The sequence below is a fragment of the Capnocytophaga sp. oral taxon 902 genome, assembly GCF_013394735.1.
GTDB classification, from domain to species: Bacteria; Bacteroidota; Bacteroidia; order Flavobacteriales; family Flavobacteriaceae; genus Capnocytophaga; species Capnocytophaga ochracea.
Genome location: NZ_CP058261.1, coordinates 1060515 through 1118185, shown reverse-complemented (window position 1 = coordinate 1118185; position 57671 = coordinate 1060515). Strand labels below are relative to the sequence as shown.

57 protein-coding genes (2 of these 57 cut by a window edge) are annotated in these 57671 nt (G+C 41.0%); 33 read left to right on the top strand and 24 right to left on the bottom strand.

Features of this window, described 5'->3' with window-relative positions:
- Together HW278_RS04700 and HW278_RS04695 are read left to right on the top strand one after the other, a co-directional pair.
- Window positions 1-81: the 3' end of an HmuY family protein gene (locus HW278_RS04700; RefSeq protein WP_178977094.1), read on the top strand. 609 nt of this gene lie to the left of the window's left edge; the window shows 81 of its 690 coding nt (coding positions 610-690); the start codon falls outside the window, past its left edge; it ends in the stop codon at window positions 79-81.
- 72 nt (window positions 82-153) lie between these two features.
- Window positions 154-1413 (top strand): putative DNA modification/repair radical SAM protein, encoded by a 1260-nt coding sequence (locus HW278_RS04695; protein ID WP_178977093.1) that lies wholly within the window; start codon window positions 154-156, stop codon window positions 1411-1413.
- On the opposite strand, the gene HW278_RS04690 is transcribed toward HW278_RS04695, so the two are convergent.
- The 3 genes from HW278_RS04690 to HW278_RS04680 all read right to left on the bottom strand — a co-directional run bounded on the left by HW278_RS04690 (window position 1414) and on the right by HW278_RS04680 (window position 7826).
- Window positions 1414-2802, bottom strand: a complete 1389-nt coding sequence (locus HW278_RS04690) for a RagB/SusD family nutrient uptake outer membrane protein (protein ID WP_178977092.1) — start codon at window positions 2800-2802, stop codon at window positions 1414-1416. It lies immediately after the preceding gene.
- 59 nt (window positions 2803-2861) lie between these two features.
- Entirely contained in the window at window positions 2862-6167 is a 3306-nt protein-coding gene (locus HW278_RS04685; protein ID WP_178977091.1) for a SusC/RagA family TonB-linked outer membrane protein, read from the bottom strand.
- A gap of 915 nt (window positions 6168-7082) precedes the next feature.
- Entirely contained in the window at window positions 7083-7826 is a 744-nt protein-coding gene (locus HW278_RS04680; RefSeq protein ID WP_178977090.1) for a TIGR03915 family putative DNA repair protein, read from the bottom strand.
- Between the two features lie 343 nt (window positions 7827-8169).
- Between HW278_RS04680 and dprA the strand changes: the two genes are divergently transcribed.
- The 4 genes from dprA to HW278_RS04660 all read left to right on the top strand — a co-directional run bounded on the left by dprA (window position 8170) and on the right by HW278_RS04660 (window position 12260).
- On the top strand, window positions 8170-9264 hold the full coding sequence (gene dprA / locus HW278_RS04675) for a DNA-processing protein DprA (protein WP_178977089.1): 1095 nt from the start codon (window positions 8170-8172) through the stop codon (window positions 9262-9264).
- 18 nt (window positions 9265-9282) lie between these two features.
- On the top strand, window positions 9283-10371 hold the full coding sequence (dinB, locus tag HW278_RS04670; RefSeq protein ID WP_178977088.1) for a DNA polymerase IV: 1089 nt from the start codon (window positions 9283-9285) through the stop codon (window positions 10369-10371).
- 216 nt (window positions 10372-10587) lie between these two features.
- Window positions 10588-11556 (top strand): DUF438 domain-containing protein, encoded by a 969-nt coding sequence (locus HW278_RS04665; protein ID WP_178977087.1) that lies wholly within the window; start codon window positions 10588-10590, stop codon window positions 11554-11556.
- Window positions 11556-12260, top strand: coding sequence for a class I SAM-dependent methyltransferase (locus tag HW278_RS04660; protein ID WP_178977086.1), 705 nt, complete (start codon window positions 11556-11558; stop codon window positions 12258-12260). The genes HW278_RS04665 and HW278_RS04660 overlap by 1 nt, the downstream gene beginning before the upstream one ends.
- Window positions 12261-12322: 62 nt before the next feature.
- Here HW278_RS04660 and HW278_RS04655 read toward each other — a convergent pair whose 3' ends face one another.
- The 5 genes from HW278_RS04655 to HW278_RS04635 form a co-directional block, all read right to left on the bottom strand.
- The gene (locus tag HW278_RS04655) at window positions 12323-12955 is read right to left on the bottom strand and encodes a 7-carboxy-7-deazaguanine synthase QueE (protein WP_178977085.1); all 633 of its coding nucleotides are present in this window, start codon (window positions 12953-12955) and stop codon (window positions 12323-12325) included.
- A 3-nt stretch (window positions 12956-12958) separates the two neighbouring features.
- On the bottom strand, window positions 12959-14371 hold the full coding sequence (locus tag HW278_RS04650) for an SPOR domain-containing protein (RefSeq protein WP_178977084.1): 1413 nt from the start codon (window positions 14369-14371) through the stop codon (window positions 12959-12961).
- On the bottom strand, window positions 14368-15330 hold the full coding sequence (locus HW278_RS04645; protein ID WP_178977083.1) for a Gfo/Idh/MocA family protein: 963 nt from the start codon (window positions 15328-15330) through the stop codon (window positions 14368-14370). Before HW278_RS04645 ends, HW278_RS04650 begins: the two co-directional genes overlap by 4 nt.
- A gap of 1 nt (window position 15331) precedes the next feature.
- Window positions 15332-16300, bottom strand: a complete 969-nt coding sequence (gene trpS, locus HW278_RS04640; protein WP_178977082.1) for a tryptophan--tRNA ligase — start codon at window positions 16298-16300, stop codon at window positions 15332-15334.
- A 1008-nt stretch (window positions 16301-17308) separates the two neighbouring features.
- Window positions 17309-18139: a S24 family peptidase gene (locus HW278_RS04635; RefSeq protein ID WP_178977081.1), complete on the bottom strand. Its 831-nt coding sequence runs from the start codon at window positions 18137-18139 to the stop codon at window positions 17309-17311.
- A 434-nt stretch (window positions 18140-18573) separates the two neighbouring features.
- Here HW278_RS04635 and HW278_RS04630 point away from each other — a divergent pair, with 434 nt between their 5' ends.
- The 4 genes from HW278_RS04630 to HW278_RS04615 all read left to right on the top strand — a co-directional run bounded on the left by HW278_RS04630 (window position 18574) and on the right by HW278_RS04615 (window position 20105).
- Window positions 18574-18771, top strand: coding sequence for a hypothetical protein (locus tag HW278_RS04630; protein WP_082315837.1), 198 nt, complete (start codon window positions 18574-18576; stop codon window positions 18769-18771).
- A gap of 95 nt (window positions 18772-18866) precedes the next feature.
- Window positions 18867-19166, top strand: coding sequence for a hypothetical protein (locus tag HW278_RS04625; RefSeq protein ID WP_178977080.1), 300 nt, complete (start codon window positions 18867-18869; stop codon window positions 19164-19166).
- 109 nt (window positions 19167-19275) lie between these two features.
- Window positions 19276-19779: a host-nuclease inhibitor Gam family protein gene (locus HW278_RS04620; protein ID WP_178977079.1), complete on the top strand. Its 504-nt coding sequence runs from the start codon at window positions 19276-19278 to the stop codon at window positions 19777-19779.
- Window positions 19780-19901: 122 nt separating this feature from the next.
- Complete coding sequence (locus HW278_RS04615) at window positions 19902-20105, top strand: hypothetical protein (RefSeq protein WP_016478228.1); 204 nt, start codon at window positions 19902-19904, stop codon at window positions 20103-20105.
- Window positions 20106-20124: 19 nt separating this feature from the next.
- On the opposite strand, the gene HW278_RS04610 is transcribed toward HW278_RS04615, so the two are convergent.
- Window positions 20125-20397, bottom strand: a complete 273-nt coding sequence (locus HW278_RS04610) for a hypothetical protein (RefSeq protein WP_009418684.1) — start codon at window positions 20395-20397, stop codon at window positions 20125-20127.
- A 228-nt stretch (window positions 20398-20625) separates the two neighbouring features.
- Here HW278_RS04610 and HW278_RS04605 point away from each other — a divergent pair, with 228 nt between their 5' ends.
- The 20 genes from HW278_RS04605 (at window position 20626) to HW278_RS04510 (ending at window position 33923) form a co-directional block, all read left to right on the top strand.
- A complete protein-coding gene (locus HW278_RS04605) occupies window positions 20626-21189 on the top strand; it encodes a hypothetical protein (RefSeq protein WP_009418683.1) in 564 nt (187 codons plus the stop codon).
- Window positions 21190-21323: 134 nt separating this feature from the next.
- On the top strand, window positions 21324-22496 hold the full coding sequence (locus HW278_RS04600) for a DUF2586 family protein (RefSeq protein WP_178977078.1): 1173 nt from the start codon (window positions 21324-21326) through the stop codon (window positions 22494-22496).
- 140 nt (window positions 22497-22636) lie between these two features.
- The gene (locus tag HW278_RS04595; RefSeq protein ID WP_009421222.1) at window positions 22637-23053 is read left to right on the top strand and encodes a hypothetical protein; all 417 of its coding nucleotides are present in this window, start codon (window positions 22637-22639) and stop codon (window positions 23051-23053) included.
- Between the two features lie 80 nt (window positions 23054-23133).
- Window positions 23134-23424: a hypothetical protein gene (locus HW278_RS04590; RefSeq protein ID WP_009411050.1), complete on the top strand. Its 291-nt coding sequence runs from the start codon at window positions 23134-23136 to the stop codon at window positions 23422-23424.
- Between the two features lie 32 nt (window positions 23425-23456).
- The gene (locus tag HW278_RS04585) at window positions 23457-23594 is read left to right on the top strand and encodes a hypothetical protein (protein ID WP_002674103.1); all 138 of its coding nucleotides are present in this window, start codon (window positions 23457-23459) and stop codon (window positions 23592-23594) included.
- A 24-nt stretch (window positions 23595-23618) separates the two neighbouring features.
- Window positions 23619-25232, top strand: coding sequence for a tape measure protein (locus HW278_RS04580; RefSeq protein WP_178977077.1), 1614 nt, complete (start codon window positions 23619-23621; stop codon window positions 25230-25232).
- 3 nt (window positions 25233-25235) lie between these two features.
- On the top strand, window positions 25236-25832 hold the full coding sequence (locus tag HW278_RS04575) for a DUF6046 domain-containing protein (RefSeq protein ID WP_002674106.1): 597 nt from the start codon (window positions 25236-25238) through the stop codon (window positions 25830-25832).
- Window positions 25832-26797 (top strand): late control protein, encoded by a 966-nt coding sequence (locus HW278_RS04570; RefSeq protein WP_178977076.1) that lies wholly within the window; start codon window positions 25832-25834, stop codon window positions 26795-26797. Before HW278_RS04575 ends, HW278_RS04570 begins: the two co-directional genes overlap by 1 nt.
- Entirely contained in the window at window positions 26794-27285 is a 492-nt protein-coding gene (locus HW278_RS04565; RefSeq protein WP_178977075.1) for a hypothetical protein, read from the top strand. The genes HW278_RS04570 and HW278_RS04565 overlap by 4 nt, the downstream gene beginning before the upstream one ends.
- Before the next feature lie 63 nt (window positions 27286-27348).
- Window positions 27349-27570, top strand: coding sequence for a hypothetical protein (locus HW278_RS04560; RefSeq protein WP_178977074.1), 222 nt, complete (start codon window positions 27349-27351; stop codon window positions 27568-27570).
- Window positions 27571-27598: 28 nt separating this feature from the next.
- Window positions 27599-27910 carry a hypothetical protein gene (locus HW278_RS04555; RefSeq protein WP_002674113.1) on the top strand — a complete coding sequence of 104 codons (312 nt, stop codon included), beginning with the start codon at window positions 27599-27601 and terminating at the stop codon, window positions 27908-27910.
- Window positions 27910-28221 carry a hypothetical protein gene (locus HW278_RS04550; RefSeq protein ID WP_178977073.1) on the top strand — a complete coding sequence of 104 codons (312 nt, stop codon included), beginning with the start codon at window positions 27910-27912 and terminating at the stop codon, window positions 28219-28221. Before HW278_RS04555 ends, HW278_RS04550 begins: the two co-directional genes overlap by 1 nt.
- Window positions 28222-28249: 28 nt before the next feature.
- Entirely contained in the window at window positions 28250-29092 is an 843-nt protein-coding gene (locus tag HW278_RS04545; protein ID WP_178977072.1) for a nucleotidyltransferase, read from the top strand.
- A complete protein-coding gene (locus HW278_RS04540; protein ID WP_053581193.1) occupies window positions 29089-29583 on the top strand; it encodes a hypothetical protein in 495 nt (164 codons plus the stop codon). Before HW278_RS04545 ends, HW278_RS04540 begins: the two co-directional genes overlap by 4 nt.
- A gap of 5 nt (window positions 29584-29588) precedes the next feature.
- Window positions 29589-30401 (top strand): hypothetical protein, encoded by an 813-nt coding sequence (locus tag HW278_RS04535; RefSeq protein ID WP_178977071.1) that lies wholly within the window; start codon window positions 29589-29591, stop codon window positions 30399-30401.
- Between the two features lie 21 nt (window positions 30402-30422).
- Entirely contained in the window at window positions 30423-31499 is a 1077-nt protein-coding gene (locus HW278_RS04530; protein WP_178977070.1) for a hypothetical protein, read from the top strand.
- A 388-nt stretch (window positions 31500-31887) separates the two neighbouring features.
- A complete protein-coding gene (locus HW278_RS04525) occupies window positions 31888-32394 on the top strand; it encodes a hypothetical protein (RefSeq protein ID WP_178977069.1) in 507 nt (168 codons plus the stop codon).
- A 133-nt stretch (window positions 32395-32527) separates the two neighbouring features.
- Window positions 32528-32746 (top strand): phage holin family protein, encoded by a 219-nt coding sequence (locus HW278_RS04520; protein WP_317166237.1) that lies wholly within the window; start codon window positions 32528-32530, stop codon window positions 32744-32746.
- Between the two features lie 133 nt (window positions 32747-32879).
- Window positions 32880-33386 (top strand): glycoside hydrolase family 73 protein, encoded by a 507-nt coding sequence (locus HW278_RS04515; protein ID WP_178977984.1) that lies wholly within the window; start codon window positions 32880-32882, stop codon window positions 33384-33386.
- 6 nt (window positions 33387-33392) lie between these two features.
- On the top strand, window positions 33393-33923 hold the full coding sequence (locus tag HW278_RS04510; protein ID WP_178977068.1) for a hypothetical protein: 531 nt from the start codon (window positions 33393-33395) through the stop codon (window positions 33921-33923).
- 66 nt (window positions 33924-33989) lie between these two features.
- Here the strand turns inward: HW278_RS04510 and HW278_RS04505 are convergent, their stop codons facing one another.
- The 9 genes from HW278_RS04505 to HW278_RS04465 all read right to left on the bottom strand — a co-directional run bounded on the left by HW278_RS04505 (window position 33990) and on the right by HW278_RS04465 (window position 49192).
- A complete protein-coding gene (locus HW278_RS04505) occupies window positions 33990-35399 on the bottom strand; it encodes an alpha-amylase (RefSeq protein WP_178977067.1) in 1410 nt (469 codons plus the stop codon).
- Window positions 35400-35461: 62 nt separating this feature from the next.
- Window positions 35462-36505: a SusE domain-containing protein gene (locus HW278_RS04500; protein ID WP_178977066.1), complete on the bottom strand. Its 1044-nt coding sequence runs from the start codon at window positions 36503-36505 to the stop codon at window positions 35462-35464.
- 12 nt (window positions 36506-36517) lie between these two features.
- Window positions 36518-38140 (bottom strand): RagB/SusD family nutrient uptake outer membrane protein, encoded by a 1623-nt coding sequence (locus tag HW278_RS04495; RefSeq protein WP_178977065.1) that lies wholly within the window; start codon window positions 38138-38140, stop codon window positions 36518-36520.
- 12 nt (window positions 38141-38152) lie between these two features.
- On the bottom strand, window positions 38153-41080 hold the full coding sequence (locus tag HW278_RS04490; protein WP_178977064.1) for a SusC/RagA family TonB-linked outer membrane protein: 2928 nt from the start codon (window positions 41078-41080) through the stop codon (window positions 38153-38155).
- Window positions 41081-41117: 37 nt separating this feature from the next.
- The gene (locus HW278_RS04485; RefSeq protein ID WP_178977063.1) at window positions 41118-42266 is read right to left on the bottom strand and encodes a M12 family metallopeptidase; all 1149 of its coding nucleotides are present in this window, start codon (window positions 42264-42266) and stop codon (window positions 41118-41120) included.
- A gap of 11 nt (window positions 42267-42277) precedes the next feature.
- Window positions 42278-44419 (bottom strand): glycoside hydrolase family 97 protein, encoded by a 2142-nt coding sequence (locus HW278_RS04480; protein WP_178977062.1) that lies wholly within the window; start codon window positions 44417-44419, stop codon window positions 42278-42280.
- Window positions 44420-44573: 154 nt separating this feature from the next.
- Window positions 44574-45692, bottom strand: coding sequence for a glycosyltransferase family 4 protein (locus tag HW278_RS04475; protein ID WP_178977061.1), 1119 nt, complete (start codon window positions 45690-45692; stop codon window positions 44574-44576).
- A 571-nt stretch (window positions 45693-46263) separates the two neighbouring features.
- Window positions 46264-48150: an amidophosphoribosyltransferase gene (locus HW278_RS04470; protein WP_178977060.1), complete on the bottom strand. Its 1887-nt coding sequence runs from the start codon at window positions 48148-48150 to the stop codon at window positions 46264-46266.
- 46 nt (window positions 48151-48196) lie between these two features.
- Window positions 48197-49192, bottom strand: coding sequence for a mevalonate kinase (locus HW278_RS04465; RefSeq protein WP_178977059.1), 996 nt, complete (start codon window positions 49190-49192; stop codon window positions 48197-48199).
- A 1529-nt stretch (window positions 49193-50721) separates the two neighbouring features.
- On the opposite strand from HW278_RS04465, the gene nrdD reads away from it, so the two are divergent.
- The 3 genes from nrdD to HW278_RS04450 all read left to right on the top strand — a co-directional run bounded on the left by nrdD (window position 50722) and on the right by HW278_RS04450 (window position 53291).
- Window positions 50722-52512 (top strand): anaerobic ribonucleoside-triphosphate reductase, encoded by a 1791-nt coding sequence (gene nrdD / locus HW278_RS04460; protein WP_009750577.1) that lies wholly within the window; start codon window positions 50722-50724, stop codon window positions 52510-52512.
- Complete coding sequence (nrdG, locus tag HW278_RS04455; RefSeq protein ID WP_178977058.1) at window positions 52493-52978, top strand: anaerobic ribonucleoside-triphosphate reductase activating protein; 486 nt, start codon at window positions 52493-52495, stop codon at window positions 52976-52978. Before nrdD ends, nrdG begins: the two co-directional genes overlap by 20 nt.
- Window positions 52979-53063: 85 nt before the next feature.
- The gene (locus HW278_RS04450; protein ID WP_009419591.1) at window positions 53064-53291 is read left to right on the top strand and encodes a hypothetical protein; all 228 of its coding nucleotides are present in this window, start codon (window positions 53064-53066) and stop codon (window positions 53289-53291) included.
- Window positions 53292-53501: 210 nt separating this feature from the next.
- Here HW278_RS04450 and HW278_RS04445 read toward each other — a convergent pair whose 3' ends face one another.
- The 6 genes from HW278_RS04445 to HW278_RS04420 form a co-directional block, all read right to left on the bottom strand.
- Window positions 53502-54689: an ABC transporter permease gene (locus HW278_RS04445; protein ID WP_178977057.1), complete on the bottom strand. Its 1188-nt coding sequence runs from the start codon at window positions 54687-54689 to the stop codon at window positions 53502-53504.
- Window positions 54676-55827 carry an ABC transporter permease gene (locus HW278_RS04440; RefSeq protein WP_178977056.1) on the bottom strand — a complete coding sequence of 384 codons (1152 nt, stop codon included), beginning with the start codon at window positions 55825-55827 and terminating at the stop codon, window positions 54676-54678. Before HW278_RS04440 ends, HW278_RS04445 begins: the two co-directional genes overlap by 14 nt.
- A gap of 26 nt (window positions 55828-55853) precedes the next feature.
- A complete protein-coding gene (locus tag HW278_RS04435) occupies window positions 55854-56336 on the bottom strand; it encodes a hypothetical protein (protein WP_053581177.1) in 483 nt (160 codons plus the stop codon).
- Window positions 56333-56758, bottom strand: coding sequence for a hypothetical protein (locus HW278_RS04430; protein WP_178977055.1), 426 nt, complete (start codon window positions 56756-56758; stop codon window positions 56333-56335). The genes HW278_RS04435 and HW278_RS04430 overlap by 4 nt, the downstream gene beginning before the upstream one ends.
- Before the next feature lie 61 nt (window positions 56759-56819).
- Window positions 56820-57329 carry a hypothetical protein gene (locus tag HW278_RS04425; RefSeq protein WP_178977054.1) on the bottom strand — a complete coding sequence of 170 codons (510 nt, stop codon included), beginning with the start codon at window positions 57327-57329 and terminating at the stop codon, window positions 56820-56822.
- A 69-nt stretch (window positions 57330-57398) separates the two neighbouring features.
- Window positions 57399-57671 carry the 3' portion of an MmcQ/YjbR family DNA-binding protein gene (locus HW278_RS04420; protein ID WP_178977053.1) on the bottom strand. 81 nt of this gene lie beyond the right edge of the window, so 273 of the gene's 354 nt are visible here — the last part of the coding sequence; its start codon lies off the right edge, out of view; the stop codon is at window positions 57399-57401.

The following is a 57671-nucleotide window of genomic DNA, read 5'->3' as shown; positions in this document are numbered from 1 at the left end:
ATTGTGAGTTGGTATGACGAGAGTATTGAAATAGGCGACACAGGGGGACGTATTAGTTTTTATTGTGATGAGTTGAAGTAAGTTTGTTTGTGTAGTATTTCAAGAGAAAGTAGTATATTTGCACTCGTGATTCGTTATACTAAAATAAATTAAATGGATTTTGAACGTATCAAAGAAAAGCTAGCTATCCTTGCTGATGCTGCCAAATACGATGTGTCTTGCTCGAGTAGTGGGAGTGCTCGTAAGGCGGTGAAAGGTGAATTGGGTAACGCTGCGAATTTCGGTATCTGCCACTCGTTTACTGAGGACGGCAGGTGTATTTCTTTGCTCAAAATCTTACTTACGAACCACTGTATCTACGATTGTATTTATTGTGTGTCGCGACGCAGTAACGATATACAGCGCGCTGCTTTTAGTGTGCAGGAAGTGGTAGACCTTACTATTAATTTCTACCGACGGAATTACATCGAGGGGCTGTTCTTGAGTTCGGGAGTGTTCAAAGACCCTAATACTACGATGGAACGATTGGTGCGTGTGGCTAAGAAGTTGCGGACAGAAGAGCGCTTTAACGGTTATATTCACCTGAAAACAATACCTGGGGCAAGCGAAGAACTGATTCACGAAGCAGGACTTTATGCCGACCGTCTGTCCGTTAATCTTGAAATACCTACCAAAGAGGGGTTAAAACTGCTTGCGCCAGAGAAAGACCACCGGCAGATGCTTACCCCGATGCAACAGGTGAAGAACGAGTTGGCAATGCATTCGCTTGAAAAGAAGAAGTTTAAGCATACGCCTAAGTTTGCGCCTGCCGGACAGACCACCCAAATGATTATAGGCGCGACTGACGAAACCGACCATAAGATTATAAAGGTTGCCAGCTATATGTATGACAAGCTTGAAATGAAGCGGGTGTATTATTCGGGTTATGTGCCTGTATTGCAGGACAGTAGGTTGCCGTCTATCCACAGCCAAGTGCCCATAGTGAGAGAAAACCGCCTATACCAAGCCGATTGGTTGATGCGTTACTACGGCTTTGCTCCTGATGAGATTTTAGATGCTCGGCAACCGTTCCTCGATTTGGAGATAGACCCTAAATTAGCGTGGGCATTGCGTCACCCTCATCTTTTCCCCGTAGATGTGAACACGGCTCCCCGTGAAATGCTCTTGCGCGTTCCAGGGGTGGGAGTACGGTCGGTACAGAAGATACTTGTGGCGCGTACTTTTCAGAAGCTCACGTATTACTCGCTCAAACAGATAGGGGTGACCTTAAACAGAGCAAAATACTTCATCACTTGTAGCGGGGCTACGCCGTTGGCAGGCACTATGGAGCCCGCCAAACTTCGTCATTTGCTTATCGCTAATAGCCACAACAAGCATAAGGAGCTTTTCGGTGGGCAGTTGTCGTTATTTTGATTAATAATTCTGTGTAAGCGATGGGTTCTTCTCCATTACGTCCTTAGGAAAGGGAACGATGTACATAGGCGAATTGGGAGGCAGGGTATAGGTGCGTTGCGGTACGGTGGTATTCACCAGAGGGAAGGTGCGTTGCAAGGTTTTGGCATAAGCACTCTCGGTGTTCAATCGTTTTAAATCGAAAAAGCGATTAAAGCCCATAGCGAGCTCTCTACGGCGCTCGTCGATGATGAGTTTTACGGTCTCCTCAGTAGTAGCAGGGGTAGCGAGGGTCGCACTACTGCCTTTTATGCGTTTGCTACGGAGGATATTTACGGTTTGCATCGCCCCACTGAGGTTGCCCAAGCGCGCTTTGCACTCGGCTAAAGTAAGGTACATCTCACCTGTTTTCATTCCTACGGTAGGGTAGAAGAACTTAGTGGCGGGCATATCCCAGTTGGCAGTACCCGAACCTTTATCGTTATAACGGTGGTTCTTATTGAAAAAGAGCTTGAAGCGCATATCGTTTTCGGCATCAAAAAGGTTGCAAAACTCAGGACTCACGGGGTAGATGTACCAAATATTCATCTCGGTATGTCCGTTCATATAGGCTAAGTTGAGCACTTCGGGGTTTTTATCTACTGTGATAGGGGTAGGACTTGCCTCATAAGCCACCATATCTATCAGTTGGTTGTTGTACGACAGACTCTTTTGAGCTGCCACTAATGCCTGCTGATATTCTCTTCTGAATAGGTGCACTCTGGCTTTCAAGGCATAGCCAAAAGCTAATGAGGGGTGATATACATTCACAGGGTGTTCTTGCAAAAGGGGCAACGCCGCCTCGATATCTTCTTGAATAAAGTCATACACTTCTTTTACGGTAGCTTTGGTAGGGTGAGCTTCTAAGTCGAATTCACGCATTAGGCACACACCACCATCGGTAGCTGCTGTGGTAGGGTCGTAGCCTTTGGCATAGACGTTTACCAGCATAAAATAATCAAAAGCTCTTAGCAAACGGGCTTCGGCTTTGGCACGTGCTTTTAGTGAGGCATCGCCTTTGGCATTATCAACGGTAGTAATAATCATATTCCACCTACCTATATAACTGTATACATTGTTATAAAAGGGAGACGACTCGATGTAATCGGCACGTGGGGCACTTTCTTCGTAATAAAAATTAATACTGTTCAGGTCGGGTGTCTTACCGATGATGCTACTCTCCTTCACCCAGTTGTCGTCTACCAGAGTGCGGAAGTTAAAAGGAGGGTAGTTTTTAGTGGGGAGTACTACCAAATCGTAGTATTCCTCGGCGGTGTTGATAATCTTTTCACCTTTGGGCGTGAGGTCGGTGTATTTGTCACAAGCACTGAGAAACAGGGCTATGAATATGATGGTTGCAATTCTTTTCATTGTAAAATAATTAAGATATACAAACTGCCTGCCTGCCGTGCTACGGCTGCTACGGCTGGCTAAAAACTAAATGATATACCGAAAAACGCTGCTGTTGCTACGGGCAAAGCGCGACTTCCAGAGTTGAGGTGATAGGTTTCGGGGTCTATATCGTCGCCAGCAGCACACCAAGTGAATAGGTTGTTGAGCTGAGCGGTGATTTTAGCCTCTTGTAAGCGCAATTTCTCGCAAATGTTTTTAGGAATATAACACGAAAATAACACATTGCGCCATTTGATATAATCGGCGTTTACCACCTGATTGTCTCCGAGTTGCCAAAGAGTATTCACTGTATTAGCAGTGCGTCTCAAAGTGGCTGGATAGTCGAACGACATACGGGGCATATCGGTGGGGTTTGCAGCTGTCCAACGTTGGGTAATATCGCGATGGGTTTCGCTTTCTTGATTGATGGAATAAGTGTCTTTGCGAAGTTTATGTCCACCCGCATATACAAACATCGTACCGAGCTCAAAAGCCTTATAGCGCAGTTGCAAGCTAAGGGCTCCGTTAAAGGTGGGGTTCATCGTTCCTAATCTTACGAGGGCATCTTCGCTTATGATATCTTTAATAGTGGGCACACCATTGGCGTCGAAAGTCGTATTAGGGTTGCCGTTTTCGTCTAAATAAATAGGGTAACCATTGGTGGTTTCCTTGTACCGATAGGCATAAAGCGAGTTAAAGTCGTCTCCTTGTTTGTAATAACGCAAGGGGTTACGAGCGTATTCTACAGCATTAGAAGGCTTGCTACTCACTTTCTCAATGGTATTTTTGTTGTAGGCAAAAGTAGTTCTTACAGTAAGTTGCAAATCTTTGGCTAACTCACGTGTAGCATTCAAACTCACTTCTATTCCTTTGTTCAGTAAAGCTCCGTTATTGATGAGTCGTCTTTGAGCACCTACGGTAGGGTCGAGTTCGGTCAGTACCAACAGGTCGGAACTGTAACGACGATAAAGGTCGATACTTCCTGAGAGCCAATACCACATACCGAAGTCAATACCTAAATTGGTGGTTTCTGTCTTTTCCCAACGTAATTTAGGGTTAGGTAAATCGGTATCGTTGAACTGTAAATACTGTTGGCTAGGGTAAGCGCCTCGCACATCGGTAAGCAAACGTCCGCGTAAGAAAGGCGTAGTAGTTTGGTCTACATTACCACTTACACCATAGGTAAGGCGCAGTTTTAGCAAGTTTACCACATTACCATAGAAGAAATCTTCGCGATGCAAATTCCAGCTACCGCCTACTGACCATAGCGGACGATATTTGTACTTGGGGTCTGCCCCAAACATATCAGCTTGGTCTACGCGCACACTCCCTGTGAGGTTGTATTTCTGATGGTATGAATAGCCCAACGTGCTATAAAAAGAGATAAAGCGGTGTTTGGTTTCGCTTTGCTGATTACGGCTCAGCGATAGCGACTGCCTGCCGTAAAGATAGCTAGTAACACCAGGATTGTAGAGGTCTTTCCAGTTCAGGGTAGGGAAGGAGAGCGTTTGCTCGTCGTAACCATATTGCATTTCCTTAGTATTGCGCGGGGTGTAGTGCTGACGCATCTCGAAGCCCAATAGCGCTGTCACATTGTGTGCCTCCGCAAAAGTGCGATTGAAATCCAATTGCTGACGGAAGGTATAATGCTGTGTCTGCCCTTTCTCCTGTTCGTAATAACCGCCTTCGGGCAGTTCAGAAGAGAATTTTTGAGTAGTAGCATCTTGTTTTACCAATTGGTTGTGGCGCAAACGCATATAATAAGTGTCTTTGCCAAAGAAAGTTTCACTGTTGTGAGTGTTTAACTCATATTGAAAATAGCTTTGGTATTGCAAGCCTTTAATGATAGATACTTGCAGATTTGCAAACGGACGCAAACTGAGGTTGTACTGTTTTTGATGTTCTTGCGCTATCGATTCCAATAAATTGAAGCTATACGAGCGGAAAGCATCGTTGCCCGCAATTTGTTCTAAAATATGTCCGTTTATGGGGGCTACTAAATTAAAACCCGCATACGGATTCGTTCCCAATAGCCGAGTGTAACGCGGTTGCTTTAAGTAATCGGTATACAAATTCCGCACTTGTTCAGCTACGGCATCAACAGCGGTATATCTGCCATTCACCCCTATGGTACTTTTTAGCCAAGGTGTGAGCTGGTAAGTGTTTTTTAAATAAAGGTTGAGAGCGCGCGTCTTTTCGGTAACGATGCGCTCATTGGTGTCTTCATATTGCAACGAAGCGTAATTCTGACTGCGGTTATTACCACTTTCTACGCTTATATTGTAGCGTTTGCTGATGATAGGTTGCCACACATAACGCTTGAAGTCGCGAAGGTAATCGCGGTTGCGCCACTCGTTAAGCGTGCTATTCACTTCTTGCTGGCTGAGTTTTCCTTTGGCTTGGTCGCGGTATAGCTGGAAGAGAGGCGAGTAATACCTCACTGTTTGCCTGCCCCCAATTTCTCCGTAGGAAGCAAAAAGGTCATCTACATTGCCATTGCTATCAGCCAATTTGCTTTGGTAGAAAGCCGTTTCGAGGTCGATAAGGTCGGACGTCGAAGCGTAGCGCATACGGCTCATATTGGGCTTGAAAGTATAGAACAGGTCGGTGTGCACGTTGATACGTAAACCATTCTGCAAGCCCTTTTTGGTAACAATCACAATCACCCCATTGGCAGCACGCACCCCGTAGATAGCCGTCGCAGCAGCGTCTTTCAGTACCGTTACCGACTCGATATCTTTGGGATTGATATCTTCTAATGGCGTATCGGTAGGGATATCGTCAATCACCACCAAAGGCGAATAGCCCACATTGCCCGAAAAAGTACCTACCCCGCGCAGTATAGGCACCTCTTTCCCTGTAAAAGGGTCTTTTGTAAAGCGCACACCTGCTATTTGCCCCTCAATAGCTTCTTGTACGGTTCTATTAAGCTGACGGTTGAGCTGGTCTGTCCTTATTTTGGTATAAGCCGAAGTAGTTTGCTCTTTGTGAAGATTTTGGTAGCCCGTAGCTACTACATCGGTAGAACTTAAAGTGATAATCTCCGGTTCCAAATGCACTTTTAAGAAGGGTTGTTCAGCCGAAACGGTAAATTCACGAGATTTCATACCTAAGTACGAAATCCTTATCACTTCTCCTGCTTTTGCAGAAATCCGAAATTCCCCTTTGATATCGGTAAGGGTTCCCATAGATAACAGTATGTTGTCGTTTTTAACTACTACTGCGGCACCTTCCAAAGGGTGGTTTGTCACATCGGTTACTTTGCCCGATACACTAATTATTTGGGCGAAAGCGCCCACAAAACAGCAGAGGAAGAACCCCCACGCTATTACATATTTTTTCATAAACAGTCTTATTGGTAAACAATACCTCTTATATACATTTTATATACATTAATAAAGTCATCACTCTCGTCCCACTCCTCCCATAAGTCCGGCTTATATACATCAATAAAGTCATCACTCTCGTCCCACTCCTCCCATAAGTCCGACAGGTCAAAAAACTATCTTTCAATCCCTTTTCCACCACCACACACCCACTAAACTCCTCCCACAAATTTGCTAATTTCCCAATTTTCTAATTTACTAATTCGCTTCCCCGTCACCACATTCCCCCTTTGAAGGTAGCCAGCGACAGCTGGGTATGTGAGAAGGGAGATATTTTCATCACATTTCCTTCGTCATTCGTCTCTCGTCATTCGTCATTAATTCCATTTCCCGTCACCACATTCCCCCTCTCCTTGGGAGAGGGACGGGGTGAGGATTCTTTTTCTTTCGCCTCGAAACCCTGTTTTTAACATTTTTAGTGCTGTTGTATTATAGTATAAATCAATTATTTATATACCCTTTCTATACCAATCGTCCAAGATTCGTATAAGCTTCCTATAAGCTCTCTATAAGCTACCCACACCCTTCTTACACCCTTTTTTCATCAAAAAACCTCTTAGTCTCTTTTTGAAAATATTCGTTTCCTTTCGCTCCCTCAGATGTGTCACTTTTAGGGGAATACACTTTGCCAAAATTTTTGCCCGTGTGGCTCACACTGCCTGTGCGACTCGCACCTTTGCCAAAGTTGATTAGTGGTATTATTGGCATTTACCCCATTTCCTAATTTTCTAATTCTCTCATTTTCTAATTTCCTCATTCTCCTCCTAAAGCCTAGTGTCTATGGCCTAGTGCCTAAGTCCTCAACAGTTTTTTAACGGCGACAAAAGTAATAAATAGAGTCGAACTATACAAATTATTTTGAAAGAAACTAAATTACACTTCTGGTAAATACTGCCAATAGCGCTTCGGCATATTCCTCAGTTGGTATTTTGCATTCTTGCGATCGGCTATGTTAATATGCTGAAAATAAGTCTTCCAAAGTGTTTTATAAGCATCAGCAGTAGCCGGAGTAAGCACTCCAAAATGCTTATCCGCAGGAGTAAAAGGCAACACCTCGTGCAGATTGTAAATAAAACCATACCCCCGTTCAGGGTCGTAAAGCACCCACTGTTGGTCAGAAAAACGCGTTTTGAAATGAGGAACAACCAGTGGCAACACGTCATACTCAGGTACTATTTTGGCAAAATAAAGTTTGCCTACCTTTTCAAAGCGCACAAACTCTTTCATTCGGTGCACTTCACGACCCACACTCTTAGCCGCTTTGCGTATAGAAGCAATAGCCCTATGGGCAAAGTTCTCCAACACTTTCCCCTCAGGGTATTTCACCATCAGTCTAATAGCCTCCAATAAGTAGTCTTCCATATGCGTTTCTTCCGATAAGAAAGCCCTTAGCACAATCGCCACCCCTTCTTTACCCCAACACAGTTCTATTTTGGTAAGCACCCGTTGCGCTTTGTTAGCATCGGTATACACCGTTTCCTCCTCGCCAAAAAGCAAAGGCGCAAACCGATGTCTCGCTATAATAGTCACCTCGTTGTAACGATACTCAAAAACAGCAAATACCGCTGTCAGGAACCCCTCAAAAGTACTGTCGTATACCAAATATTTCAAAGCCAAATACAGTTAAATACGCAAAAGCCCGCAAATATACTTCTTTTTTTATTTTAAAGAGAGAATATTACAAAAACATTCGTGTACAATCACCGTCCCCACATTTCCCCTAAAGCCTAACGCCTTTCCGTCGCTACCCTAGTGCCTAAGGCCTATTGCCTATGCCCTAATGCCTCACACCTCCTCATTTTCTCATTTCCTCATTTCCAAATTTCCTCATTTCCAAATTTCCTCATTTTCTAATCCCTATCACCTCCTAGTGCCTAAGGCCTATGGCCTATACCCTCTCTCCCATTATATCCATTTCAAAAAATATTTATACCTTTGCACTACGCATTAATACTTTATTATGAAAGACGATTTGTTGTATCTTATTGCCTTAAAGAAAATCCCTCTCATAGGCGATATAACTGCCAAGAAACTCATCTCACACTTTGGAAGTGCTCAAAACGTATTCGCTCAACCCAAAAGTGCCTTAGAGAAGGTAGCAGGTATTGGCTCTAAGATTACTCAAAACATACTCAGTGCTCGGTGTTTGCACGAAGCAGAAACCGAATTGCAATTCACTCAAAAGCAAAACATCAGTATTATAACCTATACCGATGAACAGTATCCCTCCTCACTCAAACAGTGTGTAGACAGCCCTATACTGTTTTACCAAAAAGGAAATATCCACTTGCAAAATAAACGACTGCTCAGCATTGTAGGCACTCGCAATATTACCAGCTATGGCACAGCTTTTTGCGAAAAACTCATCGAAGAACTCGCCTCGTTAGATGTGGTAATCGTCAGTGGTTATGCCTATGGAGTAGATATTACCGCCCATAAGGCAGCGATGAAACACCGCCTACAAACGGTGGCTTGTCTTGCTCACGGACTCAATACTATCTACCCCGCAGCTCATAGTAAGTATTGTGAGGCAATGGAAGAAAACGGCGGTTTCATCACCGATTTCAGTAGCCAGAGTCCCTTCGATAGAAAGAATTTCCTCAGTCGTAATCGCATTATCGCAGGGCTTTCACAGGCGACCGTAGTTGTTGAGTCGGGACTAAAAGGCGGTAGCTTAGTCACTGCCGATATAGCTTTCTCCTACAACCGCGAAGTATTTGCCGTGCCAGGGCGCACCACCGACCCGTATAGTATGGGGTGCAATGAACTGATACGCAACGGTAAAGCAAGCCTACTCACCTCAGCCAAAGACCTCATCTACCAATTAGGTTGGGATACCCCAGCCCCAAAAGCCGTACAGCAAGAACTTTTTGTAACTCTTTCTCCTGAGGAAGAAACTATTAGCGCATTTCTCAAAGCCAATGGCAAACAAAGTTTAGACGAGCTCGCCTTGGAGTGCCAAATGCCCATCTACCAACTCTCCAATCTCCTCTTTCAAATGGAAATCAAAGGAGTGATAAAACCCCTTCCAGGCAAGAGGTTTGAAGCAATCTAATTACTAAATCCTAATCCCTTGAACAGAAAAATCATACATATCGATATGGACGCCTTCTATGCTTCGGTAGAACAACTCGACTACCCCGAACTGCGTGGGAAAGCAATTGCAGTAGGCGGAGGGGAACCACGCGGTGTGGTAGCTACTGCCAGCTACGAGGCGCGCAAGTTTGGGGTGCGCAGTGCTATCAGTGGGGCACAAGCGCGCAAACTGTGTCCACATCTCATTTTTGTAAAACCTCGATTCGAGCGCTACAAGCAAATATCGATGCAAATACGCGCTATTTTCCACGAATATACTGATTTGGTCGAACCTCTTTCCCTTGATGAAGCTTACTTAGACGTAACCGTAAACAAAAAGGGCAACCCTTCGGCTACCCTTATCGCCCAAGAGATTCGCCAACGCATTTTCCAACAAACCGGACTCACGGCTTCGGCAGGCATTTCGGTAAACAAGTTTATCGCTAAAATCGCCAGCGACTACCGTAAGCCCAACGGACAAACCACCATCACCGAAGCCGAAGTGCAAGATTTTTTAGACAGACTCGATGTACGCAAGTTCTACGGCATTGGCAAAGTAACAGCCGAGAAGATGTACCAGTTAGGGATATTTAAAGGGAAGGACTTGCGCGAGAAATCATTGGAGTTCTTAGAGCGGAATTTTGGCAATAGTGGTCATTATTACTACGAACTCTCACGAGGCATTCACCGCAGTGAGGTACAACCTTTCAGAATACGCAAATCAGTAGGTGCAGAAGAAACCTTTGCCGAGAACCTCACTAGCGAGGTGTATATGCTACGCGAACTCGACCATATAGCCGAAGACGTAGCCCGTCGTCTCGACAAACAGCAAGTAGCCGGCAAAACTGTTACCCTGAAAATCAAATACAGTAACTTTACGGTGCAAACGCGCAGTAAAACCCTTAAAGATTTCATAAGTAGTAAAGACGACATACTCTTGCACATCAAAGAACTGCTTTATCAAGAACGCCCCGCCGAATCAGTACGACTCTTAGGTATCTCGCTTTCTCACCTCAACAACGAACCCGAAAAAGAAGAAGTAAAGAAGCCAATGTACATACAATTAAAACTAGAATTCCCAGATTGATAAGAAAGAGTTATCGCTATACCTCTAACCTGTCCGATTTGTTCGATAAGTCTGACCTGTCAAAAAACTATTTTTATCACTACTCATTTGCTAATTCTCTCACTTGTTAATTTCCCGCCCATCGTGCTACGACTGCCTGTACGGCTCGTACCTAATTCTCTAATTTTCTAATTTCCTAATTATTTCATACCTTTGCGTCCTAAAATAAAATCATTTATGGAACAAACTTTACCCGCAGGACACCCCGTGCATACCTATATGCTTGAAGCTGAACTTATTTACTCACTTATGGACGAGTTGCTCAGCATAGACCCTCATACCGACTATCAGAAATTCTACAACGTGTTTAATCATTTGGCAACGGTAGAAAAACACTTTGCTCGCAAAGAAAACCAGCTCTTCCCTTTCTTGGAAAAACGCGGTTGGACGAATCCTTCACAGAATATGTGGTCTTTCCACGACACCATTCGCGATATCTTCCGTTTGGTACGCAAAAACTTAGAAGAAAAAGACCTTGATGCGGCGCAAACCAATGTGCGCTATATCGAAGATAACTTAGGTCGTTTGCTAAATGTAGAAGCGAATATTCTGTTCCCTAACGCCTTGCAATTACTCACCGAAGAAGATTGGATTGAAATGCGCAAAGGCGAAGAGGAAATAGGTTGGATGCTGAAAGAAGCACCTGCACCTTACCCTAACAACAACCCCAATGAGCCTGTGTACGTACACCCTTCAATGGATACGGAACGCCGCACCGATGTTAAATTTGATGCTGCTGCTGCCCATTACGATGAGGGGTATATGACTGTTGAACAGGTAAACCTCTTGCTCAAAACTCTCCCTATTGATATCACTTTTGTAGATGAACACGACCGCGTGATTTTCTACAACCGCGGTGAAGAACGCGTATTCCCTCGCAGTGCAGGTATTATAGGGCGCGAAGTGAAGTTCTGTCACCCGCCTAAGAGCGTGGGCACGGTGCTTAAAATCGTAGAGAACTTTAAAGCAGGTACTCAAAACGAAGCTAATTTCTGGTTCAATTATCGCGGTCGCCTTATCTATGTGCGTTATTTTGCTGTGCGCGATAAAGAAAAAAACTACAAAGGCGTGATTGAAATGTCGCAAGATATTACCGATATTCAGAAAATAGAAGGCGAACGCCGTTTATTGGAGTGGGATAACTAATGAAAGACTTATTCGGACAAGCTATTTTAGATTATCAGCAAGGGCAATACACCGAAGATATTAAAACGGAAACTACTATTTCCGAAGAAGATGTATTGCCCTTGCCTTATTTGTTTCGCTCTTTTGAACAGATGCCTGCGTTAGAGCAAAAAGCTCTACAAATGGCGAAAGGTAAAGTATTGGAAGTAGGCTGTGGGGCAGGCTCTCACGGACTCTATTTGCAGAACGAGCGCAAGCTTGAAGTACATTCTATCGACCTATCGCCTAAGGCTATTGAGGCGTGTCTGTTGAGAGGTTTACGCAACGCCAAAGTGCAGAATGTATTGGAAACAGCAGGACAGTACGACACCATTCTCTTACTGATGAATGGCGCAGGTATGTGCGGGCGATTGAAACAAATGGGCGCTTTCTATGCTCATCTGAAAACTCTCTTAGCTCCACACGGACAAATCCTCACCGATTCTTCTGATATTATCTATATGTTCGATGAGAACCCCGATGGCAGTTATGATGTACCGCTCTATTTCGATTATTACGGAGAAGTGGATTACGTGGTGAAGTATAAAGGAGAAAAAGAAAAGCCCTTCCCCTGGATGTATGTAGATTACAACACTTTACAAAACGTAGCAATTTCAGTAGGCTTACAATGTGAACTCATCGCCGAAGGAGAACACTTTGATTATCTTGCAAAATTAGCAAATTAGCAGATTAGCAAATTAGCAAATGATTGGGTAGCTTCACATTTTCTAATTATCACATTATCTAATTACCTAATGTCAAGGTATTTATGCATTTGTAAAGAGGCTTTCCACTGAGGGTGAGCCATTACGTAATTTACAATTTTAGGCATTACCTCAGCGCGTTTGCTCCACTCGGGTTGGAGGTAAAGTAAGCACTCAGGCGATACTTGTGCTGCCATTTCTTCGGCAAAAATAAAATCGTGATTGTTATAGATTACCATTTTAAGCTCATTAGCTTTTTGAAGAACGTCTCCTACGGGACGTTTTATTTTTTTAGGCGATAGGCATATCCAATCCCAAGAGCCTGATAACGGGTGTGCTCCTGAGGTCTCTATATGAGTGCGAGCACCTCCTGCTCTCAGCTTTTCGGTAAGTAAAGTTAAGTTCCACATCAGTGGTTCACCCCCTGTAATAATGATAGTTTTGGAGTGTGCTAAGGCTTCGGCTACAATGGTATCTACGGACACTAAGGGGTGAGCTTCGGCTTGCCAACTTTCCTTTACATCACACCAATGACAGCCTACATCACAACCGCCTAAGCGAATGAAATAAGCTGCTGTTCCTTTGTAGAAACCTTCGCCTTGTAAGGTATAAAAAGCCTCCATCAGGGGGAGGAGTTCCCCTTTCTGCAAGGCTATCTGTGTATCTTTGTTTAGCATTTATTATTCGTAATTAGCCACATCTAATATCCACGGGTCGGGGATTTCGGTGTTTTCGCGGACTTCTTCTACCTTTTTCATAGCTTCGTCATAGGTATTATAACGGGCTATATAAATGTAGTTCAGTACTTGGTCTTTATTGTAATACACTTGGGCATCATACCCCCATTTCTTCATTTCTTCTACCCGTTTGTTTACATTATTGAAGTTTAAGAAGACTCCCACTACCACATAATAACCCTGCTGAGCATCGGTGACTTTCAGTTTGCTTATTCTCGTTGAACGGTGTAATTGGGTAATCTCCTTCGGATTATTTTCTATCTCCAAAGCAGTAAGGAACAAATAATAGCGGTCGCGACTACGAGTATAACTCAAATCTAATGAATGGGTGTTGTTAGGAATGAGGTATTGACTGTCGTTTTTGATATCCATACGGAAGATATCAAACCCTAAGGTGTTTTCGCTGTTAGGGGTGCGTGTTTTTACTACCTCATCGTTATTTGTAATAGCACTGCTAAAAAAGTTTTGATTAGGGCGCCATTTGCTTTCCAAAGAGGAGGTTTTACCACTGGCAGGTACACCAACGGCTACGTTATCACCTGCCATATTAAAGTCGCCTTCGAGGGTTACTCCCATAATACGCGTTTTAAAGTCGCCTGCCTCAGGGGTTTTAAATCCACTAAAAGTAAAGGTTTTGGAAGCCTCATTGGTAATAGCCGAAAAGCCATCGTAAGTAATGATTTTCTTCACATTGCTATCGGGGTTTTCGTATACTATTACTAACGCCCAGCCTGCTGCCGAACCGCCTTCTATTTGCCCCAAAGCAGCTTTTACATTGGCTACGGTATAATCGCCTTCTATTTTAGTTGCCGGAGCTAAAAGATTGGTGATATTGGCGTAATACACATAAGGCGCTGAGTTTTTTAGCTCATCGTCGGTGCGTCCGTCGTAAATAAGTTCACCAGCGATAGGAGTATAGGTATTGGTTTCGGGTATTTTCAGTAGTACACTACTGGCGTCTCCTCTATTAGTATCAACAAGGATATTTTTATTACCTCTTAGGGTGCCCTTAGCATATGGATAGGTAGCCGACCAATACAAACCTGCATAAGCAACCTTTCCGCCTGTTCCTTCGTAAGAGAAATTGGCACTACTAGATGAAAACGTATTAGGGTCAGCATCGATATCGATGTATTGCATATCGAACTCGTCGTTGAGTTTAGCTTTCGGGCTACGGTCGTTATAAGGGTCGTTAGGGCTATTGCGTTTCTCTTTACGGTTAAGAATGTTATTCCCTATAATTTTGATATCCCCTTTGATAAAGGTTTCGTACCTAATGTTAAAATCGGTAGTAGATTGTGCTTTTAGGGAGAAAGCGAGTCCCACAGAAGCGAGCAATGTGATGATATGTTTCATAAACTTACTATTTTCTTGGCAATTCGGAGGGCTTCGGTGCCTTGTTCGAGAGTGACCATAGGGGTCGTATCGTTTACTATGGCATTGGCAAAGCTTTCGAGCTCGTCTAAGATAGCGTTGTTATTATGTATTTCAGGGTATTCGAAATAGATTTGACGGCGCTCTCCTTCTGCATTTTGGAGTATCATATCGAAGTCTCCTGGTACTTCTGGGGCGTCTTTCATCTTCACTACTTCTACTTTTTTCTCCAAAAAGTCTACGGATATATAAGCGTCTTTCTGGAAGAAACGGCTTTTGCGCATATTCTTCATAGAGATACGACTGGCAGTGATATTGGCTACACAACCGTTCTCAAACTCCAAGCGGGCATTAGTAATATCGGGGGAATGACTAATAACCATTGCACTACTTGCCGAAATGTGTTTCACCTTAGATTTTACGACGCTTAGGATTACATCGATATCGTGAATCATTAGGTCGAGTACTACGGGCACATCGGTACCACGAGGGTTGAACTCAGCTAAGCGATGTGCCTCGATGAACATAGGGTTGTGAATTTGGTCGCGTACGGCGATAAAAGCCGGATTGAAGCGCTCTACGTGTCCTACTTGTCCTTTCACGTGGTGTTCTTTGGCAAGAGCAATTATAGTTTCTGCCTCTTCTACCGTAGTAGCGATAGGTTTTTCGATAAAGAGGTGTTTGCCTGCTTTGATAATCTTTTCGGCACACATAAAATGGTTGAGGGTAGGGGTTACTACATCTACCATATCACATTCGGCGATGAGCGCTTCTATACTATCGAAACGCTTGTAGCCAAACTCTTCGCTTACTTTTTTAGCGTTTGCTTCATCGGGGTCGTAGAAGCCTACGAGTTCGTATTTTTCGGATTGGTTGAGCAATCGCAAATGTATCTTTCCTAAATGTCCTGCACCGAGGACGCCAGCTTTTAATTTTGTCATTTTAATATCCTATTTTGGCGCGTACCCTGCGCAAAGTTTCATCGGCTACGCGGTGTGCTTTGGTAGCACCTTCTTTTAATATAGCATCGAGTTCGCTTAAATGCTCCATATAGTAAACATAGCGCTCGCGTGGGGTAGCAAATTTTTCTAATATCAGTTCGTAAAGGGTTTGTTTGGCTTGACCGAAGCCATAACCTCCTGCACGGTAAGCCTCTTCCATTGTTTGTATTTGCTCAGGAGAAGCTAACAGGCGGTAGAGTCTCATCACGTTGCAAGTATCGGGGTCTTTGGGTGCTTCCAAAGGTGTACTATCGGTTTGGATTGCCATTATTTGCTTGCGGAGTTGTTTTTCGGGCAAGAAAATATTGATGAAATTGTTGCGTGACTTGCTCATCTTTTCGCCGTCGGTACCTGGTATAATCATTATTTTCTCCTCTATTTTAGCTTGTGGCAATACAAAAGTTTCGCCCATTTGGTGATTGAAACGAGAAGCTACATCGCGGGTAATTTCGAGGTGTTGCAACTGGTCTTTGCCCACAGGTACGACCTCAGCATCATATAAGAGTATGTCGGCTGCCATTAGCATAGGGTAAGTGAAGAGCCCTGCATTTACGTCTTGCAGGTAGTCCATTTTGTCTTTAAACGAATGGGCGAGGGTGAGGCGTTGGTAAGGGAAAAAACAAGCCAAGTACCACGAGAGTTCAGCGGTTTGGGGTACATCGCTCTGGCGGTAGAAGGTTACTTTATCAGTATCTAAACCGAAAGCCAGCCAAGTGGCAGCAACGCTATAAGTGTTGGCGCGGAGTTGCGCACCGTCTTTTATTTGAGTAAGGGAGTGCATATCGGCGATGAACAGAAACGATTCGTTAGAAGGGTCTGATGCCATTTGCACTGCGGGGAGGATTGCTCCGAGGATATTTCCTAAGTGGGGAGTACCTGTACTTTGAATGCCTGTTAATACACGAGCCATTGTTTTATTAAAAGTTAATAAGTTAAGAAAGTGCAAAGGTATGAAATAATTAGGAAATGAGAAAATTAGAGAATTAGGAAATTAGAGAATTAGGAAATTAGAGAATTAGGAAATTAGGGAATTAGGGAATGAGAGAATTAGGGAATGAGAGAATTAGGGAATGAGAGAATTAGGGAATGAGAGAATTGGTAAATGGGGTGCGAGGTTGTGTTAGAGGAATGAGGCTGTGCCTCAGAAATTAAACAAAATTTAAACAAAATCAAGGCTGCGCCTTGTAAAACAGCGGAAGTATTGTCAGTTTATTCAACTTTGGCAAAGGTGCGAGCCGCACAGGCAGTCGTAGCACGACGGGCAGAGGAAATGAGAAAATTAGAGAATTAGGAAATGAGGTGAAGGCTACAAGAGAAGCGCCAGAGGAGAGAATGAACTTTGGCAAAGTTTTAAACTTTGCCAAAGTGTATACCGCAAAAATGACGTATAGGAGTTTTCGGAAGATATCGGAGAAGTTCGGAAGATAGGAGGGAGGGTTTTTGATAAAAAAAGGGTGTAAGGAGAGTGGGGGTAGCTTATAGAGAGCTTATAGGAAGCTTATACGAATCTTGGACGATTGGTATAGAAAGGGTATGTAAAAAATTGATTCATAATATAATACAACAAGGCTAAAAATGTTAAAATCGGGGTTTCGAGACGAAAGAAAGAGGAATAGGTGCTAGGCCATAGGCCATAGGCACTAGGGGGGAGTATGATGGGAAAAGGAATTAATGAAGAATGACGAGAGACGAATGACGAAGGAAATGTGATGAAAATATCCTCTTAGTATTGTATAAATCTCCCCCTTTACACATACCCAGCTGTCGCTGACTACCTTCAAAGGGGGAATGTGGAGACGGAAAAGGGAAGAAATGACGAGGGACGAATGACGAGGGGAATATGAGGTTGTGGCACGAGACGCAGTATAACTTTGGCAAAGTGTAGGACAAAAAAAATTCGCAAACCAATTCTGATAGGCTATAAAATAGGTTTGTTGTGATGCTCTAATTGTTCTACACGTTCGGTTAGGAACTGAACGTTTGCTTCTAAATCGGCGATTTTTTGATACTCAGGGATAGGGTCGAGGAACTCGAAAGAGAGGTGCATTTTACATTCCCATACTTCTTTAATATCTTCAGCTCTGACAGTAATATGCGGGTAGTCGCGATTATCGGATTTGCAATACAGACTGCCATACTTTCTTATTTTGTTTAAAACCCGTTTTACAATCACTCCGTCGCGCTCTGTAACTACTACACACACCCTGTTATCTGAGAGCCACTCCCAATTTTCGACGAATTGCCCTACCACATAACTGCCGTCTTGCAGAGTGGGGAACATCGAGAGTCCGTTTACTTGAAACATTCTGAAAGTGCCGTTTCGCATTTCGGGGAGGTTGTACATAGGGAGTTCTTTTATGTATTCGGGGTCTTCATAACCATTGAGATAGCCGGCTTGAGCGTATATAGGCACTAAGGGTATGGGGTTAAAAAGTTCGTCTTCTTCAACCACTACCACCTTGGGAGTTAAATCTCTTCCTTCTACTTTTAAAGGTTTGATAATTTCTACACGAGGAGTTTCAACAATATCGTTGTTTTTTAACATAGGACCTTCACCTGTGAGCAACCATTCGTAATTTACTTCGAAAGTAGTAACAATTTTTTCTAAAACATTAAATTTAGGTTCTGTTCCAGCTATGTAATTTCTAATATTTGCCTCATTAACCCCTATTTTATTTGCAAAATCACTATTATTACCGTTCGAAAAATGGTCTACTAGTTCTTTTATACGAAAATTAATTGTATTCATAATCAGTAATTTAAAAAATAATACGAAAAATAATTCGAAAAAAATTTGCGTATGTCGAAAATTTATTCGAATTTTGCACCGTAAAACAAAATGAATAGAATAATGAGCAAAAGTACAAAAATTTTATGGATAATCGACCTTATGGCAGTAGAAAAATTATTGTTGAGGGGAGGTTAGTTAAAAAATGTAGGACAAGAGGGAATTAGCAAATTAGCAAATTAGCAGATTTGGAAATTAGAAATTGAAGACAAATTAGTTTCAGAATAAAAAAACAAGGCTTCGCCTTGTAGAGTGGCAATTTAACGTAAGAAGACGTAAGAAGTTTAAGGGATTATTAAAAAGAAATCCTGTAAAGTCGGCAAGTTAGTATTGCTGAGAATGTGACGATTGATTATTAGAATTACAAATTGAATTAATATTAAAAATTAAAAACAATGAGAATACATTTAAATGAAGTCAGCGACTATGAGTATGTACAGCGCAAGCTCCGCGAGCAAGCGGTTGTGTTGTTAGAAAAAGCCAAAAGTTATCATCAGCCTGTGCGCTATTTGCCCAGAAGAGTTAGTGGGCATAAGGTGAACTGGTGGAGTGAGCTGAAAAAATATGGACGGCTTGTAGAGAATAGGCAATAGGCAATAGGCCTCAGGCCTTAGGCATTAGGAAAAGTGATGCAAAAGTGAATAGTGAATAGTAAAGTGAAAAAATAACAAAAAACAAAAAAATTACAATGAATAGATTTTTAGAATATACCCAAGCGCTTGCTCTTGATAGTTTTTTGCAGGTGCTTACTTTTGAGGAACGACTACAAACCTCACAATACCGCGCAGGACGTACGAACGAGGTACCTGCTCGCGTGCAAGAACTACAAACGTGGGTGGAACAGAACGGTTGGCGTGCCCCCATCTTTAAATACGACGAAGAGCGACACCTCCTTTGGCTGGACGAGCAAAGAGAGTGGCAACCAGTAAGAAAGCACCCGCTTTATAAGGTAAAAGGTAAAGCCAGCGATGGGCTAAAGGTAGGGTAGGGGGGAGATTTTTAGAATTAGTAATACCAATCAAGGGTTGGATTAACAAATTGATTATGAACCTCTCCCTATTTACATTTAAAATTAACGATTAAAAAACAATACAAAAATGGCAAGAACAAAAAGAATAATCCCTACTGGGGTAACTAAAACACAAATGGAGAATGCTTTTTCTACTTATGCAAAGGCAGAGGCGCGAATGACTAAAATAAATGCGTTGATAGAGAAGCAAATTGCAACTATACGCAATAAATACACGAATGAATTGGCGACTCTTAAAGAAATAAAAGACACCAATTTTGATGTATTACAAGCCTATGCATTAGCAAATAAAGACAGTTTATTTGTCAAGAAGAAATCACTTGACAGTTTGCACGGTACCATAGGGTTCCGCACAGGTACGCCGAAACTGAAAACACTAAAAGGTTTTACGTGGAATACAGTAACAAACCTGCTGAAAGAATTTTTACCTGCTTATGTGCGCATAGCCGAAGAACCAGCTAAAGATAAGCTACTTGCCGAACGCAACAATGAGCAAATAGCTGACTTCTTTCCAAAAATAGGAGTAGTGGTGACTCAAGATGAGACTTTTTTTGTGGAAGTGAAGGCTTAGGTAATAGATCCTAGGCCTCAGGCAATAGGGAGTGAGATGCAAAGGTAAAAAAAAACTTTGGTAGAGTTATTCTTGACTCTACCAAAGTTGGCAAAAAGTTTAACATTTAAAAAATGAAACATATGAAATGTGATAATACACAACAGCGCAAAGAACGCTTGCAAAAACGCAATGAAAAAGTGCGTCAACTTTTTGAAGAACTGAGTGCCAAGCACCCTCAGTGGAAGGTAGATGCTCTTGTAGAAGAGGTGGCGAACATTATGTTTTTATCACCTCGTACTATTGTAGCAATACTTTCTTTTCAGGGCGGTTATGCCGAAAGATAGTCCCCACAAAGGGGAGCTATTATTCTATCAGCAGTGAGCCCTGAGGGGTAAGGGTTACGTTTTTCACGGGTATACCGTCGTACTCCAATTGCTTTTTTACCTCAATAAGCATTTCGGTATAAAGGTCGTCGGCGAGCATTTGGGCAATACCCACCCCCACTTCGGGGTGCTCTTTCCACTGTCCTTTTTCGGCAGTAAGAATAGCTTTTTGATGTTGAGGCTCAGATAAGCCTACTTGAAAATCACCTTCAGCAAGGTGCAAATCGTTTTTGATTAAGAGTAAATCTTTCATTTTACACATTTGTTATTTGTTGATGGTGCAAAGGTCGTACATATAGATGAGGTAAGGAAAAAGACGTTCAACGCTTGTACCAAATTAGTACAATGGTTGGGGAAAATAAGTACAAGGCTTGTTTGCCGATTTTCAGAACTGAAAAAACCGCCGGAATTTTGCACCGTAAAACAAACGATAGAAGTGCACTTACAATTAAAATAATGTATAACAAAAAAAATTAAAGAAATGGGAAAAAGTAAATCAAACTATGCCATTACAGGGCTTAGTGGTAAAGTAGGGAAAGTGTTTGTATTTCGCCAACGCGGAGGAGAAACTATTGTCGCTACCCCTCCTTCACACACCAAAGCTCCCAGTGCTTCTCAGAAAGCACAACAAGAGAGATTTATACGAGCTTCGGCATATGCCAAAAACGCTTTGCAAGACCCTTCGCTAAAAGAGGATTATACAGCAGAGGCTAAAAAGCGCAGGAATGTATCGGCTTATAATATGGCGATGACTGACTATTTGCGCGCTCCTAAAATTGCCCATATAGACCATTCAGGCTATACAGGTAGTGCCACAGGAGAGAAAATAATGATAGAGGCGGGCGATGCTTTTAAGGTCGTAGCTGTGAAAGTGCGTATTGAAGACCACGATGCTACTCTTGTGGAAGAAGGTAGCGCAACTCTTGTACAGGGCAAATGGGTGTACACCACTACGGTTACTAATCCTTCGCTTACAGGTGATAAAATAATAGTAACCGCTACTGACCGCCCTGGTAACAATTCTAAAAAAGAGGAAAGCCTTTAATGATTGATAGTTAATAGAGGACAGTTGTTTTTAGCTATTTTGCCTTTTTATTAGTAGAGTTACAATTAAGGATATAATAAGGGAGGGGTAGGGGGACATTTATTAAATAATTAACAAAAACACATAATTAAAAAATGGGATTACCAAAAGTATTATTTAACATTGCCAAGGATGGTATGAACCGTACAGGCAATAACATTCAAAAAGTTACTGGTCTTATTATTACAGGTAGTGGAGTAGCCAGTAAGGTAGAACTCGGGAAATCGTACCAAGTATTTTCCTTAAACGAAGCCGTAGCATTGGGTATTTCGGAAGCCGAAAATGCTTTTGCTTACAAGCATATTAAAGCATTTTACAACCAAGCTCCTACGGGTACAACTTTGTGGGTAATGCTCGTATCGGACGCTACGACTATGACTGCAATGCTTGACAAAGACGGTGCTTTTGCTCCAACTCTCATAGCTGATGCCAAAGGAGCTATTAGGGTATTGGGTGTGGTGAAAAAAGCAACTGGTAGCGAAACTATTGCTGCCGGCTTAGACACTGATGTACAAACAGCCGTAGTGAAAGCACAAGCTATTGCTGAGCACTTTGAAAAGAAGTATATGCCTTTTAGAGTAGTGGTGTCGGGCAACAGCTGGAACGGCAAAGTAGCTGACCTTACTAATTTCTCGGAAAACGAACTCAACAAAGTGGCTTGCTTTATCGGTAATGACGATAAGGAGAAAGAAGCATCAGTAGGTTTGTTTTTAGGAAAAATGAGTGCTATACCCGTACAGCGCAAAATTCACCGCGTGAAGGACGGTAGTGTATTGCCATTGGTGGCTTATTTTACTGACGGGACTACTATTGACAGCAAAGCTGACCAGTGGGACGCCTTAGACGACAAAGGGTATATTTTCTTTCGTACCTTCGTAGGACGTTCAGGCTACTATTTTTCAGGAGATAATACGCTTACCAAACCTACTGATGATTTTAAGAGTCTCAGCAGCGGATTGGTAATGGACAAGGCGTTACTTCTTGCTTATGGGGCTTTGGTAGAGGAATTAAGCGATGAGGTGTTACTTTCAGAAGAGGGAAGCATTCACCCTGCTATTATCAAGAGTTGGCAAACCAAGTTGGAGAACACTTTGCAAAGCGAAATGGTTTCGAAAGGGGAGCTATCGGCAGTGAACATCAATATAGACCCTGAACAGAAGGTGTTGCAAACAGGTAAAGTGGTAGTAGGGCTAAAACTCCTTCCTGTGGGTTATGCCGATTTTATTGAGGTGAATATTGGTTTTACCACAAAGAAAGAAGAAAATTAGGTGTGAGGTCGTAGCACGACAAGCAGAAAATTAGTAAATTAGTTGTAGCACGACAGGCAGAAAATTAGCAAATTAGTCGTAGCACGACGGGCAGAGAATTAACAAATTAATAAATTAGTAGATTAATAAATTAGAAAAAAATGGGAACATTTAGTAGTAAACAGTATGCGTGGAGCGATGTTTCAATTGCCTTTGGAGGGCGTATTATTGCCGGGGTGACAGAAGTAGAATACACTGAGAAAAAAGAAAAATCGGCGCTTTACGGACGTGGGAGTAAACCTTTAAGCATTGTAAGAGGTAATCACAGTTTTGAGGGGAAGTTGAGTATTTGGCAAAGTGAATTGGAAGCAATGACGCGTGATGCCAAAAACAACGACATTCTGAACCTTAACTTTGACTTGGTTGTTGCTTACGTGCCCTCAGAAGGTGGACAAATAGTAACCGATATTCTCAAGAATGTGGAATTTACCGAAGTGAAAAAGGCAATGAAGCAGGGGGATAAAAATATGGTTGTAGAGCTCCCTATTATCTTCACTGATGTAAAACGCCAATCGTAGGTGTGAACCACAGTCGTAGCACGACAAGTGAGTGTGATCCACACAGGCGGGGAAATTAGAAATTAGCAAATTGATAAAAAATGGACGTAACAAAAGAACAAATCAAACAATGGAAAGCGAAGTACAAAGAAGTATTTGTATTGCGAGTAGATGACAAAGTGGCATACTTGAGAACGCCTGACCGCGCTACCCTGAGTTATGCTTCGACATTGGCAACGAAAGACCCGATGAAGTTTAATGAGGCTATCCTTACCAACTGTTGGTTGGGAGGAGATGAAGAGATTAAGACTGATGATGCACTTTTCCTTTCGGCAAGCAGTAAGCTTGGCGAATTGATACAGATTAAAGAAGCTACCTTGGAAAAGCTTTAAGCAGTGCGGAAATTGACGAGCCTCGGGATTGGTTGCGTATTACCAATGCCTCACTGCGTTACTATATGCACATTGCCAATCCCGATGCCCTCAATGATACTGAGTGGGCTATGCGAGTGAAAGAACTGGAATGGATTCGCCAAAAGGAGAGTGAATCGTATGGAGAATAAAAAAGTAAAGAAAAAAGTTTATAAATGGCAGAAAATCCAAAAAACACGATATCTTCTTTCTTTGATCAGACTAAAAGGTTAAAGGAGGTGGTTAATAACATTATAGACCCTATCTCGTCTTTACAGAAAATATTTAAGCAAGGTTTTACGGCAGACACCCAAAAGATGAGTCTGGCTACTTTTGTGCAAGGTAATATGCAAAAGGCACAAGAAATACATCAGAATCTCACACAATACAGTGGGCAAACGGCTTATGAAGTACCATCGCTTGTGAAGGCTCAAGAGAGTTTGATGGGAGCAGGGTTGGTTCCTGAAGGAGCATTAGGAATGCTCAAACAAATAGGAGATATTGCCTTGGGGGATAGCAAAAAGATAGAAATCTTAGCTACTGCCTTTGCCAAAGTGACCACACAAGGGAAGTTACAAGAAGCTACACTCACACAGATGCAACAGGCAGGATTTAATCCTTTGCAAGTGATAAGTGAGCGGACGGGCGAGACTATGACCTCTCTGCAAGAGCGAATGGACAAAGGAGGAATTTCGGCAAGAGAGTTGGCTGAGGCTTTCCGATGGGCAACTGATGCACAAGGAGATTTTTATCAAGGAGCTGAGAATGTGAACAGCACTCTACAAGGTAGGTTTACAGTTTTAATGGCTTCGATACAATCTATAGCTGTAAAAATATATGAGATTATAAGTCCGTTGCTGATTCCGTTGGTAGCACTTTCTACGATGGTATTTGGTGTTTTGAATGAAGGATTGAGTTGGTTTATTCAAAAACTTCAAGAGGAGAACCCCATAATCCTTGGTATTGCAGGAGTGTTAGGAGTATTTATTACAGCTATCACATTGCATAACACTTATATGGCTATTGCTGCGGCGTGGCAGAATCGACTATCGTGGGCAGTAATTAAAACGAACTTAGCTTTTTTAGCGAATCCTGTTGTATTGATTATAGCAGGCATCGTGGCACTTATTGCTATCATCACTTATTGTATTGTAGGTGTGAGCGGTTGGGGCAAAGCGTGGGATAACACTGTGCAAGGAATGAAATACTTGTGGGAAGCCTTTATTCTCACCTACAAAGCTCATTGGAATACGGCGGTCAATGCTTTTATGGCAGGTGTAGACCTCTGTAAGTTGGCTTGGTATAAGTTTAAAGAGGCTGTAGGTTTGGGAGATAATAAAGAGAACCAAGCGATGATAAGCCAAATACAAAACGATTTGCAAGAACGAGCTAAATCGGTAGCAGAAGGCTATAAGAAAGCAGGAGAGGCAGGAGCTAAAGCAAAAGAATATTTTGGTAAAGCGTGGAACTCTTTGGAGTTTAAGAGCCTTTCGAGTGTGAAAGACGGGCTAATGGGCAAGTTAGGCATAGGGCAAACGGGACAAAAAACAAGTCCGTTAGCAACTCCTATTGCCAGTACACCTTTTTCAGAGATGGGTAATAAAACCAAAGATAATATTGTAACGGGAGGTACCCGTCAAACGCATATCAACATACAGATAGGCAACTTGGGCACGGATACCAAAGTGTACGTATCATCGGTACGGGAAGGAGTGGAAAACTTTGGGGCGCAACTGAAAGAAGAGCTTTTGAGAATTGTGAACAGTGTAAACCAAATGCAAACAGTGTAATTTATGGAATTTGATATAAAAGAACTCACCGCACGGGCTTTTTTGGACTATGTAGGTCCAGCATTCCCGCAGTGGTGGGCAAACAATAAGACGAAATTTGTACTGCCGAGTTTGTCTAATATTAGTGAGGCACGCAGTAATGGCAGTCAGTATTTTATGACGTTAAAAGTGGCTGATAAATCGGGGGAGCAAACGGTTTTCCCCAATGAGCCTTTGGTGAGTTTTTCGCTTACTAAAACCATTGTAGAAACGGCAACGGTAGGCAAACAACGCAAAGGTAAGGTCAAGGAATATATCACTACTGAAGATTGGCAAATTACCATAAGAGGACTGTGTGTAGACCCCAAAAATCCCGATCAATATCCTACGGCACAAGTACAAAGCCTTAACAAATTGTTTGAAAAGAATGAAAGTTTGGAGGTGATAGGCAATAAGCTCTTTACTCTTTTTGACATTGGTAACATCGTGCTCAAAGATATTAGCTTTGAGGAAATGGAAGGCAAAGAAGGTATACAGAAGTACACCATTAAAGCTGTATCGGATATGGACTTCTATGCGGAATTAGACGAGAAACGAACCCAACTTAACAAGATATACTAATGTTTGTATTACAAGCGATTATAAAAATAGGTGATTACACTTTTAGAGCAGTACACAACGTTAAAATCACCAAATCGGTAGACGAATTGGCAGACACCTGTACGATTGAACTGCCAACCCATTTTAAAGTAGCCAAAGGGGGCGAAAGCCTTTATACTGAAAAGGCTATCAAGGTGGGCGACAAAGTGAGTGTTACCCTTGCTTATGAGGGTGTGTATAGCGGAGTGGAGTTTGAAGGCTATGTAAAGAAGGTTAAACCGAGCATTCCTGTAAGCATAGAGTGTGAAGACGCTATGTACTTACTTAGACGTAAAAATATCAGCAAGTCGTGGCAAAAAACAACACTTAGAGAAGTATTGCAGGAAGTTGTGAAGGACACGCCTATTGTGCTGGCGGACAATATTCCAGAAATGCAGTTAGACCAGTGGATTATTCGCAATGCGAACGGTACGCAGGTATTGGAGAAGCTGAAAGAAGAGTTTAGGCTAAGCGTGTTTATCAATGATGAAGGCAAGCTGTACGCAGGACTTTCGGAGCTTACCAATATAGAGCAAACAGCACGCTATGACCTCAATTACAACATTGTTGCCAATGATTTGGAGTATAGGACTAAGGAGGAACGCAAACTGAAAGTACGTTACACTTATATCGACAAAAATAACAAAAAGAAGACAGTGGAAGAGGGTGATCCTGATGGTGAGCTAAGAACCTTTCATACTTCGGTAGTGAGTGAGGAACCTAAGCTACGAGAAATGGCAAGAGCCGAGATGGAAAGGCTGAAATACGATGGTTTTAACGGCTCTATAACGAGTTTCTTGGTCCCTTTTGCGACGAGGGGTATGCAAGCTCATATGATAGATAATGAATTGAAAGAGATAGACGAACGTTACTTTATTAAGAAAGTAGAAATTACCTTCGGACGTAATGGCGCACGTCGACAAGTAACCATAGGAGCAAAATTATGAGTATAGACAGAGAATTAGCAGAAGGGCTTAGGCAGATAGGAAGACGCAAAACACCTACCATAGCCGTAGAAGTGGTATCGGTAGACAAAGAAAAGGGCACGTGTGAGGTGAAGGACGACGAGCTACAATATACCGTGCGCTTAGCTTCGGTGATTAACGATAATGCTGAGCGGTTTTATCTCTTCCCCAAGGAGGGGAGCAGTGTGTTGATAGCTTCGATTGGGGAAGACGAGAACCGCTACTACGTGGTGGCTTATAGTGAGATAGAGAGCGTGAGCTTACGTATAGAAGAAACACAGCTTACCATAGACAAAGTAGGCTTGCACTTGCAACGCGGGGAAGTGGATTTAAAAAGTCTTTTAAACGAGCTTCTAACGGAACTTAAAAACGCGGTGATACAAACACCTTCGGGTGTAGGAAATTTTTCTCCGAACAACGTGATGAAGTTTGAGGAGATTAATAATAAGATAAACAAATTATTACAGTAATCAGTTTTTAGTAGTCAGTTGCAAGTACTTGCAACTGACTACTAAAAACTAAGCACTAAACTTATGGCATTAGATAAACAAGCACTAAAAACAGGAATTATACGCCTGCAACAAGAAATGCTTACTAAAACAGAAGCAGGAATGGAAGAATATGCCGAACGACTTGCCTCTCTCATTGAAGCTTATGTAAAGAGTGGAGAGGTAATAGTGCAAACGGGCATACCTGTACTGGCAGGCACTTATACAGGAGTTACTACTGGTATGGGAAAAGGAACAATTAATTAGTAGATTAGTAAATTATCATAATAACACAATGGGAATAATTATAGAAGGACTTAAAGAGCATTTTGTATCGTTTATAGGAATGGTACTATCGGGAGTAGTGGGTTGGTTCTTTGGTAGGCCCAAGCAACGTATGGAACTACAGACCAGCGAACTTGAGAATGTGGATAAAGCCGTGAAAATCTATCGAGAAATGATAGAAGATTTAGGGGCTAAATACGCAAGTGCTATTGAGGAGCTCAAAAAAGCAAATCAGCGTATTAAAGATTTAGAAAACTCTGTTGAAGGGCTATTAACTGAATTAAAGAAATACAAGCAATTAAATGGAAAATCAAAAGAATAATGCAAGTAGTAGTTTTACATAATCAGAGTCTTTTAGACCTTGCTTTACAGCACACAGGAACTATTGAAAGCATCTTTGAATTGGCAATGCTCAACAATTTGAGTATTACCGATGATGTGGTAGCAGGAAAAATATTAACAATACCTACAGAAACATTCACTAATAATGATATTTTGATCTACTACATCGCAAAGAAGATACAGCCCGCAACTGCTTTTACGCAAGAGGACAAAAGAATAAGCGAACGCCAGGAAGGTATTAGCATATGGGCGATAAACTTAGATTTTGTCGTGAGCCACGACGGACAGTAATTATTCACTTTTCACTATTTACGGAATTATGGCACGTACAATACAAGAAATACAACAGATTATCTATAATGCAAAAGAGCGAGAAGAAGCTCTAAACGGACTTAACTCAAACTCAAGAGTAGCTATATGGCGACTGTGGGTTTATATTATCTCGGTAGCTATTTGGAGCTTAGAAAAGTTATTCGACTTACATAGGACAGATATTGATAAACGCCTTACTGAATTAAAACCTCATACTGCACGGTGGTATAGAAGTAAAGCCCTTGCCTTTCAGTATGGTTTTGACCTCTTACCCGACAGCGATAAGTTTAACAACAAAGATAAGACAAAGGAGCAGGTAGAGGCGAGTAAGATTATAAAATACTCGGCAGTGGTGGAGAGTAATGACGGTAGATTGATAGTAAAGATAGCCACTGAAAACGGGGGACGGTTACAGCCTATTACAGCAGATGAACAAAATGCCTTTAGTGGTTATTTATCAGAAATTAAAGATGCTGGAGTGCGCACTACGGTTATTAATTATCTGTCTGATAAGCTTGTTCTGAACCTTGATGTGTATTACGACCCGTTAGTATTGGATAGTAATGGAAGCGATGTGCTTTACGGCAAACGCCCTATACAAGAAGCCATAGAGGGTTATCTTAAAAACTTACCTTTTAACGGTGAACTTATTGTAGCGCATCTTGTAGACGCTTTGCAACAAGCTAATGGGGTGAAAATACCACACTTAAAAGAACTCAAAACAGCGTGGATAGACCCCGAGACCAAAGGCTATGGAGCATTACAAAACATAGGAGTTACCCAAATACCGCAAAGTGGTTACTTTGAGGTAGACTGGAATGCTTCACAAATAAAATACATCACAAAATGATATTTAATTTCAAAATAGAAAAATTGGTCATTCTACTTATACCTTCTTTTTTGCGAAAGACAAGAATGGTAGGATGGATAAGAACGCTTAGTGCTCCTATCAGTCAGTTGTATTATGACTTTATTCAGAAGAGATATTTGGATATTAAGAAACTTGGACTGAATGGGCAAGTATGTTACTTACGCAAAGCGCTAAATGATGCATTTGACATTGAGCAACGGCGCATACGCATATGGGACGGCAATCAGTACAAAGGACAGTATCTTTATACTGAAGGAGAACAAAAACCGAAGTTTTTAGGGACTATGTATTTACATCGTGAAGTAGATTACAGCGATACAGGAGTAGACTTTATCGTAAAAATACCTTTGGAGATATGGGAGGCGAAGAAGATTCCTACAAGTGAAATAGGGAAGTACCGTTTCTTTGAGATAGAAGCCCTAATAGACTTTTACAAATTAGCGAGTAAACGATATATTATAGAAGTATAGAAATTATGAACAGTATTAATGTAAACCAAACGGGAGGTTTCCCACTAACTACCGATGTATTAAGTTATATGCAGAATGCTTATAAGATATTCAATGCAATGAGTGGTATCTCGGGGGATTTAGTTATTCTTTCGGGGTGTGAAATAGTAGGCAACACAGTGTCAGACGGAGTAGTAGCCATTGAAGGAGAAATATACCCTTTTCAGGGTACGACACTTGGCTCTTACGTGTTCATTAAGGAAGTGAACACATCTAAAATTTTTGAAGACGGCTCACAGAAAACAGTACTTGTGGAGAAAGTAGCTACTTTTGGCAGTAGTACAAAGAGTTATCCGTGGGAGAGCTTCAGGCGAGTGTTAAGTAACAGACAAATAGAAGAGAAATCTTTTACAGAAGAAACCTGTTTGCTGAAGCGCTTGGAAAAATTGGAGGAACGTGTAAAGAAAACAGTGCCCTTGGGGTTGGTAGCAATATGGGGAAAACCAGCTAACATTCCTTTGCCAGAAGGCTGGCGAGAGTATGAATCTTTACGAGGACGTATGGCTGTGGGACAAGATATTGCTGATAATGATTTAGGAGTGATAGGCAGGACAGGAGGAGAAAAAATGCATAGACTTACCATTGCGGAAATGCCTCGTCATAATCACCAGATACCTTATAGAGAAACAAAAGATGACTCAGGTACAGGAGGAGATGGTACAGAATTTTCAACAGGGACAGGAAACTTACATGAAAGTTACCATACGGGAGGAGATCAACCTCACAATAATATGCCTCCTTACCGAGTGATTCGTTTTATAGAATTTGTAGGATTTTAATTTATACAATAAAATAATATTATGACAGCAATAGAAACATTAAAGCAGTGGTTTTCTAACCTTAAAAAACCCACACAAGAGCAGTTTTGGGCGTGGTTAGATAGCTTTTGGCACAAGAGCGAGAAGATACCAATAGCAAGCGTTGAGGGTTTGGATAAACTTGTAGAAGGAACGGCTTCGGCTGAACAATTGAGTAATCACCTAAACGATACACAAGCACATAAGGTGTTATTTGACAAAAAAGTGGATAAGGTAGAGGGTAAAGAATTAAGTTCAAATGACTTTACTAATGAATATAAAGAGAAGTTAGAGGGGCTTCATCAAGTAGATATTTCGGGACTCTTACCAAAAGGAGATTATACGGGTACGGCACAAGACTTAAAAAAACAGATTGATGACAAAGCAGACAAGAACCATAAACATTCGTGGGGAGATATTGAAGGAAAACCTAACTTCTCTGAAAGTATTACTTCCAAGAAATTTATAAAAGAAGGAAGCTCTGATGAATATTTGCTCACAGGTGGTGGCGGACAGGTTTCTAAAGCGGATTTAGTTTCATCAGGGTTTAAAGGAAATTTATCTCCAGAAGAATTAAACACTTTTAAATATCGTGATACAGGTTGTTGGAACGTTACTTATCCTGGTGGTTGGGGATTGTATGTTAATTTTAAAGGAGCAGGTTCAACATCTTCCTTAGAGTTTTTAAAATCTAATTGGTACTCTTGGACACGTATAGGTGTAAGAAATTCGGTTGATGGGGCTCGTTTTAATGAAGACAAAGGAGCTTTTAGAGATTTAGCTTGGTTCTCTGATGTATATAGAGAAGGGGCTAAATGTGAAGGGAATACTACTCTTAGAGTAGACCATCAAAATCAAGTAATTTTTGTTACAGTAGCCTGTTCTATTGACCTTTCCGCTATTCAAAATATGGGTTCTGTGTCTTTTAGAAAAGTTTTTGATAATGGTCAAGTAATCTTTACCTGTACAGGTAAGAACATTATCTATACAGGAGACACTACTTTCAACGGTAAGAAAGGCTCTACAGCAGTAATTTCTATTTACGAAAACGATTGTTATATTGATATCAGAAATATTTAAACTTAAAAAAACTTAAAAAAAACTACAAAGTACAACAAATGACTTTGATAAGAAAAAATACATTTTTTGTTCCACAAGGGTATAGAGCAATTACGCTCTATCCCTTTATATTCGTAAGGAACGATAGTGATAAACACGACAAAGTTCTTATCAACCACGAAAGCATTCACATAAAACAGCAAAAAGAGTTGTTAGTACTACTTTTTTATGTGTGGTATGTGTTGGATTGGTTGAGGAAGATTTTTATTTACAAATCTGTAAATCTTGCCTATCTTAATATCGTCTTTGAAAGAGAGGCTTACGAGAATGAAGATAACCTTAAGTATTTAAAAACAAGAAAGAGGTTTGCTTTTTGGAATTACTTAAAATCTAAAAACAAAAGAAAAAGATGAATCCTATTCAATATTTTTTGTGGGGAGATGATCCTGTTAAACCTGAATTTCATATCGACTTAGTAAATAATCCGTTAAAAACAGGAGTTTGGCAGTTTGACTTTGATGAAACTTTATTGGCAAACATGACCTTTTATATGTCAGATGAATCTCCTATTTTTTTTAAAAGTCCTTATAGTCTTTTTGATTATAATCATCCTTATATTATTTTTGGATTTTTTGAAGAACGGATGAGAAATTGTCAAAGCTTTAAGGTAGCTCATTGTAATAAGTTTAAATTTTCAGTTATTATTCAAAAACCAAGTTCACAACCCCCTTTTTTTAATTTTAGAGAAGTAAAATTAGAAATAGGGAAAAAACGGTTATTATATGATCAAGAGTTTATATTTTTTTCAAACAATCTAGGTTCAAATAAATATGATTTAGAATTTTCGTTACTCACCTCACCAATTATAATTACTGAGTTTTTTAAAAGATTTGTAGTTGTTTTACCAACATCGTAATTGTTTATAATCATTTTATTTATTTCTATGACAAAACTAAATTACATATTACAAGGATTTGGGTTTAGAGATTTTAAAGACCTATTACACTCTTCCTTTGGACACACTTTTTCAATGCTTTTTATAAAAATAGATGTTATTATGTCACTCTTATTTGCTACTATTCATTTTCGAGTGGATAACGGGTATGGTAGCCTCGTATCGTAGGAAAGAAAAACACGAAAGTCGCAAAAAAGGTCGTATGCTGTTAAAAATATTTGTTTATTTAATGATTATTTGTATGCTACACATCTTTTCAGTCGATGCTGACTTTCTTACACGTGAAGATTCTGAGTTTGACCTTTTCCATTGACTCTATTGGGTAGTACTTTATTATATAGTAGTTGGTTCTGAGCTTATAGGAAAACTTAGATAATTTAGGCTTTAAGTTTGTCAATGTATTATTAACAAGAAATTTTATAAAACCTTTAATATTGAAAATCATTATGACTCCTAAAGAATTTATAACAAAATACAAGCCTTACGCCCTCGAGACTCAGCGTAAAACGGGAATATCACACCTATTTATACTGGCGCAATCGGCATTAGAGACAGGCTGGGGTAAGAATGTGCCCGGTAATATGATGTTCGGCGTGAAAGCTAGCAAGGATACGCCTGCAAGTAAGAAGCAGTTAGTGCGTACTACGGAGGTACTTTCCGTGCCTATGGTAACAAAGAGACTTTTTCCTGAGATTATCAGCATTACTAAGCGTGCGGACGGCAAATATTTGTACGTGGTGAGGGATTGGTTTAGGAAGTACGATACCCCAGAAGAGAGTTTCACTGACCACGCTCAATTCTTCATCAAAAACGAACGCTATGCAGAGGCATTGAAAGTGAAAAGTGACCCCTATAAGTTTGCAGAGGAAGTTGCTAAAGCAGGTTATGCTACTGCCCCTAATTACGCTGAAACTTTAAAGAAAGTGATTAAAATGATTGAACAAGCAAAATAACTATGTATGAAAAGAGTTTTATTATCAATGTTACTCCTTTTGTCAGTGATTGGTTGCAGAACCAAAAAAGTAGAAACCTACACACAAAGGCAAGTCCAGAAAGAGCACTTTATCACCAATAAAGATAGCTCCCAGCTCTTTGTTCAGGAGTCTTACAAGTCTGAATGGTCTGACCTGTCTGCCACGTCTTTCGAGCTTGAACTCGAAAACGACAAAGACAGCCTTGGCAATGCTAAAGAGCTCACCTATACCCGCACTCGCGACGGCAATAGTGAGACTATAAGGGTACGCAATGGCAAGGTGAAAATAAAAGCTATCAGAGCCCATTCTAAGAGCTTACAGCAGGCTGATACTACTCTTTATAAGCAATCTTACGCAAGTGCTCAAACTGAAGTTCGAAAGCACGAAATACAGCAAGCTGAGCAAATACGAAAACACACCCAAAGTACACCATTAAGGTATATTCTTTGGTTGTTATTGCTCGTAGTCTTAGCTTATGTATATTGGAGATACAAGTGTTTTAAGGAAAAGATTTAAAACTTAAGTAAAAAACGAGCTACTTCATTGCGAGGTAGCTCGTTTTTTTATCTGTATAACTTTATGTTATTTACCTATTGACCACACAGTGTAGCTATTGGCGGGTACTTGTATGGTTACATTGCCATCGCTATCGGTAACAAAAAATAAATGACTATTACCAGAGTAATCTATCAGGGTTTTGTTTTTCCAATGGGTGGTGATAGTACGCTTGGCAGGGAGAGTGCTGTTGTTGATAAAGAGCACTAAGCCCGGACTTTTCTCGTTGCCCAGACGTGAGGCTACATACTCTGTATTAGAAGCTAAGTGAAATTTCTCTTCGCCTACTGCCAAACTGCGGTTGATGAGCATTAGCTTTTGTAGCTTGGCTTTGAAAGCCTCATTTTCGTAATCGGAATAGAAAATACAAGGGTAGCCACTATGAGTAAGGATATAGGCATACGCCATTAGTTTTTTGTCAGGCGCAATGGTATTATCGGCAATGTTGTCTTTCTCGGTATCGTGGTTAGCTGTAAAAGTGACAGCTTTCTCGGTGCGCAAGGTTCTAAGCATTGGGTGGGTATCGGTCATTAGTTCGTGCATATCTTTATTGCGGTCTAATGCCTTTTCGAGGGCATAAAAACAAGCAAAGTCGAAAGCACTTGCACCGCTCTCGTCTACCCATTTTTTAAGCGTTTCGGGGTTGCCGTCCCACAATTCACCTACGGCGAAACCTCCTACTGCTTTTAGCCAATCGCGTACTACCCAAGCTCCAAAGCTCTTCACGTAGTCGAAACGCCAACCGTCAAACTTCATTGTATTCTTGTAATACTTTGCCATTGAATTATCTTTTTCCCAAAGTTCTTCACGTACATAGGGTACTTTATGCGAGAGGTCTTGTTCTCCGTAAAAGTCAGCTCCTTCGTCAGAAGTTGCATATTTATTAGGGTGAAAGCACTCATAGTTGCGGTTAAATTTTCCAGAAGCATTACCGTGGGTTTTATCGAAAAGGGTGTAGGTCTCTTTATTGCGGTAAGGGTTCCATTCTTTGCCCCCGCCATTGTTATGCCCTATAACGATATCGGCAATTACTTGCAAGCCACTTTCGTGGGCTTTGCTGATGAGGTTTTCGAGTTCAGCGCGTGAGCCGAAACGGGTTTTTACAGTGCCGTGCTGGAAGTATTCGCCAAAGTCGAAATAATCGGAGGGGTCGTAGCCCATAGAGAGGCCCCCAGAAGCTCCTTTGGAGGCAGGTGGTAGCCAAATGCGGTCTACTCCGTTGGCTTTCCACTCAGTGAGTTTTGGGGTAATGGTATTCCACCATTCGCCAAGAGGTGTTACATCCCAATAGAAGGCTTGCATCATCACGCGATTGCCGTTGTCTATTTTAGTAAGGTCTAAGGGAACTGTATTTTGGGGTTCTGGGTTGTCGTTGTTGCTTTTTTTATCGCAGGAAAAGGCGAGCAATCCTGCGAGAAGGTATATATAATATTTCATATTTTTGGTATTTAAATGATATAATACAGGCTGTCCGACACTGTCGGACAGCCTGTATTCTGTTATAATTTTTCTATCTTGTAAGTACCTTCTTTGGTTTTTACATCAAAAGAGAAAGAAACGTTGTAAGTGCCTGCATTCACTTTGATGTTATTTCCACCATCTTTAAGCTTACCACTAAGAGCGGTTGCTGGGTTATCAGTGCTATCAGCACCGAAGTTTGTACCCCATTGGTTATTTAAACGGATTTTAATTTCTCCGTCCTTTAGACTAACATTTTTAGCTTCCCATTGGTTAAGAGCACCATTGTAAGACAACTTGATGTCTAAATCCTTATTTTCGTCCCAACCATTAGCACCGCTACCAACTATACCCCAAGAGTATTTTTCGATACTATAAGTAAGGGCTTTTTCGTTAAAAGTAATCTTATAAGTACCTGCTAAGACAGCAATATTAGTTCCTCCAGACACTAATTTACCGTTACTTCCACCGTAATTAAGATCCCATTTATTATCTTTACGGAATTTGATGCTACCAGTTTTTAAAGTAGCATAGGCTACTAATGCACCATCGTCACCTTTCCACATTTTAATATCTAATCCTTTATCTGGATCCCAACCGTTAGCACCATCACCAGCTATTCCCCAATCGCTTGGTTTGATTTCATCAAGGAAAGGGGTTACTTTCAATTTATGCTCGGAGGAAAAATTACGTTGGTCGCTGAGGACTAATCTTACCGCTACGGTAACTTCGGTCGTTGTTCCTGCTGTAATTTCTAAATCACTTATAAGATAGTCATTTAACTCTTTACCTGTGATAGCAAGAGGGGATTTCTCAACTGAAATAGATTTCTCCTTTTTTCCATCTTTTCTTACAAAATTAACGGTATATTTAGGAGCAAGGTTTATGTTGAGGTTTTTGGTTTCCCAAGAAACAGTAAGAGCTGTTTGGGAGGCGGTGCCCTGTGTAAGTACTACGTTGTCGGTAGATAGGGAAGCCTCTATTTTGGCATCGGCATTAAGGGTTGCCTTTTCTTCGTCTTTTTCGCAGGCTACCAATGAGATAAGCCCCATACATAGTACTGCTGTTTTAAGTATATTTTTCATAGTATTCTCTTTTTAGTATCCTGTATTTTGAGTAAGGTTGTCATTAGCGGTGCGTGCATCTTGAGGAATAGGATATAAGTTTCTATAATCGGGCACTGCTACACCTGAAGCAGCACCTCCTTTGAAAGACCAAAGGTAAGCACCTCCTGTAAATTTACCATAACGAATAAGGTCGGTACGGCGCAATCCTTCCCAGTACAATTCACGAGCGCGTTCGTCTAAGATAAAATCTAAGGTAAGGTCGCTATCGGCTATGTTGCCAGAGGCGTTACCATAAGCACGGCTACGCAATTGGTTGATATAACCTAAGGCAGTAGCTCTATCACCTCCTTCCCCACCGCGTAGCACGGCTTCAGCATAAGTAAGATATACTTCGGCTAAGCGGATAAGCGGTAAATCGGTGTCGGGGAATTTCTTTTCGGGGTCTTTACCTGCAGCTCCTGTAGAGGTTATGTTCTTGAATTTAGTAATGGCATAACCTGACTTTGTAAAGTCTTTTAAGTCTGTGTTCTCATAGGTTTGCCCATCGGTATAGAACATCGCGCGTTTGTCTTTCCAAGCGGTAGGCTCGTTATTACCATTGCGTGCTGATACCTCAAATTTATTAACGAATTCTTTAGGAGCTGTAAGACCACTCCAACCATCGTTAATACCCAAGGAAGAAGCATTCATATTTCCTCCGGTAGCTCCGTGTATAATGAAAGCTGTACCTCCATAGGTTTTGGTATTAAGCCCATCAAAACTTGCTAAAAATATAAACTCGTTCTGAGCGCCATTGCTGTTGTTATCGGCAAGGAACAACTCGTCGTAAGCGGTACCATTGTTATTGGCATCGGTAGTGTTTAAGCTATAGGAAGAGGCAATTACCTTTTTAGCATAGGTAATACAATCGGTATATTTATCTTGTCCTATATACACTTTAGCGTTGAGGTATAAACGAGCGAGGAGCGCTTGAGCGGCTACCACATCTACACGTCCGTATTCATTAGCACGTGCGGCTTTTAGTTTGCCCTCTAAATCCTTTAACTCACTTTCTACGAAGTTAAAGAGTTCGGCACGTGTGTTTTGAGCAGGTTTTAAATCTGCCTTAGAGGAGGTTACCAAAGGTGCTTTCCCGAAAGCATCTATTACGTTGTAATAAGCATAAGCACGGATAAAGCGCGCTTCGGCAATATAATAAGCTACTTCGGGGTCAGAAGCTAAGGCTTGTGCGTTATCTATAAACGAGTTCGCAAAAGCGATTTGTTGCCCCAAGCGGTTGTAATAGGCATTGGTAAAGGTGTTAGCAGGTGTCCAACTCATATTGTGGAAATCGGGCACACCAGCATCACTCCAGCGAATGATAGCCTCATCGGTACTGGCTACTTGTAAGTAGAATTGCATACGAGTGTATCCAGTAGAACCTTCATCGGCACCTGCTATATCGCCATCACCGCTGGGACCTTTTTGCCCAGTAAGCGATAATGAGGCATAAATTTTAGCTAAGGCACCTTTAGCTTCAGTAGCGTTTTTAAACACGTCTTTTTCAGTAAAGCTATCGGGGTCTATAGGCTCTTGGTCTAAATCTTTCATACAAGCACTAAGCGAAAGTGCTAATATTACCCCAAAGATACTATGTTTGATATATTTTTTCATACTCTATATTCATTAAAAGTTAACATTCAAGCCCAACAAGTAAGTTTGAGGGCGTGGATAGAAGTTGTTGTCGATACCGCCATATACTTCTGGGTCTAAACCGCTGTACTTAGTAATAGTCAATACATTTTGTACAGTACCATAAAGGCGAATGTACATTTTATCGGTATGAGGGAAAGTATATCCCAAGGTGATATTGTCTAACTTGAAGAATGAAGCGTTCTCTAAGTAGTAATCGCTTAACCACGATTGGTCGTTATGGCGTTGGAAATTACTATTCGCTTTAATATTGCGCAAGAAACCACTGTTAGCAGTAATTTCGCCGAATTGGTCTAAGCGTGATTGGGTGTTATTGTACACATAGTTACCGATGTTTGCACGGGTAGTGATGTTTAAATCCCAATTCTTGTAGTTCAAATCGGTGCCAAAGCCCATTGTCACAGGGGCAAAAGGCGATTTGTACAAGTAGCGGTCGCCTTCGTCTATTTTGCCATTACCGTTTCTATCCACAAAAGCATTTTCTACTGGATTGCCTTGTGCGTCGTACACTTGCTGGTATACAAAGAAAGAGTAAGGGGTTTCACCTTCGCGGTGTAGTTGTACACGGTTACCAGTACCTCCTGAGATACCTCCAGTAGGCTGGTCGTCGGGCATACGGGTAATCTTATTTTCGTTGTAAGCTATGTTATAGTTGAAACTCCAACGGATATTCTTCTCAATATTACGGATAGGAGTTACGGTCAAACCAAGTTCAATACCTTTGTTTTCCATATCCCCTACATTGGCATTTACACGGTTTTTAAAGTTGGTAAAGGGGTCGATAGTGGTTTCGGCTATCAGGTCTTTGGTTTGTTTGCGATACACATCGAGGGTACCTGTGATGAGGTTGTCTAAGAAGCCAAAATCAATACCAGCATTGAGGGTATTCCCCACTTCCCAACGTAGGTTTTTATTGGTTACCCCAGGACGGTAAGTTTGATAGAAGCTATCTCCTAATTGGTAAGAAGCTCCGTCTTGACTACGAGTGTAATTGGTAAGGAAGAGGTAGTCGCCCAAACCATTCACGTTCCCTACTTCACCATAACCAAAACGCAGTTTGAGTTCGTTAAGAGTTTTGTTGTCTTTAAGGAAGTTCTCGTTGCTCACATTCCAAGCCAAGGCTACTGAAGGGAAGTAACCCCAACGGTCGTCTGGGTTTAGTTTAGAAGATGCGTCAGCACGAAGGGTAGCGGTAAGAAGGTAACGATTCTTATAGCTATAATTTGCACGACCAAAGAAAGACATCAATACGTTTCTACTCTTGTTGATGTTAGGCACCTCTTTGTTATCACCTGGGTTAGTGAAGTAAGAGTAATCAGTGGAATTATCGTCAAACTCAAATGACTGATAAGAGTGTCCTATCATTAGCCCTATATTATGAGTTTCTTTGATGTCTTTCATATAGTTTATATAAGCATCAAAGAGCTTGTTGGTAGCTTTATTAGTATAAGTAGTTTTAGCTCCGTCGAAATCAGGAGTAGAGGTAGGCATACGGCGGTCGGTTATTTTATCACCTTCCCCTTTACTGTAATCAATACCCACGTTTACACTAGCGGTAATATCTTTAAAGAAAGGCAAGGTATAATCTACTTTAGCATTCCCAATAAAACGATACACTTTAGAAGAATCGTCTAAAAACTTTAGCATTGCCATAGGGTTGTTAGGAGCTAAGTCGTAGCGGCTGCCATTATTAGGGTTCACCCAAGCGTGGTAACCTCCGTATTTAGCGAGACCTCCAAACACTGACTGAGTAGGGTCGTACTCTACGGCTGCCCCAATAGCATCTTTATTAGCAAAACGGTTTTGCATATAAGTACCATTGGCATTCAATTCTAATTTCAATGATTTATCAAAGAAAGTAGGGTTCAAACTAATTTTGGCATTGGTACGTTTGAAGTTATCGGTGCGCAATATCCCATCGGCATACGAATGTCCTACTGATACACGGTAAGGCAAAGTTTTGTAAGCGCCGGAGAGCACCAAAGTACTATTGCTCATTGGAGCAGTTTGGTAGATTTCTTTTTGCCAATTAGTATCGGCATTTCCTAAGAGCGCTTCGGCAGCAGGGTTATTCAATCCTTTTACTGTTTGGCGGAATTGGTTAGCATTCATTACATCTACGTATTTGTTTACATCTTGTAGGGCGATGCTAGTATTGAAGCTAATCTTCAAATCTTGGTTTGCTTTTCCTTTTTTGGTGGTAATCATAATAACCCCATTGGCAGCACGTGAACCAAAGATAGCGGTAGACGAAGCGTCTTTTAGCACGGTCATACTCTCAATATCTTCGGGGTTGATAGAGTTGAAGATACTACGAGAACCGCCCACGCCACCATCGTTCATTGGCACACCGTCAATTACAATTAGCGGGTTAGAAGTTAAGGACAAAGAGCCATTACCACGGATACGGATAGTTTGTCCTTCACCAGGAGCTCCACTAGCAGAGGTCATTTGTACCCCAGCTATTTTACCTTGGATAAGCTGGTCGGCATTTACGGCAGGAGCTTTGTTAAAGTCTTTGTCGGTTACCAAGTTTACAGAGCCTGTAAGGTCTTTTTTCTTTATAGCACCATACCCGATAACTACTACGTCGCCGAGTTGTTGTACATCCTCTTGGAGAACAATGTTCATAGTACCTGCTTTAGCAGCTACTTCTCGGCTTTTATAGCCTACTGATGAGACCACAAGGGTAACCCCTTTGTCTACTTTTAACTCAAAATTACCGTCAAAATCGGCAGCAGTACCGTGAGAGGTACCTTTTACAAGCACACTGGCACCCATCAAAGGTTGTCCAGAGCCGTCTTTCACTGTTCCTTTTACAGTGATTTGCTGTGCATAACCAAAAGCTACGCAAAGCAATAGTATTACAAACAATAACTGTTTAAACATATTGTTTTTCATATGTATAGTGTATTTAAAGTTTAATTATTTTGATTTTTCAAGGTGTATGTACATTCACTAATCGATTGTCAGGAGAAGGAGGCGTGCTTCTTCCGTTATTTAAGTACCCCTGTAAATTCAATCTTTCTCGCTCAGACATTATAGTGTTATCATCTTTATATACTATTTTTTCTAATTCGATGTAAGAATCATTCCTTGGGATAACAGGTAAGTAAAACTTATTAGCCCACATCTTATCAAATTTTGATAATACCTCTGACCTCTCCCAAGTAGAACCGTCTTTTTTAGTCATCATTGGTTTATTGGGGTCATACACAGCTTCTGTATCGCCAGTATAAGAACCGTAGATCATTATAGAGTTAAAATCTATCCCATCTGACATTGGATGAATACCTGTAGTTCTATTTTGTATATCAAAATCATGTCTAAAAGCAGGTTTGATATTACTATAATTTATATTGATATAGTTATCTCTATTATTAGCACAATGTTCGTGATATAACCCTATTGCGTGACCTATTTCGTGGATGGCAGCACTTACATGTTGATATGAGTTTAAATTGATCACTTGTCGTCCTCCACTCATTCCTACATAAGAATTATTTTTATTGGAATTAGTGAATATTACACAAGGATAATCTCCCCATCTAGGATGTCTTTTTTCTTTTATGTTATTAGCATTCAGAAATCTTACATTTGTATTCTTTTCCCAATGTAAGATGGCTTCATATGCTATCTGTCTTCTATCAGGAGTTAAATCGGGTGCATATTCATATCTTACCATTAACCATGTTCTCTGTAGACTTGGATGTACTCCTACTGAAGCTGTTATTAAGGCATCACTATTGCTGTTTTCAATAGCTTCTTCTCTTAAAGACCTATGTGTAATAGGGTTATTCCCTAAATACTTTTCATAAGGTTTTTCTTCCTCTGTCTCAATATAGCCTTTTTCACTTACAGATTTCAAGTCAGACTCTGATAGCAAAATATCTCCTAACCACAAGTAATCATTTCCTACTTTTTTAACAACTTGTCCTGAAGGTAAAGTTATCAAGGAATCTGGTTTTTCAGCAGAAGCAGGAACAGAAGGATCAACCATAAGTTTCATTTCGTCATCCTTTTCAAATTTACAAGACACAAATAGTATTGAGAACAATACTATTTGAAAAAAAATATATTTTTTCATATTATTATTTATTATTTAGATTTCACTTCTCTAATGCTAATAGCATAGCCACCTCCTTTGGCGGCAGTGAGTTTTAGCTTTGTTTTAGCATTTACTTTTTGTTTGGTGATGGTGTATGCCTTCGGATTGGTTTTCCAGTTGGCATCTTTGGCATCGGCATAGATAGTAGCTTCATACTTCTTGCCTTTGTCTAAGAAGTTGAGCAGAAGCTCTGAGGTATGTCCGCCTTCGTGAGCTGTACAACCTACGTACCAATCGTTGCTGTGTTTATCTTTACGCGCAATGGTGATATAACGTCCTGGTTCAGCTTCAAGGTATACGCTTTTTTGCCAATCTACGGGTACATCTTTAATGAATTGGAAAGCATCCATATGCTTCTCGTAGTTCTCTGGCAAGTCGGCTGCCATTTGTAGCGGACTGTACATTGTTACATACAACGCTAATTGGCGTGCCAAAGTAGAGCGTATTTGGCTGTTGTTGTTAGGGTTTACATACTTCATTTCGGTCTCGAAGATACCAGGAGTATAGTCCATAGGTCCTCCTTGCAAACGAGTGAAAGGCAAGATAGTGGTGTGGAATACTTTATTACCTCCAAAAGCCTCGTACTCAGTACCGCGAGCTGATTCGTTACCTATCATATTTGGGTAAGTACGGCAAATACCGGTAGGGCGTACTGCTTCGTGAGCATTCACCATTATTTTGTATTTAGCAGCTTCTTTAATTGCATAAAGGTAGTGGTTAATAGTCGATTGACTATAGTGGTGTTCACCCACAGGGAGGATATCGCCTACATACCCGCTTTTTACGGCATTGTAACCGTATTGGTTCATCAACTCGTAAGCGGCTTTCATATGGCGCTCGTAGTTGCGCGTAGAGCCCGAAGTTTCGTGGTGCATCATCAGTTTCACGCCTTTAGAGTGTGCGTAGTCGTTCAGTGCTTTGAGGTCGAAGTCGGGGTAAGGAGTTACAAAGTCGAACACATAGTCTTTTTTGTGACCAAACCAATCTTCCCAACCTATATTCCAACCTTCTACAAGCACTTGGTCGAAGCCGTGTTTAGCTGCAAAATCGATATATTTGCGCACTTCTTCGTTGTTAGCGCCGTGGGTACCATTGGGTTTAGTTTTGGTGTAATCTACGGTATTGAGGTCAATGGTAGGGAGGTCGTTCGTATAACTCCAAGAGTTTTTACCGGTAATCATTTCCCACCAAACACCCACGTATTTTACAGGTTTAATCCAAGAAGTGTCGGCAATAGCACAAGGTTCGTTGAGGTTCAGGATAAGACGTGACGCTAAGATTTTACGAGCGTCATCACTCACCATAATAGTACGCCAAGGACTGTGGCAAGGGGCTTGCAAATAGCCTTTAGCTCCCTGTGCATCGGGCGTGAGCCACGATTGGAAGACGAAAGTCTTGTCGTCTAAGTTCAGGTTCATTAGCGAGTAGTTCACCAAGGCAGCTTCGTGCAAGTTAATGTACAAGCCGTCTTTGGTTTTCATCATTAGCGACGTTTGCACGCCGGTAGGCGAGAAAACAAACTGCGATACGTTCTCGGTAACAGCTTCTTTCATCAATCCGCGAATTTCGGAGAGCTTACTTTCCGTATAGTCGTATTCTTGGGTGTCGTAGTCCCCAGGAATCCACCAAGCGGTGTGGTCTCCGGTCATCGCAAACTGCGAGAGTTCTTCCTCTATTACAAAATAGGTGAGTTCTTTCTGTGAAGGGAACTCATAGCGGAATCCCACTCCTTCGTTGTACACGCGAAAACGAATGTTCATTTTTCGTTGCGTCTTCTCTTGCTGTAATTGTACGAGAAGTTCGTTGTAATGGTTGAGAATCTCGCTTTCTTCTCCCCATACAGGTTTCCACGTTTCCTTGAAAGTAGACTTTTTGGTGTCTACTACTTTAAAGTTTTGGGTCAATGGTTCGACTTTTTTAAGATTTTGGGTCAATGGTTCGGCTTTTTTAAGAGTAAAGCCCAAAGTACTTTCGTTGATCACTGCTTTGTTTTTGTAAGTCACCTTATACGAAGGCGTTCCATCAGCTTTCAGTGAAAAAGTGAGTACTACATTGCCGTCAGGCGAGCTTTGTTGCTGTGCCATAGCGAGGTGCATAGCAAAAGCGCTCATCAACAAGATCATCTTTCTCATCTTTTATTGCTTTATAAGTGTTAAAATTGGTACAAAGGTACAGAAGTTTTTCATACAAACAAATTTTTCTTTACTTTTTTTTAAGAAAAATTTATGATATATCATAAAGTCAATAAGTTAAACGAGTTGTCAGTTGTCGTATTTTTACCTTTTACTACTCACTTTTTACTTTTTTATACACTTTCATCAAGTTTTCAAACACTGCCTCGTCGGTAAAATGCTGAGCGTGTCGGTAACCCTCTTCTACCATTTGCCTGCGCAACTCCTCATCGGTAGTAATGCTTACAATGGCTTTACGTATCTCTTTTTCAGCGTTTTGCAAGTTCACATAAACCGAATGTGTTCCACCTGCTTCCGCAAAACAACTGCCCTGCGAACTAATCACAGGGGTTTTGCTAAATAACGCTTCTATAATAGGAATCCCAAAACCTTCAAAAATCGAAGGATAACAAAATACCTCAGCAAGCTGGTAGATAATAGCGAGGTCTTCCATAGGCACGTTACTCAGTGCTTGCACGCGGTCTTTAAGTTGGTGTGCTTCACAATACGCCTCTATTTGTTGGTAATAAGCCGTTTGCTTACCCACCAAAACTAACGAAATATCTCGCAGAGGTTCAATAGCTTTCACTATTTCAAGTGCGTTCTTGCGGGGCTCAATAGCCCCTACGTTCAATACAAATTTTTCGGGAAGATGATATTTTTTGCGTATAGTTTCCTTCTGTGTTTCGGTATATATTTTCTTAAAAGCTTGGTGACAGCCTTGGTATACCACCGTTATTTTCTCTTCTGAAATACCTAAATAGCTGATGATATCTTGTTTCGTCTGCTCACTAATAGCGATGATGTGTTCTGAATGTTGTGCGGCATACAAGAACTTGCGATAATGTATTTTTCTGTCGAAAAACGAATACAGTTCAGGATAACGCATAAAAATAAGGTCGTGAATAGTAACTACCGTAGGTATGTGTTTATAAATTCCCTTAGGAATTTCTCCTGAAAGTCCGTGATAAATATCAATAGGAAGTTGTTTAGCTATATCAGTGATTTTTACACTCCGCCATAATGATTTTAGCTTGCGCCAGAAGAAAGATTGTGGAGTGATTTCAGTGGTGTGTTCATCAATCACCACTCCCTGAATTTCGCGTTTTTGTGGGTTGAAGAGGTATAAATGCCCCACCTTGTGTTCTTGTAGTATGCGAATCAAATCCCGACTGTAATTCCCCAGTCCGCGTGTGTTATGGAAAGCCCGTTTAGCGTCAAAAGCGATGTTCATAGTTGCTCAATGAAATGATAAGGTAATATGAACTGCAAAGATAATAAATTAAAACGATACAAACAAAACAGTATTTAAAACCCCTTTACCTTCACCTTTCCTTCATCTTTTCTTCGCTCATTCACTACTTGTCCCTGTGGCTCGCACCATTTTTTGTATGAACTTTGCCAAAGTTTCAAAACTTTGCCAAAGTTGAAGTCCACTAATAACCTTCTTTTTATCTCTATCTTAGTTTTAACTTACCTTCACCTTTCCTTCGTTCATCATTCATTGTAGACCCACTGTAGACCCACTGTAGACCCACTGTAGAGCCACTGATCGTTCGCCCTACCTTTATCTTACCTCCGCTCCACCTTCGAGCAACCCTCGTCTTTCACCCTAATACCCGCCACTACTTTTTACTCACACCTAATTTATTTAATTTCTCAATCGATTTTTCTCTCATTCTCTCATTCTCTAATTCTCTCATTTCCTCATTTTCTAATTTCCTTATTCTCTCATTTCCTCATTCTCTCATTCTCTCATTTTCTCATTTCCTAATTACCCTCATATCTTTTACCTTTTACCTAAATCAGTACGCCCTCTCCTTATTCCCTTCATAAAAGTTAATAAACGCCCTATTCACTACCCTATTGCCACCATTGGTAGGGTAATCACCCGTGAAATACCAATCGCCCAAATTCTCAGGGCAAGCCTTATGCAGGTTGTCTACCGTTTGGAAGATTACTGCTACTTCTGAGGCGAAGTTCTTTGGCAAAAGCAAATCTCTTATCTTGTCCGAAATCTCTTCATCGCTGAAAGGAGCATACACTTCTTTTACGTAATTCACTACCTTGTCATCACTTAGCACTACTTGGGTAAGACATTTTTCGTACACTTCTTTTATGATGTGGTAAGTCCCTCTTTCGTGGTGTAAAGCCAAAGCAGCTTGGAACGCTACAAGGTCTTCTAAACGCGCCATATCTATCCCATAACAATCGGGATAGCGTATTTGAGGTGCCGAAGAGACGATCACTATCTTTTTGGGCTCTAACCTGCCTAATATGCTCAAAATACTTTTTTTAAGGGTCGTACCCCGTACAATACTATCGTCTATAATTACCAAAGTGTCGCCTTTTTGTACCGAACCGTAGGTAATGTCGTACACGTGCGCCACAAGGTCGTCTCTGCTACTGTCTTCGGTGATAAAGGTGCGCAACTTCACATCTTTAATCGCTACCTTTTCAGTGCGTACTTTTTCAGAGAGAATCCTAAGAATTTCACTTTGAGTCGCAGTTGCTAATTGTTTTGCTTTCTGCTCGTTGAGGTATTGTTCGGCTGCTTCTATAAGTCCCAAATACGATGTTTCAGCCGTGTTAGGAATATAAGCAAAAACCGTATCTTTCAAGTTGTGGTCTATCGCTTGGGCAATGCGAGGAAAGAGTAGCTTGCCCAACATCTTGCGTTCGCGGTAAATATCTTGGTCGCTACCACGAGAGAAGTAAATGCGCTCAAACGAACAGGCTTTGCGTACCCTTGGGGTAAGTATCTCTTTTACTGCTACCTCTCCACTCTTCTTGATGATAATCGCATTTCCAGGTGGCAACTCGTGTACATTCTCGTATTTTACATTGAAGACCGTTTGTATAGCCGGACGTTCCGACGCTACCACTACCACTTCTTCATCTCGATAGTAAAACGCCGGACGAATACCCGCAGGGTCGCGGAGTACAAAAGCATCGCCGTTACCTATCATACCTTCCATTGCATAACCACCGTCCCAATACTTAGCTGCACGCTTCAAGATGCGTTCTATATTCAGCCGTTCGGCAATAAAAGGCGACGCTTCCTGTTTGGTATAGCCCTCTTCTTTCAGTTGGAGATAGAGTTTTTCTACCTCATCGTCTAAGAAATGACCGATACCTTCCATTACAATCACAGTGTCGGTTTTGTCTTTGGGGTGTTGTCCAAGGTGTACGAGGTTTTCGAAGAGCTCGTTTACATTGGTCATATTGAAGTTCCCCGCCATAATGAGGTTACGGTATATCCAGTTGTTTTCGCGCAAGAAAGGGTGCACATTCTCAATACTGTTCTTGCCAAAGGTACCGTAGCGTACGTGCCCCATTATCACTTCGCCTATGTAGGGGAGTTCTCTTTTCTGCAAAGCTACATTGTCTTTCAGTGCAGTATTCGCCTTAAATCCCTCGTTGATACGCTGGTTGATGCGCGTAAAGATATCTTGCACCGGTTGCGCCTCGTTGGAACGAATCCTACTGATATAGCGTTCTCCGGGTTGCATATTCAGCTTGATGCTCGCCACTCCTGCACCATCTTGCCCACGGTTGTGTTGCTTTTCCAGCATCAAGTACATTTTATTGACGCCATAGAAGGCAGAACCGTATTTTTCTTTGTAATATTCCAAAGGTTTGAGCAAGCGGATAAGAGCAATCCCGCACTCGTGTTTGATAGTGTCACTCATTTACAAATAAGAAAAGGCGTTGCATAGGCACGCCTTTATATAGGTTTTAAAATTGATATACTACTTCTAATTTATGGTTGCTAAGAGCTCGCTTGGCTTTCTCTAAGTCCTCAGTAAAGCCCAAAATATAGCCTCCACCCCCCGAACCACATAGTTTTAAGAAATAATCGCCCGAGTCGATTCCCTGCTTCCAGAGCGTGTGAAATTCTTTCGGAATCATCGGTTTGAAGTGGTTCAGCACAATACCCGATAGACTCTTGATATTCCCAAACAGCGATTTGAAGCGCCCCTTCAAAAAGTCATCTATACAAGCATCGGTATATTTGATAAACTCATCTTTGAGCATCTTCTGGAAAGCCTCGTTCTTCATATTCTCCATAAAGATACGTACCATAGGAGCAGTTTCGCCTATCACACCACTGTCGAGCAAAAACACTGCGCCTTTTCCGTTAGGCGTTTGCGAGGGAATGCCCGTAGGCTCTATATGGTCGTGCGAATTGATAAGTATCGGCAAACTCAGGTAGCTGTTCAGTGGGTCTAAGCCCGAAGAAGTGCCGTGGAAGAACGATTCCATCTTGCCAAAAATCGCTTTGAGTTGCAATAGCTTTTCGCGGGTAAGGTTTTCCATTGCACTGATAGGCTCAATAGCATATTCGCTGTAAATAGCAGCTACCAAGGCGCCACTACTGCCCACGCCATAGCCTTGTGGGATACTGCTATCGAAGTACATACCCTCTGCTATATCAGCATTGAGCTTTTCAAGATTGAAGCGCACAATCGGGTTTTCTTCCTCCATAAGGTTTTGTAAGTAAGTAGCAAACTCCCGCAAAGCCTCATTCGATTTGCGAGCCTCTTCTTCTTTTTGCAGGTGTGACTCACACTGTCCGTGCGACTCGCACTGCGGGTGTGGCTCACACTGTTTGTGTGACTCACACTTCTTCAGTGTCCCCTTATAAAAGTTATAGGGGATTGCCAAGCCTTTGGAGTTCTTGATAATGCCATACTCGCCAAAGAGGAGTATTTTAGAATAGAAAAGTTTCATTTTTTAGGTAAGCAGGGTAGTATATGAGTAATAACAGACTGCAAAGGTACACATTTTTCGAATATCTCAAATACTTTTCTAAGAGAAATATTTTGTTAATCAGCATCAGTTCTATATATCAATACTAATTCACACTTGTGTTTACATTGTAGTCTGTGAAATCCAGCAACGCAGTTGTCAATTTGTACCCATCACATTTGTTAATTGTCAATTATCAATTGAAAGACTATCCGTTTAATCTGTGCCAGACATTCAGGCAACTTGTTGCCTATTTGTTTGATTTTTTTAAGATTTGTAAGATTTCTGTAGCGTAAGCTACACTTCCTTTACGTCCAACTCAATTCGTCCCTCGTCATTCGTCATTTTTTCCCTTTTTCGCCATACTTCCCCTAGTGCCTATGGACTATTGCCTCCCACCTCCCCATTTACTAATTTTCTAATTTGCTAATTCTCTAATTATTCCTTCCCTTTTCCGTCATACTCCCCCCTATTGTCTATGGCCTAAGGCTTCCCACCTCCCCATTTTCTAATTTTCTAATTTGCTAATTCTCTAATTATTCCTTCTCCTTTCCGTCATACTCCCCCCTATTGCCTATGGCCTAAGGCCTATTACCTATTTCTCTTCCTTTCGCCTCGAAACCCCGATTTTAACATTTTTAGCACTGTTATATCGTGTTATAAGTCAATTACTTATATACCCTTTCTATACCAATCGTCCAAGATTCGTATAAGCTTCCTATAAGCTCTCTATAAGCTAACCCCACCCTCCTTACACCCTTTTTTCATCAAAATTCCCTTCAACCTCCTTCTGAAAATCTCCGTTTTCTTCCGAACTCCTCAACCCTTCCCATTTGCTAATTCTCTCATTTGCTAATTTTCTAATTTCCCCGCCCCCACATACCCAGCTGTGAGCTCTCGCTGGCTTTGGCTCGCACCTTTGGCAAAGTTAATCGCCTATCACTTTCCTCCTAATGCCTATGGACTAAGGACTTTTCTAATTAAAAGTATATTTCAAAAAGTGTTTAGGTACTGAAAACTTTTATTTTTAGAATCAGAAAGATATAAAAGTGAGGTTCAACGGCAGAAATTTTTAGAGCATTTATAACTTATAAAAATGTATTTGTCCTAACTTTATAACTATCAAAATGTTCACTTAAATTGTTAATAACTGTGTTGATAACTATTTTATTTTTGTTGAAAACTTATCACATTATTCCGTACCTTTGCCCCAGCAACTAAGAAAAAACTCTTCCCCTTTTTAGGGAACTTATAAAAGCAACATTATTCAATGCATTATAAATGAGTGATTTATATAAATCACTCAGCACTTTCTTTCTCTCTAACTAAAAGAGGAGGGTTAAAAATAAACTCATTAGGCTATGCTTGTATTATATAAACATTCCTTATGTATCACATACTTGAAAATTGTTAATAAAATAGAGAATTAGTGACCATTATCATTACAACTTGGAAGCTTAATGCTCGAGAAATTAAAATTTGTATCTGAAATAATAATAAAATAAAAAATTATGTCTAAATTCACTAAGCTTACAGCTGAACAGCTTCAAACAAAGCGTAATTTCATCGAAAATTACCTACAATCTCACAATGCCGCTACGGGGTCTCTCTTCGATGCCAATGCCAATGTGGCACATAAAAACATCGCTACGATGGAGGCAGAACTCAATAAAGATATCAATATTCAAGTGAACCGTTCGCTCGTGTCTCACAAAATCGAACAGCTCTTTGGCAAAGAATTAGCCGATGAGTATATCCGTCAGATTGAGGAACACGAAATCTACGTGCACGACGAAACGAGCCTCAAACCTTATTGTGTAAGCGTTTCGATGTATCCTTTGCTCTTGGACGGGCTCGTAAAACTCGGCGGTGAAAGCAAAGCTCCGCAACACTTGGCAAGCTATTGCGGGTCGTTCGTGAACTTCCTCTTTTCCGTTTCCTCACAATTTGCAGGAGCGGTAGCAACGGTAGAGTTCCTAATGTACTTCGACCATTTTGCGCGCAAAGACTATGGCGATGATTATCTCAATACCCACCGTGAAGTGATAGAAAACGAACTGCAACACGTAGTATACGCTATCAATCAGCCAGCAGCAGCACGTGGCTATCAGTCAGTATTTTGGAACATATCGCTGTATGACCGCCCTTATTTCGATTCGATGTTCGGTACATTTGTTTACCCCGATGGTAGCAAACCTTCTTATGAGTCTTTAGACAAGCTCCAACAGTTCTTTATGCATTGGTTCAATATCGAGCGCACCAAGGCGATACTCACCTTCCCTGTAGTAACCGCAGCAATGCTCACTAAGGACAAACACGTGTACGACGAGCATTTTGCGCGCTTCTGTGCCAAAGAGCTCAGCGAAGGGAATGCCTTCTTTATCTATCAATCGGACAACGCCGATTCATTAGCAAGTTGCTGTCGTTTGCGCAATGAAATTTCCGATAACACCTTTAGTTATTCACTTGGGGCAGGAGGTGTTTCTACTGGTAGTATTAATGTGATAACTATTAATATGAATCGCCTTTACCAAAAACACTTGTCGTTGGAACGCACCTTAGATAATATCCATAAATACCAAGTAGCTTACCGCGCTATTGTTCAGGATTACAAAGATGCGGGTATGTTACCAGTATACGATGCGGGCTTCATCTCGCTTGATAAACAATTCCTCACCGTTGGTATCAACGGAATGGTGGAAGCTGCCGAGTATTTAGGGATTCGCATTTCCGACAATCCTGACTATAAAGCATTCATCAACAAAAACCTCAAACTAATTTACGACAAAAATAAGGAAGCTAAAGCCAAATACGGCTTTATGTTCAATACCGAGTTTGTACCTGCCGAGAATTTAGGCGTGAAGAATGCTGCTTGGGACAAAGCCGATGGCTTACAAGTGCCACGCGATTGCTACAATTCGTATTTCTATATTGTGGAAGACAGCTCTCAAAACCTTATCGATAAGTTCTATTTGCACGGAAATGACTATATACAGTACTTAGACGGCGGTTCGGCTTACCACTGCAATCTCGAAGAATACACCACTGCCGAAGGTTTTTATAAGTTGCTAAATGTAGCCGCTAAGACGGGTTGCAACTACTTCTGCTTTAATATATGCGTAACCGTGTGCAACGATTGTGGCTATATCGATAAACACACGCACGACCACTGCACCCATTGTGGTTCTGAAAATATCGACCACGCGACACGGGTGATAGGCTATCTCAAACGCATTACTAATTTCTCTAAAGACCGACAAAAAGAAGCTAAAATACGTTACTATGGGAACGCTACGGTATAGCAGTTACGATATAGTCCTCCAAGAAGTACCCAACGAGATATCCCTGTGTTTTACCATCACAGGGTGTCCGTTGGCGTGTGAGGGTTGCCATTCCGAATATATTTGGGACGGTAGCAAAGGCTGTGCGCTTACTAATGAAGGTTTGGAACAACTGCTTAGCAAGTATGAAGATATGATAAGCTGTGTGCTGTTTATGGGAGGCGAGTGGCAGGTAGAGACCCTGCTCTCGCTTATCTTCCAAGTGAAGTGCAAACGGCTGAAAACGGCACTCTATACAGGACTCAACCTCAAGCAAGTACAGCGCAAATACCCTGAATTGTTAGGGTGTTTAGACTACATTAAAACCGGCAAATGGTTACCTAAACTCGGTGGGCTTGATAGCCCCACCACCAATCAAGAGTTTTTAAACCTGCAAACCGGAGAGGTGATGAACAAAGTGTTTTTAAAGGTAAAAGGAAAGAGCTAAAAGGGATTTATGTTTCATACTTTATTAAAGTTCATTATTAGCTAATTGATAAATTATTTCTATCTTTGCAAAAAATATTAAGACTATGGGAGTAGCAAAAATCACATTCCAATCAGAAATACAAGCAGGAGATTTTCCTTTTATTAAAAGAATTTTGAAGAGTCTTAAAGCTACTAATACTAAGGTCGTCAAAGAAGAAAAAGATGAAAGTCTGATGACCAAGGAAGCTTTTTTTGCTAAAATAGACCGTGCAAGGGCTGGTAAAAAAATACAAATGAGTAGGGAAGAACTGAGAAAATTGATGTTTGACTAATGGAAAACATCGGTTTATATACGAAGTTTTTGAAGAGGAGAAAAAGGTAGAAGTACTTTCAGCTTTTGGGCATTATAATGACAAATAACACGTACAGCTATCTCCTCTTTTATTGTTGCTTGTGTGATGGGAGTGATAGACTACAAACATACGAAAGACAAACGGGAAGTAATAAAAAAAGAACGGCTTAATTAAGTCGTTCTTTTTTTATTACTTGTTTAACACTCTCCTTAGGGTAAGGGTGGCTAATACTAAATATACCAAACACAGTGCCCACATTCCCAGCCAATATGGCATAATGGTAGTGATATGAGCTCCCATCTGGGTAATAGATATAAAACCCTTGCTCCCTAAAGTAGTAGGTACAATATACGAAAAAGCACTCAGCCATTCAGGCATCGCTACGGTAGGCCACGAAAAGCCAGTAAGCATCACCGCAGGCAAAGAGGTATACATAATGAGCATAATGGCGTCTTCACGTCGATGTAAAAAGTTCAGCAAGCAAAGTCCCATAAATACAATCGACAGGATAAAGGGTATCATAAAAACCATAGTGCTTAGTATCGTGCTACGTACAGGAATGCCAAACAGTGGCATTATAATTCCTAAAATAATGAGTAATATCACCATTGAAAAGGCTAAATAAGTAGTAGCTTTCCCCATTACAATAGGCAAAGCTCCCCAAAAACTATCGGAGTTAGGATATATTTTTTTAAGTTTATTACCCTCTCGCATCGTTCCTCCTAACATACCTACGGCAGTGAGTATGGTAGTTTGAAAGATAATCACAAGCACTATGGGAATAAGGAAAGTAGCATAACCCAAAGAGGGATTGTATAAGCTCACTACTTGGGCGCTCACGGGCATTGCCTCATCGTGCGCTTGGGTAGGGAGTTTGCCTTGTGCCGAAGTGCGTTTTACCTCAACCCCTGCATTCAAGTAAGTAGCCGACACTTTAGTGGCGGTAAGTATTTGCTTGTAATAAAGCATATAGGAAGCATCGGCATAGACCGATATAGTGGGTTGTTCCCCGCGTTGTAGGTCACGTGCAAAACCGTTGGGAATAGCTACTATCCCCCGTATTTTCTCCTGCTGAAAGGATTTTTCAGCTTCGGTGAGGTTGAGGTAACTGCTGTAAATAGCGGTCTGACTCGTAGCATCAATCATACGTAACAACTGACGGCTTTGCGCAGTATTATCCTCATCTACTACTCCAATAGGAAGCTCTTGCAAAGTCTCTTCGGAATAGAGATAAGTATAGATAAACGACACCGCAATCGCTACAATTACAAACGAAAAGAATACCGCTTTGTCGCGGAATATATATTTGGCTTCCCAAAGCATCGCACGAGTGAAGTCGGCTGAACTTTGATATATGTAACTTCTAAACTGTTTCATAACCTCCTGATTTTATCTTTTTCACAAACATAGGATAAGCCACTATAAGCAACAGTCCAAAGAGCAATAATGCCAGAAGCGGTTGCCACGTCATCTCTACAGGTATCCCTTTGATAGCGCGATTTACATAGTACTTCATAAAATGAGCATACGGAAAGATTTGCGCTAAATACTGCAAACTCTTAGGAAGCCCTTCCATAGGAAAAGTATAAGCCGCAAATGAGAAGGCTATCGCTGTAAAACCACTACCTACTGTCAGAGCCGTACGGAAATCGGGAAGCATAGACACAAAGGTAATCCCGATAATCTGATAGATTACTACTAAGGCAAAAGTAATAAGCACCACATTCAGCATTGGGATATGCAAAGGAGCCCCGATAAGCTCAAAAAGGAGGTAATTCATCCACCACGCTACAAAAAAGAGCACTAAGGTATAAGGCAAGAGTTTCCCCACAAGGGCTTTCAGCGGACTGCCACCTGCTTGTTTGAGCCACTGTTTCCCTCGATGGTAACGAAACTCAACCCCCAATACATACACCGTTACCATCATTACAATCATTTGGAGCATCATTGGCAAGAGTGCTGTGAGCAGGTAATAGGCATAGTTAGAATAAGGATTGTATAGACCGTGGTCGTTTACCTTTACGGGTTGAGCTTCGGCACGTACCTTCTCGGTTTGTTGCCCTTTTTGCATTTTCTTCTTCATCACCAAGCCTGCTGAGAACATCCCTACGGTAGTTTGGAAATCTTTTTGGATAAGACTTGCCCCCAGCATAAACTGACTATTGGTATAGCAAATCACTGATTGGTTTTCACCTTTGAATAGTTTCTGCTGAAAGTCGGCAGGGATAACGATAAAGCCCATTATCTGCTGTTGCTGGATAAGTCGTTGGGCTTCTTGTTCATCGGTGAGTTTGATTTTCAGGTCGATGTTTGGGGTAGCATCGAGCATACGCAAAAGGTTTTCGGACAGCTGACTTTGGTCGTAATTGATATACGCCATAGGGAGGTCGCGTGGTACTCCTTTGTAGAATACCGCCGCAAAGAACCCAAAGATAACCAAGGGAAACACCAAAACGTAAAACAGCCGTTTGGGTGATAGGAAAAGGTTCTTGCATTCTTTTTTAAATAAATACATAATTAATTTGTCAATTAGCTAATTAGTTAGATTTCTTCAGCGTCTTCTAAGTTTTCTATTAAGATAGGGGTTTCTTCTTTAAAATGAAAAGAAACTCCATAAGGCTCGCAAAAGCTGAAACCACCTCCGGCAAAATGCAATATCCATTCTTTGTTGTCATAGAATAGGAACTGCGGACTTTCAAAAGGAACTTCTTGCAAGGGAACACTTAACAATCGTTTTTCTTCTTCTGAAAGATGAAAGCCATCTGAGCATATCAGCAGTTGTTCTTGAAAATAAGAAAGAGCTTTGGCAACCAACTTATCTGCGCTGACAAGGATTTTTTCAATAAAAGCAATAGTATCAGGTGCGATGGTTTTACTTTTGCTAAACACAGAAAAAGGTAGCTGTAAAGTTTCTTTGTAGAAATCACTTTTCCACTGATATGAAGCCTCCCAAAAATAGTCGTCTCCCACTTTTTGTGAGAAAGTAAGAGTGCCAAACTTGGTGTTATAACTTGATATGTTCATTGTTTTAACCAATTAATTTCTTCTTTACTAAGGAGAAAATATTTATATACAAAGTTTTCGAAGGCTTCTTGTTCGCTATCAAAAGACTGTTCATCACAGAAGCAACGAGTATCGGCAAGGCATACCACCCATTGGTTTTCTCGTTGCAGAAAGCAAGTGTTGCCCACACCTACATTTCCTTGCTCAAAAGTATTTGTTTTAAAATAACACTGAGCAGGGTTATAGTTCAAGGCTTCTAAAGCTTGTAACAACTCTTTGAATGTGGGAATAGGGAGTTGTTCTTTTATCTGGGCTAAAAGTTGTTGTCTTTTCTTCCTTTCTTGTTTGTTTTTCTTGGAAAACCAAATGAGTATAAACGCCCAAGCCAAAACAGCTATTGATAGAGGGGCAAGTATATTGTAATTCACAAGAGCATTCCACATAGGCTTTTTGGTTTATTCAGATATAATGAACAAAATTGAGACTATTCTGAGGGTGATTTTGTTATTGTCTTCTTGTTTTTATGAATGTTGTAATTCCTAGTACAAAAAATAATACCAAAGAAAGTACCACAAAGATACATTTCATAAGAGAAAAATAGGGCGCTAAGGTCTCTATCCATAAGTTTTCAGGATAGTGTGTGAGCATTGTAATGGTACTAAAATTTTCTGAATAATCAGAAATACCTCCTATTAAAGGGAAATATGATAAGAAAAGGAGCTTTCTTTGGTTGAGTTTTTCTAAAAAGAAACGTATCAGTTGATAGTAGGTAATAGCAAACAGACCGGGATATATCATATCCACAGGAATTTGTCGGTATAAATAGAAATGGCGACCTTCTTCACCTAAACGCTTAAATAGCTCTTGAATGTAAGTAGCATCATAAAACGGAGGCACATCTAAAATATCCATTCCTCCAGCCATTGCTTTAAGGGCTGGTATGGTTACTAACATCAAATAGGCATATAGCGAAGTGGTAATGATAAAAAGTATCCAAAGTTTTTTCTTTTTCATTTCTAATTAATTTTTGTTGTTTTTCTAAATTATCACGGATATTCCCAATCCTAAGAAAGATTACGGAGTTTACACCCCTAACGCTTCTCTTTCCTTCTTTGGTACTTTGGCAAGTACTTGGTTGTAAGAGTGCTGTACCATTTCTTTGATAAGGACTTCAGGCAGACTCTCTAAAAGTACAGTATTCCAATGTTTTTTGTTGAGGTGGTAGCCTGCTACAATCTTATCGGGGTATTGCTCGCGGAGTTCTATCGCACGCTCAGGGTCGCACTTGAGACTCACACTCATAGGCACGCGGTTTAGGTTCATCAGTGCAAAGATACGATTTGCTATACGGAAGAC

Excerpts from the sequence above, each read along its gene's own strand:
- HW278_RS04695 (WP_178977093.1), top strand. The coding sequence starts at position 154 with ATGGATTTTGAACGTATCAAAGAAAAGCTAGCTATCCTTGCTGATGCT.
- HW278_RS04690 (WP_178977092.1), bottom strand. The coding sequence starts at position 2,802 with ATGAAAAGAATTGCAACCATCATATTCATAGCCCTGTTTCTCAGTGCT.
- HW278_RS04685 (WP_178977091.1), bottom strand. The coding sequence starts at position 6,167 with ATGAAAAAATATGTAATAGCGTGGGGGTTCTTCCTCTGCTGTTTTGTG.
- dprA (WP_178977089.1), top strand. The coding sequence starts at position 8,170 with ATGAAAGACGATTTGTTGTATCTTATTGCCTTAAAGAAAATCCCTCTC.
- HW278_RS04665 (WP_178977087.1), top strand. The coding sequence starts at position 10,588 with ATGGAACAAACTTTACCCGCAGGACACCCCGTGCATACCTATATGCTT.
- HW278_RS04660 (WP_178977086.1), top strand. The coding sequence starts at position 11,556 with ATGAAAGACTTATTCGGACAAGCTATTTTAGATTATCAGCAAGGGCAA.
- HW278_RS04655 (WP_178977085.1), bottom strand. The coding sequence starts at position 12,955 with ATGCTAAACAAAGATACACAGATAGCCTTGCAGAAAGGGGAACTCCTC.
- HW278_RS04650 (WP_178977084.1), bottom strand. The coding sequence starts at position 14,371 with ATGAAACATATCATCACATTGCTCGCTTCTGTGGGACTCGCTTTCTCC.
- HW278_RS04645 (WP_178977083.1), bottom strand. The coding sequence starts at position 15,330 with ATGACAAAATTAAAAGCTGGCGTCCTCGGTGCAGGACATTTAGGAAAG.
- trpS (WP_178977082.1), bottom strand. The coding sequence starts at position 16,300 with ATGGCTCGTGTATTAACAGGCATTCAAAGTACAGGTACTCCCCACTTA.
- HW278_RS04635 (WP_178977081.1), bottom strand. The coding sequence starts at position 18,139 with ATGAATACAATTAATTTTCGTATAAAAGAACTAGTAGACCATTTTTCG.
- HW278_RS04630 (WP_082315837.1), top strand. The coding sequence starts at position 18,574 with ATGAGAATACATTTAAATGAAGTCAGCGACTATGAGTATGTACAGCGC.
- HW278_RS04625 (WP_178977080.1), top strand. The coding sequence starts at position 18,867 with ATGAATAGATTTTTAGAATATACCCAAGCGCTTGCTCTTGATAGTTTT.
- HW278_RS04620 (WP_178977079.1), top strand. The coding sequence starts at position 19,276 with ATGGCAAGAACAAAAAGAATAATCCCTACTGGGGTAACTAAAACACAA.
- HW278_RS04615 (WP_016478228.1), top strand. The coding sequence starts at position 19,902 with ATGAAATGTGATAATACACAACAGCGCAAAGAACGCTTGCAAAAACGC.
- HW278_RS04610 (WP_009418684.1), bottom strand. The coding sequence starts at position 20,397 with ATGAAAGATTTACTCTTAATCAAAAACGATTTGCACCTTGCTGAAGGT.
- HW278_RS04605 (WP_009418683.1), top strand. The coding sequence starts at position 20,626 with ATGGGAAAAAGTAAATCAAACTATGCCATTACAGGGCTTAGTGGTAAA.
- HW278_RS04600 (WP_178977078.1), top strand. The coding sequence starts at position 21,324 with ATGGGATTACCAAAAGTATTATTTAACATTGCCAAGGATGGTATGAAC.
- HW278_RS04595 (WP_009421222.1), top strand. The coding sequence starts at position 22,637 with ATGGGAACATTTAGTAGTAAACAGTATGCGTGGAGCGATGTTTCAATT.
- HW278_RS04590 (WP_009411050.1), top strand. The coding sequence starts at position 23,134 with ATGGACGTAACAAAAGAACAAATCAAACAATGGAAAGCGAAGTACAAA.
- HW278_RS04580 (WP_178977077.1), top strand. The coding sequence starts at position 23,619 with ATGGCAGAAAATCCAAAAAACACGATATCTTCTTTCTTTGATCAGACT.
- HW278_RS04575 (WP_002674106.1), top strand. The coding sequence starts at position 25,236 with ATGGAATTTGATATAAAAGAACTCACCGCACGGGCTTTTTTGGACTAT.
- HW278_RS04570 (WP_178977076.1), top strand. The coding sequence starts at position 25,832 with ATGTTTGTATTACAAGCGATTATAAAAATAGGTGATTACACTTTTAGA.
- HW278_RS04565 (WP_178977075.1), top strand. The coding sequence starts at position 26,794 with ATGAGTATAGACAGAGAATTAGCAGAAGGGCTTAGGCAGATAGGAAGA.
- HW278_RS04560 (WP_178977074.1), top strand. The coding sequence starts at position 27,349 with ATGGCATTAGATAAACAAGCACTAAAAACAGGAATTATACGCCTGCAA.
- HW278_RS04555 (WP_002674113.1), top strand. The coding sequence starts at position 27,599 with ATGGGAATAATTATAGAAGGACTTAAAGAGCATTTTGTATCGTTTATA.
- HW278_RS04550 (WP_178977073.1), top strand. The coding sequence starts at position 27,910 with ATGCAAGTAGTAGTTTTACATAATCAGAGTCTTTTAGACCTTGCTTTA.
- HW278_RS04545 (WP_178977072.1), top strand. The coding sequence starts at position 28,250 with ATGGCACGTACAATACAAGAAATACAACAGATTATCTATAATGCAAAA.
- HW278_RS04540 (WP_053581193.1), top strand. The coding sequence starts at position 29,089 with ATGATATTTAATTTCAAAATAGAAAAATTGGTCATTCTACTTATACCT.
- HW278_RS04535 (WP_178977071.1), top strand. The coding sequence starts at position 29,589 with ATGAACAGTATTAATGTAAACCAAACGGGAGGTTTCCCACTAACTACC.
- HW278_RS04530 (WP_178977070.1), top strand. The coding sequence starts at position 30,423 with ATGACAGCAATAGAAACATTAAAGCAGTGGTTTTCTAACCTTAAAAAA.
- HW278_RS04525 (WP_178977069.1), top strand. The coding sequence starts at position 31,888 with ATGAATCCTATTCAATATTTTTTGTGGGGAGATGATCCTGTTAAACCT.
- HW278_RS04520 (WP_317166237.1), top strand. The coding sequence starts at position 32,528 with ATGTTATTATGTCACTCTTATTTGCTACTATTCATTTTCGAGTGGATA.
- HW278_RS04515 (WP_178977984.1), top strand. The coding sequence starts at position 32,880 with ATGACTCCTAAAGAATTTATAACAAAATACAAGCCTTACGCCCTCGAG.
- HW278_RS04510 (WP_178977068.1), top strand. The coding sequence starts at position 33,393 with ATGAAAAGAGTTTTATTATCAATGTTACTCCTTTTGTCAGTGATTGGT.
- HW278_RS04505 (WP_178977067.1), bottom strand. The coding sequence starts at position 35,399 with ATGAAATATTATATATACCTTCTCGCAGGATTGCTCGCCTTTTCCTGC.
- HW278_RS04500 (WP_178977066.1), bottom strand. The coding sequence starts at position 36,505 with ATGAAAAATATACTTAAAACAGCAGTACTATGTATGGGGCTTATCTCA.
- HW278_RS04495 (WP_178977065.1), bottom strand. The coding sequence starts at position 38,140 with ATGAAAAAATATATCAAACATAGTATCTTTGGGGTAATATTAGCACTT.
- HW278_RS04490 (WP_178977064.1), bottom strand. The coding sequence starts at position 41,080 with ATGAAAAACAATATGTTTAAACAGTTATTGTTTGTAATACTATTGCTT.
- HW278_RS04485 (WP_178977063.1), bottom strand. The coding sequence starts at position 42,266 with ATGAAAAAATATATTTTTTTTCAAATAGTATTGTTCTCAATACTATTT.
- HW278_RS04480 (WP_178977062.1), bottom strand. The coding sequence starts at position 44,419 with ATGAGAAAGATGATCTTGTTGATGAGCGCTTTTGCTATGCACCTCGCT.
- HW278_RS04475 (WP_178977061.1), bottom strand. The coding sequence starts at position 45,692 with ATGAACATCGCTTTTGACGCTAAACGGGCTTTCCATAACACACGCGGA.
- HW278_RS04470 (WP_178977060.1), bottom strand. The coding sequence starts at position 48,150 with ATGAGTGACACTATCAAACACGAGTGCGGGATTGCTCTTATCCGCTTG.
- HW278_RS04465 (WP_178977059.1), bottom strand. The coding sequence starts at position 49,192 with ATGAAACTTTTCTATTCTAAAATACTCCTCTTTGGCGAGTATGGCATT.
- nrdD (WP_009750577.1), top strand. The coding sequence starts at position 50,722 with ATGTCTAAATTCACTAAGCTTACAGCTGAACAGCTTCAAACAAAGCGT.
- nrdG (WP_178977058.1), top strand. The coding sequence starts at position 52,493 with ATGGGAACGCTACGGTATAGCAGTTACGATATAGTCCTCCAAGAAGTA.
- HW278_RS04450 (WP_009419591.1), top strand. The coding sequence starts at position 53,064 with ATGGGAGTAGCAAAAATCACATTCCAATCAGAAATACAAGCAGGAGAT.
- HW278_RS04445 (WP_178977057.1), bottom strand. The coding sequence starts at position 54,689 with ATGAAACAGTTTAGAAGTTACATATATCAAAGTTCAGCCGACTTCACT.
- HW278_RS04440 (WP_178977056.1), bottom strand. The coding sequence starts at position 55,827 with ATGTATTTATTTAAAAAAGAATGCAAGAACCTTTTCCTATCACCCAAA.
- HW278_RS04435 (WP_053581177.1), bottom strand. The coding sequence starts at position 56,336 with ATGAACATATCAAGTTATAACACCAAGTTTGGCACTCTTACTTTCTCA.
- HW278_RS04430 (WP_178977055.1), bottom strand. The coding sequence starts at position 56,758 with ATGTGGAATGCTCTTGTGAATTACAATATACTTGCCCCTCTATCAATA.
- HW278_RS04425 (WP_178977054.1), bottom strand. The coding sequence starts at position 57,329 with ATGAAAAAGAAAAAACTTTGGATACTTTTTATCATTACCACTTCGCTA.